53 protein-coding genes, 1 tRNA gene and 1 pseudogene (2 of these 55 running past the window's edge) are annotated in these 57,671 nt (G+C 45.8%); 29 read left to right on the top strand and 26 right to left on the bottom strand.

Annotated features, from left to right (window positions below):
- Positions 1-272: the start of a ribulose bisphosphate carboxylase small subunit gene (locus QUA74_RS07155; protein WP_333326485.1), read on the bottom strand. Its footprint begins 1,006 nt before the window's first position; 272 of the gene's 1,278 nt are visible here — the first part of the coding sequence; the start codon lies at positions 270-272; the stop codon falls past the left edge of the window.
- 128 nt (positions 273-400) lie between these two features.
- Here QUA74_RS07155 and QUA74_RS07160 point away from each other — a divergent pair, with 128 nt between their 5' ends.
- Positions 401-1,672 carry an aspartate aminotransferase family protein gene (locus QUA74_RS07160; protein ID WP_333326487.1) on the top strand — a complete coding sequence of 424 codons (1,272 nt, stop codon included), beginning with the start codon at positions 401-403 and terminating at the stop codon, positions 1,670-1,672.
- A 154-nt stretch (positions 1,673-1,826) separates the two neighbouring features.
- On the opposite strand, the gene QUA74_RS07165 is transcribed toward QUA74_RS07160, so the two are convergent.
- Positions 1,827-2,009 carry a hypothetical protein gene (locus QUA74_RS07165; RefSeq protein ID WP_333326489.1) on the bottom strand — a complete coding sequence of 61 codons (183 nt, stop codon included), beginning with the start codon at positions 2,007-2,009 and terminating at the stop codon, positions 1,827-1,829.
- Positions 2,010-2,241: 232 nt separating this feature from the next.
- Here QUA74_RS07165 and QUA74_RS07170 point away from each other — a divergent pair, with 232 nt between their 5' ends.
- Both QUA74_RS07170 and QUA74_RS07175 read left to right on the top strand, forming a co-directional pair.
- Positions 2,242-3,099 (top strand): helix-turn-helix domain-containing protein, encoded by an 858-nt coding sequence (locus QUA74_RS07170; RefSeq protein ID WP_333326491.1) that lies wholly within the window; start codon positions 2,242-2,244, stop codon positions 3,097-3,099.
- A gap of 40 nt (positions 3,100-3,139) precedes the next feature.
- A complete protein-coding gene (locus QUA74_RS07175; RefSeq protein WP_333326493.1) occupies positions 3,140-6,796 on the top strand; it encodes a CHAT domain-containing tetratricopeptide repeat protein in 3,657 nt (1,218 codons plus the stop codon).
- A gap of 150 nt (positions 6,797-6,946) precedes the next feature.
- Here the strand turns inward: QUA74_RS07175 and QUA74_RS07180 are convergent, their stop codons facing one another.
- A complete protein-coding gene (locus tag QUA74_RS07180) occupies positions 6,947-7,381 on the bottom strand; it encodes a CAAD domain-containing protein (RefSeq protein ID WP_333326590.1) in 435 nt (144 codons plus the stop codon).
- A 387-nt stretch (positions 7,382-7,768) separates the two neighbouring features.
- Positions 7,769-9,211: pseudogene (gene gltX, locus QUA74_RS07185) on the bottom strand (glutamate--tRNA ligase); the annotation flags it as partial.
- Between the two features lie 350 nt (positions 9,212-9,561).
- Between gltX and QUA74_RS07190 the strand changes: the two are divergent.
- Together QUA74_RS07190 and QUA74_RS07195 are read left to right on the top strand one after the other, a co-directional pair.
- Positions 9,562-10,059, top strand: a complete 498-nt coding sequence (locus tag QUA74_RS07190) for a DUF393 domain-containing protein (protein ID WP_333326495.1) — start codon at positions 9,562-9,564, stop codon at positions 10,057-10,059.
- Positions 10,060-10,156: 97 nt separating this feature from the next.
- Entirely contained in the window at positions 10,157-10,366 is a 210-nt protein-coding gene (locus tag QUA74_RS07195; RefSeq protein WP_190735803.1) for a hypothetical protein, read from the top strand.
- A gap of 58 nt (positions 10,367-10,424) precedes the next feature.
- Here QUA74_RS07195 and QUA74_RS07200 read toward each other — a convergent pair whose 3' ends face one another.
- The 4 genes from QUA74_RS07200 to QUA74_RS07215 form a co-directional block, all read right to left on the bottom strand.
- On the bottom strand, positions 10,425-11,087 hold the full coding sequence (locus tag QUA74_RS07200) for a Uma2 family endonuclease (protein ID WP_333326497.1): 663 nt from the start codon (positions 11,085-11,087) through the stop codon (positions 10,425-10,427).
- A 163-nt stretch (positions 11,088-11,250) separates the two neighbouring features.
- Positions 11,251-11,324 (bottom strand) — tRNA-Asp (locus tag QUA74_RS07205).
- A 56-nt stretch (positions 11,325-11,380) separates the two neighbouring features.
- Complete coding sequence (locus tag QUA74_RS07210; protein WP_333326498.1) at positions 11,381-12,508, bottom strand: esterase-like activity of phytase family protein; 1,128 nt, start codon at positions 12,506-12,508, stop codon at positions 11,381-11,383.
- Positions 12,509-12,620: 112 nt separating this feature from the next.
- A complete protein-coding gene (locus tag QUA74_RS07215) occupies positions 12,621-14,414 on the bottom strand; it encodes a TM0106 family RecB-like putative nuclease (RefSeq protein WP_333326500.1) in 1,794 nt (597 codons plus the stop codon).
- Positions 14,415-14,508: 94 nt separating this feature from the next.
- Between QUA74_RS07215 and QUA74_RS07220 the strand changes: the two genes are divergently transcribed.
- On the top strand, positions 14,509-15,666 hold the full coding sequence (locus QUA74_RS07220; protein WP_333326502.1) for an aminotransferase class V-fold PLP-dependent enzyme: 1,158 nt from the start codon (positions 14,509-14,511) through the stop codon (positions 15,664-15,666).
- An 11-nt stretch (positions 15,667-15,677) separates the two neighbouring features.
- Here QUA74_RS07220 and QUA74_RS07225 read toward each other — a convergent pair whose 3' ends face one another.
- The 3 genes from QUA74_RS07225 to QUA74_RS07235 form a co-directional block, all read right to left on the bottom strand.
- Positions 15,678-17,219: an AAA family ATPase gene (locus QUA74_RS07225; RefSeq protein WP_333326504.1), complete on the bottom strand. Its 1,542-nt coding sequence runs from the start codon at positions 17,217-17,219 to the stop codon at positions 15,678-15,680.
- Between the two features lie 42 nt (positions 17,220-17,261).
- A complete protein-coding gene (locus tag QUA74_RS07230; protein WP_333326507.1) occupies positions 17,262-17,714 on the bottom strand; it encodes an AAA family ATPase in 453 nt (150 codons plus the stop codon).
- A gap of 386 nt (positions 17,715-18,100) precedes the next feature.
- Positions 18,101-19,330 carry a ferrochelatase gene (locus tag QUA74_RS07235; RefSeq protein ID WP_333326508.1) on the bottom strand — a complete coding sequence of 410 codons (1,230 nt, stop codon included), beginning with the start codon at positions 19,328-19,330 and terminating at the stop codon, positions 18,101-18,103.
- 579 nt (positions 19,331-19,909) lie between these two features.
- On the opposite strand from QUA74_RS07235, the gene QUA74_RS07240 reads away from it, so the two are divergent.
- The 4 genes from QUA74_RS07240 (at position 19,910) to QUA74_RS07255 (ending at position 24,026) form a co-directional block, all read left to right on the top strand.
- Positions 19,910-20,494, top strand: a complete 585-nt coding sequence (locus tag QUA74_RS07240; protein ID WP_333326510.1) for a hypothetical protein — start codon at positions 19,910-19,912, stop codon at positions 20,492-20,494.
- Positions 20,487-21,212 carry a DUF3120 domain-containing protein gene (locus QUA74_RS07245; RefSeq protein ID WP_333326512.1) on the top strand — a complete coding sequence of 242 codons (726 nt, stop codon included), beginning with the start codon at positions 20,487-20,489 and terminating at the stop codon, positions 21,210-21,212. The genes QUA74_RS07240 and QUA74_RS07245 overlap by 8 nt, the downstream gene beginning before the upstream one ends.
- Positions 21,213-21,396: 184 nt before the next feature.
- A complete protein-coding gene (locus QUA74_RS07250) occupies positions 21,397-22,245 on the top strand; it encodes an alpha/beta hydrolase (RefSeq protein ID WP_333326514.1) in 849 nt (282 codons plus the stop codon).
- A 488-nt stretch (positions 22,246-22,733) separates the two neighbouring features.
- On the top strand, positions 22,734-24,026 hold the full coding sequence (locus QUA74_RS07255) for a pentapeptide repeat-containing protein (RefSeq protein ID WP_333326516.1): 1,293 nt from the start codon (positions 22,734-22,736) through the stop codon (positions 24,024-24,026).
- A 166-nt stretch (positions 24,027-24,192) separates the two neighbouring features.
- Here the strand turns inward: QUA74_RS07255 and QUA74_RS07260 are convergent, their stop codons facing one another.
- The 3 genes from QUA74_RS07260 to ggt all read right to left on the bottom strand — a co-directional run bounded on the left by QUA74_RS07260 (position 24,193) and on the right by ggt (position 27,596).
- Positions 24,193-24,357 carry a hypothetical protein gene (locus QUA74_RS07260; protein ID WP_333326519.1) on the bottom strand — a complete coding sequence of 55 codons (165 nt, stop codon included), beginning with the start codon at positions 24,355-24,357 and terminating at the stop codon, positions 24,193-24,195.
- Between the two features lie 155 nt (positions 24,358-24,512).
- Positions 24,513-25,391, bottom strand: a complete 879-nt coding sequence (locus QUA74_RS07265; RefSeq protein WP_333326521.1) for a choice-of-anchor L family PEP-CTERM protein — start codon at positions 25,389-25,391, stop codon at positions 24,513-24,515.
- 477 nt (positions 25,392-25,868) lie between these two features.
- Positions 25,869-27,596, bottom strand: coding sequence for a gamma-glutamyltransferase (gene ggt, locus QUA74_RS07270; RefSeq protein WP_333326523.1), 1,728 nt, complete (start codon positions 27,594-27,596; stop codon positions 25,869-25,871).
- Between the two features lie 1,083 nt (positions 27,597-28,679).
- Between ggt and QUA74_RS07275 the strand changes: the two genes are divergently transcribed.
- The 3 genes from QUA74_RS07275 to QUA74_RS07285 all read left to right on the top strand — a co-directional run bounded on the left by QUA74_RS07275 (position 28,680) and on the right by QUA74_RS07285 (position 30,964).
- Positions 28,680-29,720 carry a glycosyltransferase family 2 protein gene (locus QUA74_RS07275; RefSeq protein WP_333326525.1) on the top strand — a complete coding sequence of 347 codons (1,041 nt, stop codon included), beginning with the start codon at positions 28,680-28,682 and terminating at the stop codon, positions 29,718-29,720.
- Between the two features lie 12 nt (positions 29,721-29,732).
- Complete coding sequence (locus tag QUA74_RS07280; protein ID WP_333326527.1) at positions 29,733-29,963, top strand: hypothetical protein; 231 nt, start codon at positions 29,733-29,735, stop codon at positions 29,961-29,963.
- Between the two features lie 233 nt (positions 29,964-30,196).
- Positions 30,197-30,964, top strand: a complete 768-nt coding sequence (locus QUA74_RS07285; RefSeq protein WP_333326529.1) for a DUF1350 family protein — start codon at positions 30,197-30,199, stop codon at positions 30,962-30,964.
- A gap of 50 nt (positions 30,965-31,014) precedes the next feature.
- Here the strand turns inward: QUA74_RS07285 and QUA74_RS07290 are convergent, their stop codons facing one another.
- Entirely contained in the window at positions 31,015-31,485 is a 471-nt protein-coding gene (locus QUA74_RS07290) for an anti-sigma regulatory factor (protein WP_333326531.1), read from the bottom strand.
- A gap of 426 nt (positions 31,486-31,911) precedes the next feature.
- Here QUA74_RS07290 and QUA74_RS07295 point away from each other — a divergent pair, with 426 nt between their 5' ends.
- Positions 31,912-33,048, top strand: a complete 1,137-nt coding sequence (locus QUA74_RS07295) for a SpoIIE family protein phosphatase (protein WP_333060566.1) — start codon at positions 31,912-31,914, stop codon at positions 33,046-33,048.
- A 56-nt stretch (positions 33,049-33,104) separates the two neighbouring features.
- Here the strand turns inward: QUA74_RS07295 and QUA74_RS07300 are convergent, their stop codons facing one another.
- The 4 genes from QUA74_RS07300 to QUA74_RS07315 form a co-directional block, all read right to left on the bottom strand.
- The gene (locus tag QUA74_RS07300) at positions 33,105-33,431 is read right to left on the bottom strand and encodes an STAS domain-containing protein (RefSeq protein ID WP_333047161.1); all 327 of its coding nucleotides are present in this window, start codon (positions 33,429-33,431) and stop codon (positions 33,105-33,107) included.
- A gap of 239 nt (positions 33,432-33,670) precedes the next feature.
- Positions 33,671-34,375: a helix-turn-helix domain-containing protein gene (locus tag QUA74_RS07305; RefSeq protein WP_333326533.1), complete on the bottom strand. Its 705-nt coding sequence runs from the start codon at positions 34,373-34,375 to the stop codon at positions 33,671-33,673.
- Between the two features lie 96 nt (positions 34,376-34,471).
- Positions 34,472-35,023, bottom strand: a complete 552-nt coding sequence (gene dps, locus QUA74_RS07310; RefSeq protein ID WP_333326535.1) for a DNA starvation/stationary phase protection protein Dps — start codon at positions 35,021-35,023, stop codon at positions 34,472-34,474.
- A gap of 97 nt (positions 35,024-35,120) precedes the next feature.
- The gene (locus QUA74_RS07315) at positions 35,121-35,381 is read right to left on the bottom strand and encodes a sulfiredoxin (protein WP_333326537.1); all 261 of its coding nucleotides are present in this window, start codon (positions 35,379-35,381) and stop codon (positions 35,121-35,123) included.
- Positions 35,382-35,444: 63 nt separating this feature from the next.
- Here QUA74_RS07315 and QUA74_RS07320 point away from each other — a divergent pair, with 63 nt between their 5' ends.
- On the top strand, positions 35,445-35,576 hold the full coding sequence (locus QUA74_RS07320) for a hypothetical protein (protein ID WP_333326539.1): 132 nt from the start codon (positions 35,445-35,447) through the stop codon (positions 35,574-35,576).
- Positions 35,577-35,835: 259 nt separating this feature from the next.
- Positions 35,836-37,917 (top strand): hypothetical protein, encoded by a 2,082-nt coding sequence (locus QUA74_RS07325; protein ID WP_333326541.1) that lies wholly within the window; start codon positions 35,836-35,838, stop codon positions 37,915-37,917.
- 242 nt (positions 37,918-38,159) lie between these two features.
- Here QUA74_RS07325 and QUA74_RS29820 read toward each other — a convergent pair whose 3' ends face one another.
- Positions 38,160-38,558, bottom strand: a complete 399-nt coding sequence (locus tag QUA74_RS29820; protein WP_445302128.1) for a DUF1345 domain-containing protein — start codon at positions 38,556-38,558, stop codon at positions 38,160-38,162.
- 70 nt (positions 38,559-38,628) lie between these two features.
- Here QUA74_RS29820 and QUA74_RS07330 point away from each other — a divergent pair, with 70 nt between their 5' ends.
- The 8 genes from QUA74_RS07330 (at position 38,629) to QUA74_RS07365 (ending at position 46,862) form a co-directional block, all read left to right on the top strand.
- Positions 38,629-38,775, top strand: a complete 147-nt coding sequence (locus tag QUA74_RS07330; RefSeq protein ID WP_333326543.1) for a hypothetical protein — start codon at positions 38,629-38,631, stop codon at positions 38,773-38,775.
- Positions 38,739-38,993 (top strand): hypothetical protein, encoded by a 255-nt coding sequence (locus tag QUA74_RS07335; RefSeq protein WP_333326545.1) that lies wholly within the window; start codon positions 38,739-38,741, stop codon positions 38,991-38,993. Before QUA74_RS07330 ends, QUA74_RS07335 begins: the two co-directional genes overlap by 37 nt.
- A gap of 82 nt (positions 38,994-39,075) precedes the next feature.
- Positions 39,076-40,152, top strand: coding sequence for an Hpt domain-containing protein (locus QUA74_RS07340; protein WP_333326547.1), 1,077 nt, complete (start codon positions 39,076-39,078; stop codon positions 40,150-40,152).
- Between the two features lie 228 nt (positions 40,153-40,380).
- Complete coding sequence (locus QUA74_RS07345) at positions 40,381-40,845, top strand: Fur family transcriptional regulator (protein WP_333326549.1); 465 nt, start codon at positions 40,381-40,383, stop codon at positions 40,843-40,845.
- Positions 40,846-41,564: 719 nt separating this feature from the next.
- The gene (locus QUA74_RS07350; protein ID WP_333326551.1) at positions 41,565-43,784 is read left to right on the top strand and encodes a hypothetical protein; all 2,220 of its coding nucleotides are present in this window, start codon (positions 41,565-41,567) and stop codon (positions 43,782-43,784) included.
- 47 nt (positions 43,785-43,831) lie between these two features.
- Positions 43,832-45,754 (top strand): DUF3685 domain-containing protein, encoded by a 1,923-nt coding sequence (locus tag QUA74_RS07355; protein WP_333326553.1) that lies wholly within the window; start codon positions 43,832-43,834, stop codon positions 45,752-45,754.
- A gap of 131 nt (positions 45,755-45,885) precedes the next feature.
- Positions 45,886-46,332: a DUF6932 family protein gene (locus QUA74_RS07360; RefSeq protein ID WP_445251641.1), complete on the top strand. Its 447-nt coding sequence runs from the start codon at positions 45,886-45,888 to the stop codon at positions 46,330-46,332.
- On the top strand, positions 46,329-46,862 hold the full coding sequence (locus QUA74_RS07365; protein ID WP_333326557.1) for a helix-turn-helix transcriptional regulator: 534 nt from the start codon (positions 46,329-46,331) through the stop codon (positions 46,860-46,862). The genes QUA74_RS07360 and QUA74_RS07365 overlap by 4 nt, the downstream gene beginning before the upstream one ends.
- A 128-nt stretch (positions 46,863-46,990) precedes the next feature.
- Here the strand turns inward: QUA74_RS07365 and QUA74_RS07370 are convergent, their stop codons facing one another.
- Positions 46,991-47,341: a DUF6984 family protein gene (locus QUA74_RS07370; protein ID WP_333326559.1), complete on the bottom strand. Its 351-nt coding sequence runs from the start codon at positions 47,339-47,341 to the stop codon at positions 46,991-46,993.
- A 236-nt stretch (positions 47,342-47,577) separates the two neighbouring features.
- On the opposite strand from QUA74_RS07370, the gene QUA74_RS07375 reads away from it, so the two are divergent.
- Positions 47,578-48,063, top strand: a complete 486-nt coding sequence (locus tag QUA74_RS07375) for a CRR6 family NdhI maturation factor (protein ID WP_333326561.1) — start codon at positions 47,578-47,580, stop codon at positions 48,061-48,063.
- Positions 48,064-48,343: 280 nt separating this feature from the next.
- Positions 48,344-49,876: an NAD(P)/FAD-dependent oxidoreductase gene (locus QUA74_RS07380; RefSeq protein ID WP_333326563.1), complete on the top strand. Its 1,533-nt coding sequence runs from the start codon at positions 48,344-48,346 to the stop codon at positions 49,874-49,876.
- Between the two features lie 175 nt (positions 49,877-50,051).
- On the opposite strand, the gene QUA74_RS07385 is transcribed toward QUA74_RS07380, so the two are convergent.
- Positions 50,052-50,213 carry a hypothetical protein gene (locus QUA74_RS07385; protein WP_333326565.1) on the bottom strand — a complete coding sequence of 54 codons (162 nt, stop codon included), beginning with the start codon at positions 50,211-50,213 and terminating at the stop codon, positions 50,052-50,054.
- Positions 50,214-50,273: 60 nt separating this feature from the next.
- On the opposite strand from QUA74_RS07385, the gene QUA74_RS07390 reads away from it, so the two are divergent.
- Positions 50,274-51,488, top strand: a complete 1,215-nt coding sequence (locus QUA74_RS07390) for an FAD-dependent oxidoreductase (RefSeq protein ID WP_333326567.1) — start codon at positions 50,274-50,276, stop codon at positions 51,486-51,488.
- On the opposite strand, the gene QUA74_RS07395 is transcribed toward QUA74_RS07390, so the two are convergent.
- The 3 genes from QUA74_RS07395 to surE form a co-directional block, all read right to left on the bottom strand.
- Entirely contained in the window at positions 51,477-51,605 is a 129-nt protein-coding gene (locus tag QUA74_RS07395) for a hypothetical protein (RefSeq protein WP_333326569.1), read from the bottom strand. The genes QUA74_RS07390 and QUA74_RS07395 overlap by 12 nt on opposite strands.
- Before the next feature lie 29 nt (positions 51,606-51,634).
- A complete protein-coding gene (locus QUA74_RS07400) occupies positions 51,635-52,507 on the bottom strand; it encodes a pentapeptide repeat-containing protein (protein ID WP_333326570.1) in 873 nt (290 codons plus the stop codon).
- A gap of 1,234 nt (positions 52,508-53,741) precedes the next feature.
- On the bottom strand, positions 53,742-54,416 hold the full coding sequence (gene surE, locus QUA74_RS07405) for a 5'/3'-nucleotidase SurE (protein WP_333326572.1): 675 nt from the start codon (positions 54,414-54,416) through the stop codon (positions 53,742-53,744).
- 606 nt (positions 54,417-55,022) lie between these two features.
- On the opposite strand from surE, the gene QUA74_RS07410 reads away from it, so the two are divergent.
- The gene (locus QUA74_RS07410) at positions 55,023-55,757 is read left to right on the top strand and encodes a PEP-CTERM sorting domain-containing protein (protein ID WP_333326574.1); all 735 of its coding nucleotides are present in this window, start codon (positions 55,023-55,025) and stop codon (positions 55,755-55,757) included.
- 297 nt (positions 55,758-56,054) lie between these two features.
- Positions 56,055-57,485: a DUF3370 domain-containing protein gene (locus tag QUA74_RS07415; protein WP_333326576.1), complete on the top strand. Its 1,431-nt coding sequence runs from the start codon at positions 56,055-56,057 to the stop codon at positions 57,483-57,485.
- 69 nt (positions 57,486-57,554) lie between these two features.
- Here QUA74_RS07415 and QUA74_RS07420 read toward each other — a convergent pair whose 3' ends face one another.
- Positions 57,555-57,671: the 3' portion of a hypothetical protein gene (locus tag QUA74_RS07420; RefSeq protein WP_333326578.1), read on the bottom strand. It continues 363 nt past the right edge of the window; only the last 117 of its 480 coding nucleotides appear in the window; the start codon falls outside the window, past its right edge; it ends in the stop codon at positions 57,555-57,557.

Genomic DNA, 57,671 nt, shown 5'->3' on the forward strand with positions numbered 1-57,671 from the left:
ACCTTAATTTGCTCCGCAGCTTCCCGGTAGCGCAAGCGAATTAAACGCGCCGGATCTCCTGCATCCGGGCTTTCTAATTCCCCGCCAGATATCATCACCGGTTCAAAGCCCATCCGCCGAAAAACCAGTTCGGTTTGAAAAGTTTTGCCTTCTCCTTTGCGGCCATGAATTCCCAAAATTAGGGGGACTCTTACTCCGGGCAATTTTAAAAAGTTTTTAGTGATGTGCACCGCAACTTTATCGAGAAAGTTAGGAGAAATGTAATAACTCATCAGTAGATTTGTGAGGGATTAATTGTTGTTACTGTTATGATTTTATGACAAAACTAACAGCCTGCACCGCTAACCTGGATTTTTACCGTACAATCGAGGTCTACATATTATGTGTTAAGGAGCGATTCGTGAGTCCAGAAACCTTATTAAAAGAACCAAGCGTGCAAGCCGAAGCCAGTCCCTTCAGTTCTGAGAGCTTCGACAGCTATGTAATGACGACTTACGGGCGTTTTGCGATCGCCCTAGAACGGGGCCTCGGCTGCCGCGTTTGGGATACCGAGGGCCGCGAATATCTCGATTTTGTGGCGGGTATTGCTACCTGCACGCTGGGACACGCCCACCCGGCAATGATTGCAGCGGTAACTAAGCAAATTCAGACCCTGCACCACGTTTCTAACCTTTATTATATCCCCGTACAGGGCGAGCTGGCGAAGTGGCTTGTAGACCATTCTTGCGCTGACAGAGCCTTCTTTTGCAACTCCGGCGCGGAAGCTAATGAAGCGGCAATTAAACTCGCCCGCAAGTACGCCCACGAAAAATTAAATATCTCGAATCCGACAATCATTACGGCCGTTGCGAGTTTCCACGGGCGGACTTTGGCGACAATTACGGCAACGGGACAGCCTAAATACCAAAAGGGTTTTAGCCCCTTAGTGCCGGGATTTCACTATGTGCCCTACAACGATATTAGTGCGATCGAAAGTGCGATCGACCAACTCGACAAAGACGAACGCCAAGTAGCTGCAATTATGCTGGAAGCGCTGCAAGGCGAAGGCGGAGTTCGCCCCGGAGATATCGCCTACTTCCAGCGCATTCGGGAAATTTGCGACGAAAAAGGCATTTTGCTCATTCTCGACGAAGTGCAAGTCGGGATGGGACGCAGCGGCAAATACTGGGGCTACGAAAACCTCGGCATTGAACCGGATATCTTTACGTCTGCCAAAGGATTGGGCGGCGGTATCCCGATCGGCGCTATGCTGTGCAAATCTTCCTGCGATGTATTTGAACCGGGAAGTCACGCCAGCACTTTCGGCGGCAATCCTTTTGCTTGCGCTGTAGCTTTGTGTGTGTGCCAAACTTTAGAACGGGAAAACCTTCTAGAAAACGTGCAGCAGCGCGGGGAACAGTTGAAAGCAGGGCTCAACAAGTTGGCGGCCGAATATCCGCATTTAATTGCCGAAGTGCGCGGCTGGGGTTTGATTGTCGGGATGGAATTGCAAGCTGATATCGAACTTACATCCGCTGATATTGTCAAATCTGCCATCGCCGCAGGAGTGCTGTTGGTTCCTGCAGGGCCGAAAGTGCTGAGATTTGTCCCGCCGCTGATTGTCACTGCCGCTGAAGTCGATCGAGCTCTGCTGGCAGTGGAATCAGCGCTGCGCCCTCAAGCAGTACAGTAAAATCTACGAAGTTGATTTTTGTTAGCTGTAGCGCTGAAACTCGCGCAATATCCTAGATAAGTCACTTACTCCAGGACACACTCTTCCTCAGAAACCTCGTTTCTTTCGAGATTTCTCGTTACTAAACCCAATAGTTTCCCAGAAACCGGGTTTCTTAACGTAAGTCCCATAAGGGTAAAAGTAAACCCGTCCCGCTGCAAGTCTGTCGGGGCGGGTTTGTCAAGTTTAGAAACGCCTGTGAAACCTGCCGCCACAGGGTGACGGCGCGTTTAACCGCAATTTTACTAGGCACGCGCAAAATCATACTATTAGCGATCGTAGGTGCTAGTTTCGCCATAGCGTGTCTGTTGGGACTTGTCAATCCTGGTTTAACTATTTCGGGCCCTTGTGACTAAACCGAGTACCGTTATAGTAGGAAGGGCAGGTGAGGACGATTGCATCCTCAAGTAATTTTGGGAAGCACTTTCAAGAGAGAAAATATGTAATCCTCGTCACAAAAATTTTTCGTAATGCTTTGTTCATCAACTGTATATTGTGAGAGAATAGAAAAACCAAGGAGGTGATGTTGATTGCTACACCCGGCTATCCAAGTTCGTTTGTATCCTACCCAAAATCAACAAATACAAGTAGCTTCAATTTTTGGGTGTGCGCGTTGGTGGTCTAATTATGGTCTAAATAAATCAATTGAAGTTTATAAAAAAACTGGTGAAGGAATTGGATGCTTAGGGTTCAACACACTTTTACCGACTCCCAAAAAAATAGATGAAAGTGGAGGGTTAGGTGAGTTTTACAGCCAATTTTTGCAATTTACTCCGCTCAAGTTAACCACGACATACAAATTTTTTTTTGATGAATTTGCGGGGTTTTATAACTTCCCATTTCTAGATAAAAAACAGTCATTTCAGTATCCTCAAGACGTTAAAGTTGTAGCGGGTACTAAGAGGTTCCGATATAGGGAAATAACTAAGCCCAAAATAAATAGATATAGATTAAGTGAGGGTGAAATTTATAATTCAATTATTAGTAAAAAATATTCAGGGAAATATCTTGCATCTATACTGACTGAAATCCAAGCTAAGAACCCGACAATAAAAGAAGGTAGGATTGCGGGCATTGATTGCGGGAACTTAGTCGAGATTGATAGAGGGGTTTCCACTTCCAAACTTTGTTCTAATTGTTTCCATCAAATGACCGAGATGCCATTAGATATGAGGGAAGGGACTTGTCCTCACTGTGCTAGCGATCGCGATCGGGAGGGGAACGCAACGATAAAGATAAAAGCAGAAGGTATCAAAATACTAAAGGCGGAAGGTTCAGCCGTTTCGGCTTTAGGAGGCGAGGTAAGACCAAAGCTGGGACGAAAGTCTCAGCTAAGGCACTCGCCTATGAGTACAGAAGCCCCTACTATATTCGGTACTACGATTTAGCGGTGGGTAGTTCACTTGGTTGCACGGAACCAGCGCTCCTATGGTTAATAGTTTGGCGGAATGCACGATGGACGAACAGCGTCGCAAAACTGATGTTAATATGCTCCAAGCGCTGCTGGAAAATCCTGGCGACTCAGGAATAGATTTGATTTTGAGTACGAACCCAAAGTCGATCGACTTTGGGTTCGTGCAAACGCTTTATTTGGAAGAACCAATACTGACGCGAGAAAGTTTGCTTAAAGCTGCAAAATTTTTCCAAAGGGCGATCGCACCCTTAGAATCTGTAAAGGGCAATTATAAATTGCCCGAAACCGGGGCAGCTTATCTGGCTTTTTTAGCAGAAGTATTGCAGGCAGTGGCGCGCGGCGCTGATTCGCAGCACCTGTACTCGCTGCTGAGAAACAATTTAGACAAACTCGACCAAAATTTCGCACAACTGCTGCGCCACTGGGCCACTTTGGTGCTCCCTGCTGCCAAAGAATCCGAGACTAGGCGCATTGCAGCGTTAATCGGCAATCTGAGCAACAAAATTGGGCGGTTTCCCCTCGGCAGCAAAGCTCATAACTTGGAAATCGAAATTGCCGGTTACGAAACAGTTGCTAAGGTGTTTACCCGCAAAGACTTTCCCCAAGAATGGGCGGTGATGCAAAACAATCTGGGCAACGCTTATAGCGATCGTCCCAAAGGTGATAAGGCTCAAAATATCGAACAGGCCATCGCTTGCTTTGAAAATGCCCTACAAGTACGCACGCCCGAACAGTACCCGGAACAGTGGGCGACGCTGCAAAACAATCTGGGCAACGCTTACAGCGAGCGCCTCAGGGGAGATCCGGCAGACAATCTAGAACAGGCGATCGCCTGCTATCAAAACGCGCTGCGAGTTCGCACCCGCGAAACTTTCGGGGAAGAGTGGGCGAGCACTCAAAACAATCTCGGCCGTGCTTACAGTCGGCGGCTGCGGGGCAACCGAGCTGAAAATCTGGAACTGGCAGTCGCTTGCTACCAGAATGCTTTGCAAGTCTACAACCGCAAGGTGTTTCCCCGGCGTTGGGCCACAACTCAAAATAATTTGGCAAATGCTTACTGCGAGTTACTGCGGGGCAACCGAGCTGAAAATCTCGAATACGCGGTTACGTGCTATCAAAGAGCTTTGCAGGTGCGGACTCGGGAAGCTTTTCCGCAGCAGTGGGCGACGACTCAAAGGAATTTGGGCCGGGTGTTTGTCGATCGCATCAAAGGCGATCCGGTGGAAAATTTGGAAATGGCGATCGCCTGCTATCAAAATGCTTTACAAGTCTACACCCGCATCAAATTTCCCGAAGTCTGGGCTTCGATCCAAACTTACCTCGGTAGGATCTACAGTCGGCGGGTGAAAGGGGAAAAAGCCGAAAATATGGAAATGGCGATCGCCTGCTATCAAAATGCTTTGCTGTTTTGCAACCGCCAAAAATCTCCCGAACGCTGGGCAATGCTGTGTGCCTACCTCGGCCGCGCTTTCTGCGAACACCTGAAAGGGGAAAAAAACCGCAACCTCAAAAGCGCGATCGCCTGCTATCAAAATGCGGGCGAAGTCTACACCAGGCAGGCATATCCCAACCGCTGGGCCATGCTGCAAATTTATCTCGGCAGGGCTTATTCGCAACTGACCGAGGCGGAAAACTTGTCCCACATGGAAAGCGCGATCGGTTGCTATCACAGCGCCTGTCAAGTCTACACTCGCGAAACCTATCCCCACCGCTGGGCTGAAATTTTATTTTATTTGGGTCAAGCTTACCGAGTTCGAGGCGACTTGCTTCGCGCCTACGGGGTTTTTACTGCTGCTGTCGATACTGTGGAATTCTTGCGTTGCGAAGTTGGGGTTGATACAGTCGATTTTGGCGATCAGACGAGTACCGCAAAAGTCAAATTAACCCGCACCTGGGCTGGACTCTATAAATGCCTGGTGCAAGTTTGCCTGGAACTCGGCGCTAGCCAACCTGAATATTACGCTAAGGCCCTGGAATACGCCGAACGCCACAAAAATCGGAATTTGGTAGAACTGCTGGTTAAATGCCACTTGACTCCGAAAGCCGAAATTCCTGCAGCGGTGCGAAGCGAGTTGGAGTCGCTGCAACTGGAAATAGCGGGGGAACAGCGGCACCAAGAACAGGGAGAACCTGAGCCGAACACGACCTTGATTTCTGAGGGCGATAGCCAAGGTTTGAGCAGCGGTTCTCTACTGCCGAACTCGGACTTCATGCACTTAAATCTATTGTGGAAGCAGTTTGATAGGTTGATTGCGCGGGAGGTGCAGGCAAACGATCCTTTCTTCAGCCTAGCTCACAAAGTTGAACCGATCGCTTTCGAGCAAATTCGCCAATTGTTGCCTGATGACAATTGCGCTGCTGTGGTGTGGGCGAGTTTGGGAGAGTTGCTGGTTGCTTTTGTGGTGGTAAAGAGTGCACAATATCCCGCCGTTCACCTGTGTTCGCCGGAAAATGCTTTGGCTGCCGAAAGTTGGGCCCAGGAGTACCTCAGCGCTTATTCTGAACAAAAAGGTCGCTGGATCAATCATCTCCCGGCTCGCCTCAAACGCTTGGCATCGCTGCTGGAAATCGATCGAGTGGTGGCGCTGATTCCCGAGAATTGCGATCGGCTGATTTTTGTGCCGCACCGATTTTTGCACGCTTTGCCACTCCACGCTTTGCCTCTGGCTGCGAGAGACGGGTTTGAGGATGGCGGGGGAATTTTTAGGTCTGGGTGGAGCGATCGCAGCGGTTTTGATGGGGAAACCTACAGCCTTTCGGATTTTTCTCAAAGTTCGTCTTTTGGCGACGTTGCAGCGCCTGCTGCTTATTTGATCGATCGATTTGCCGGAGGAATTCGCTATGCTCCTAGCTGTCAGCTATTGCTGTTGAGACAAAGTGCACATGGAGCGGCTATTGGTCGGTACAGACCGCGTTTGCAGCAGCTTTTGGCAATTCCAACTTTCACCAGAGATGCGTTCTACAGTAACATTGAAATCGGCAATATTTCCCAGTATTTTGCCAGTACAGAAGTTGTGCGCCATAAGCCGGCAATTAAAGAGGCTTTTTCCCAAGAAATGTCTGCTAATAATGGGGATTTGCCCCAGCAAATAGGGCAGTTGCAGCAGAAAAAATGCGCTCACTTTGCTTGTTTTAGTTTGCTTAATTTGGCTTGGCCACTGAAATCCGCCGTGTTTTTGAGGAATGATTCTCTGAGTTTGGAGGAAATTTTTAATCTGGATTTTCGGCAATATTTTTTAGTTACTTTATCGGGTTGCGAAATTGCCGCTGGCGGAGTTAGCGGTGCTGGAGGAGATTTTGTGGGTTTGTCGGCGGGTTTGTTGTATGCTGGCACGTCTAGTGTGGTTAGCAGTCTTTGGAAGGTGAATGATGTTTCTACGCTGCTGCTGACGAGCAAGTTTTATGAAAATCTGGGACGGTTTTCTCGGTTGCAGGTGGGAGATGTGGCGATCGCGCTGGGGGACGCTCAAAGGTGGCTGCGGGATTTGACTAGCGAGGAATTGGAGGTGTTGCTGGCGGATTTTCAACCTCAAATTTCGCAAATGTTCGATCGGCTTTCTCAAAGTTCTCGTCTGATTGCGGAGGCTTCTTTGCAGCAAATTCGCAACCGCAAACCCTATCCTTTTGCCAATCCTTATTATTGGGCGGCTTTTACTGCGACTGGGGTTTAGTTATTAGTCATTAGTCATTAGTCATTAGTCATTAGTCATCAGTCAACAGTCAACAGTCAACAGTCATTAGTCATTTAAAAACCCGACACTAACAACTTATTTAAAGTTATCAGTGTCGGGCACAAATTCAACAAATTACCCGCAAAAGTGTTAGGACTTTTTGCCGAAAACTTGTTCTTTCAAGGCTTGAATTTCTTGACCTAATTGTTGCCGGTTGGACGATCGCAGCAAATAGCGGTAGACAAACCACCCGGTGTATCCGATACCAATTAGCTCGAATGTGGGTGCTAGCAGGGGGATGTCGTTGAGTTCATCTATTATCCCCAAAAGCACTTTTAAAGAGATAATCGAGGCTACAATTACACCGATAACAGTCAGGGGACTTTTGTACTGTTCGTAAAAGCTGCCGATGTAAGCGGGAAACTCGGACAAAATTGAGATAATTTGTTCTTTGATCTGCTGGGTCTGACTTGGCGGTTCTTCGGTAATTATGACTTGTGTTGTACCGCTTGAACTGTCTGCTTCATTTCCGGCAGGAATTTCGGTGATGATAACGGTTGTTTCTGGTTCGTTTGATGAAGTCATTTCTCCACTCGCAATAGTTTTTTGCTGGTTGGCTGCAGGTATTTCAACTGCTGCTGCGGCTGTTTCCACAGGCGATATTTCGACTGCTGAAACCTCGGTGCCGGCTGTTTCCACAGGCGATATTTCGACTGCTGAAACCTCGGTGTCGGCTGTTTCCACAGGCGGTTTTTCGACTGCTGAAACCTCCGTTCCGGGTGTTTCGGTAGCCGATATTTCGACTGTTTCCACAGGCGATTTTTCGACTGCTGTCACCTCGGCCGCTGCTGTTTCCACAGTCGGTGTTTCGACTGCTGGCTGTTCTGTAGCAGGAGTTTCGGCGACTGTTTCTGCGTTTGGTTGTTCTGGGGTTGGAGTTTCGGCCGCCACACCAACACCAGGCAAATTCAAGTTGCTAATGGCATCAAGCAAACGGGTTTTAGCCGTTCCTCGCTGGTGAAGGATTACCCAAGATTCTATCAGGTCGGGGCCGTGCATTGCACCTGTCAGAGCGGCTCTGAGCGATCGCATAATTAGCCCTTTGTTAAGATTTTTCTCTTTACTGAGCTTTTTAGTGATTTTCTGAGCTTCCGCTGATGTCAGGCTGGAATGACTTTCCATCGCTTCTACAACTGCTTGTAAAGCTTGTGCAGCCCTTGGTTGCTGCAACTGTGCGAGTGCTTCTTCTTCGTATTCCACCGTGGTGGAGAAGAAAACCTTACACATATCCACAGCATCGGTTAAGCGAACGAGACTCGGGCCGATTAAAGCAGCTATTTGTTCGAGCCAGGGGCGATCGGCCTCTGAGTCAAACTCATAACCGCCTTTCTGCCACCAATAAGGTATCAGCAAATCTGTCAATTGCGGCACTGGCATTTTGTGCAGATATTGACTGTTAAGCCAATTGAGTTTATCCCAATCAAATTTTGCACCAGCTTTGTTGACTCGATAGAATGTAAATAATTCTGCTGCTTCCGACAGTGTAAATATTTCCTGCGTTGAATCCGGCGGAGTCCAACCGAGCAAAGTCATGTAATTAACTAAAGCTTCGGGCAGGTAGCCCATATCTTTGAAGTCAGAAATCGAGGTTACGCCGTCGCGTTTAGAAAGCTTTTGCCCTTGGGAGTTTAAAATCAGCGGCGTGTGGCCAAATTCTGGGATTGTCGCGCCCAAAGCTTCGTAGAGCAATATTTGTTTCGGAGTATTGCCGATGTGATCTTCGCCGCGGATGACGTGGGTGATGCCCATGTCGATGTCATCGACAACTACGGCGAGGTTGTAGAGTGGTTGGCCGATGACGCCGCCGCTGGATGCACGGGCAATCACCATATCGCCGCCGAGGTCGCTACCTTTCCAGGTTACGGTGTCGCGCACCATGTCGTTCCAAGAAATTGTGCGATCGTCGTCGATGATAAACCGAATCACAGCTTGTCGCCCTTCGCCTTCAAAAGCTGCGCGCTGTTTGCTTGTCAAGTTGCGGTGCCGGTTGTCGTAGCGGGGGGCTTGTTTGTTGGCTTTTTGTGCTTCCCGCATTTCGTCGAGTTCTTCCGACGTGGTGTAGCAGCGGTAGGCGAGTCCATTGTCGAGAAGGGTTTGGACTGCTTGGCGGTATATTTCCAGACGCTGTGACTGAAAACTCGGGCCTTCGTCCCAGCTCATTCCCAGCCAGGTGAGTCCTTCGAGGATGTTATCGGTGTATTCGCTTTTAGAACGTTCTACGTCTGTGTCTTCTACCCGCAGGATGAATTTGCCGCCTTGGTTGCGGGCAAACAGCCAGTTGAATACGGCGGTTCTGGCGGTACCGATGTGTAGGTTTCCGGTGGGACTGGGGGCTAGACGGACTCTGACATTCATGTAGATTTTTGCTTTTAGATTGGGGGCGATTTGCTGGTTGGGGGAATAGCTGATGTTTAAGACTTTAAATTTTATTATATTTTGTTGCCGAATTAACAGTTGTGCTTGGCAGGTGCTTTGCCTCGAATTGTTGGATCTTCGACTATCGGGGGATCGGGCGAAAGTCTCCGGCAAGGCAGGAGAGGGCATCTTGATGATATTAGCTTGCGGGTGGTCAAGACTGGATTCACCTTTGGGACTATTTTTCACACCACAAATAACTGCTTTAGGAGTACCCAAGGCCCACCTGATAACTATTGATGCTTGTAAAATGTTTGTGTGCGATCGATGACATTAAAATATATTTCCCTATGTCTGCTGCTAAAACTGAGTTTTCCGAATCTGTTGCGCCCTCACCCGAGTCTGCTGCGCCTGCTTGGCAGATTGAGTTGCTGTACGACGGTGAATGTCCTCTGTGCGTGCGAGAGGTTAATTTCTTAAAAAAACGCGACGCGGGGCGAGATTTAGTGTCGTTTGTGGATATTGCGGATGATGGCTACAACCCGCAGGCCCACGGCGGAATCGACTACGAAACGGCGATGGGTAGGATTCACGCGATATTACCCGACGGTACGGCAATTAAAAATGTGGAGGTTTTTCGTCGCACCTACGAGATTTTAGGTATGGGCTGGGTTTATGCTGTGACTAAGTTACCAGTGCTCGGGGCGATCGCCAATTGGCTGTACGGAATTTGGGCAGACTGGCGGCTGAAGCTGACGGGAAGGCCGGATTTAGCAACTATTATGAGCGATCGAACTCAGCGGATCGAGTGCGAAAGTCAAGGTCACTGCCGGCCCAACTCGAAATGAGTCATATTTAGTAAGTGCGATCGACCTATCAGAAGATGTGAGCAGAAACAGACTGCAACTAACATTAAAGATGGACTACTATTAAAGGTCAAAAAAAATGCAAGATGCAGGCTATACAGTCTTCATGGGCTTCGGTGGTCTCTGGATACTTATGGGAATTGCCGCTGTGATTTTCCTGTTAAAATCGGACGGTCAAAAACTTAGGTTTGGCAAATGGGGACTGCTAGTGGCGATTCCGATCCTCGTGCCCATCGTCCTGGTTTTGACATATCAGATAGCCCGACCCTTTATTTCCTCGCACCTTTGAGGGCTGCTGGGAGTCGATCGTCCGTGGAAGAAAGGAATTAGTTAAATTAAGTTTAGTATTATTGCTCATTTTCGGGCGATCGCAACTGCTCGTTCGCCCATTGACGCAAAGACCGAATTATGGCATTGTCATCTACAGTTTCTGCCATCTGCAAAAATTGATTCAGCATTGCTACAGAAAGGATGGAAAATGTCGGACTGCGATCGCAGGAAATATATTCCCGATTTTGCAATTGATAAATTTGTACAGTTTGTGCCCGATACCGCCAAACTTCAGGGATTTCTAGCTGTGTGTAAACTACAAATCGATTAGAAGAAGGACTGGTAATATCAACTTCAATTACCAAGTCTGGGGGAGGGTCGGTTGAGATGTCAAGCCTTCTTCCTAGAATGCGATCAACATTTTGGATATAAAAACATGAATCTGGTTCTGCACCTTGTTCTAAATCTTCACGGTTGAGGGTCGTCGAACCAAATCCCTTAATCTTCAAGTCCAATTCTTCAGTCAAAGCTGTAACAATTCGTTTGAGCAAACAGTTAATAGTTTCATGCAAGTCGGATGGCATGAGAATTTCTAAGACTCCTTGAGAATATGAAAATCGCGAGGATCTCTTGTCTCCTGCTTCTGCTAATAAGCTTTCGTAAGTCTGCCAACTGATATTAGATAATACTACCCGTTGTGTCGTTTCTTCCGGTGAGGGCTTAATGTTCGTAACGGTCATATTTTCCCGCTCCTTAATCATGTCCTGCTATCTAAATATCATAAGATTCGTAGTCAGGACTTTAGTCCTTTTTTATCCGCAGGAGGACTGAAGTCCTGACTACAAACTAACTCAATTTAGAAAGAGATTTATGAAAGGTTTAAACTTTCTATTTACGAGAGAACGGGACAGACGGGGCTCGAACCCGCAACTTCCGCCGTGACAGGGCGGTGCTCTAACCAATTGAACTACTGTCCCTCGTTTTGCCGTTTTTTCAGGCACAATTTCTATTATGCCTATAACTTCACCTTTTGTCAAGAGGTTTTTTGAACTTTTATTTGGAAGCCCAAAATTTGAGTCTCTTGCAGCGGACTGAAGTTGTTGTCGCTCACCAAAATCAGACCTCTGCTAGCATCCGCCAGGGCGGGGCCAAATGTCAACCCCTCAATGTTGTCTAGGGGAATTTTCAGGGTTTCCAAATCCAGCAGCAGGCGTTTTTGAGCGGGAGAAACCTCGCTGAGACGGCTTTTGAGGCTTTCGAGTGCTTCTATACGATCGCCCTTTTCGAGAGAAATCTCAAAAATTCTGATAGTCGTGCCGGTTTCCAGGGAGAAAGCACGCTCTAAACTCAGCAAGCGGTTATCGTCGATCGCCAACAAATCCACTAAACCGTTGCTAGTCAATTTTCCCAAAGGATTCGCGCCAGCGGGTAGGGGTTCGGTGATGTAGAGAAACGATGCTTCTGGATTGCCACTCACCGCATCGTAGCGCAAAATCCGGCACGGACTCCCGGTTTCCAGGGAAGCTGCGGCGCCATCTTGAACCAAGGCGTTTTCGGTAGCTGTAAATAGGTATTTGCGATCGGGCGTTAAAGTTAAACTTTCAAAAGCGAGATTGTTGCGGATGCCTTTAGTGCCTTTGTCATCCGGCAAAAATAGTTCTGGAATTGCCAGCGTTTTCAGGAGTTTACCATCGAGGGAGAACTCTTTGATAAAAGGATTTATTTGGCGCTCGACATCTCCCTCAGAAGAAACAAACACGCTATTTCCAGTAAAAGCTATCCCTTCCGGATCTAAACTTAATTCCGGAAAACCTTTGCCGTTTTCATCTAATAAAGTAGTGACGCCAGTAAAAGTAATTTGCTGTTTTTCCAGTTTCCCAGATTGCAAGTTAATTTTGAGAGTATAGAAGCGCGCCGGAGCCTTGCTGCTGCGGTCATCAGAAATGGCATAATAAACTTGTTTTTCGGCATCATAAGTAATGCTCGAAAGTCCGCCAATTTCCGTCCCCTGAAATGGAGAACCTGTAGGAAATATTGCTCTGCCGATAAAATCTATTTTCGTAACGGCGAAAGATTTGGCTGACTGGTTTACCCAAATAGCAACAGTTGCTGCCATCAAAAAACAGACAATAAATATAGTTGCTTTTGCTAGCTTTCGCATTTTACCAATAAATACATTATTACCTACCTTCTTCTTCCCTTTCTTCCTTCGCGCCCTACCCTTCGGGAACGGCTTCGCCGAACGCGTCTTCGCGGTTCGTTACATCTAAAAATCACGGCTCATGATTCAGCAAAAAATTGGTCAACCAATCTTTAACTATGTATGTAGCGCGACAGTCGTCCTCATTGTAGCGGACGATCGCCTCCAAGAGCGATCGATCGCCAGTTTTGAGCCAATCGTCGTACCAGCAGACGCACTGAGCACCATTAGCCTTAGCATCTCGCCAGTCAAAACCCAGCCAGCGGGCAATTGGTTTGAGTGCGTAACTTTCCACCGGCATAATCGCTTTTTGCGTCACTTGTTTGTGAATATCTACAAACCGTTTCAGCACGGGTTTCCACAAATAAGCTGGTGTACTGTAAAGTTTAGCCAGTCGCTTAAAAGTCTTGACTTCGTAGTCGCAAAAGTGGAAAATTGGAGCAATAGGATAAGCCCACATTAATTCTAAAAATTGCTGCCAGATTGCACCTTCCTCTGCTGCTGATTCTGCTAAAAAGCCGTGGAATTTTTCCGTATTGTTGTACCTGTCAACAACTAAGACTCCGTGGAGGTAATCCAAGTTTAACTCGGGTTCCGCTTCAATGTCAAAGTAGAGTTCGATTGGGGCGATCGGCAAAAAGACAGATTGGGAATACGAAATTGGTTTCTTGCGGAGAATTGGCGCAGGTATAGAAGATGTTGCAGGTTTATTTTCTCTAATTTTTACTTCCTCAACTGCAATGTCATTCAAGATATTGTCTACAATATCTGGTACTATTTCAGATGAGTTAAGTTCTGCTGAATTCTCACTTCTACCTTCTTCTTGATTGTTCATCCCTGTATCCCTGTCAAAATCCGTGTCGTGCCTTCCTTCTTCCTTCTTCCTTCTTCCTTCTTCGCGCAACAGCGGTTGATTTAGCAAGTGCGATTGAGCTTGCTGCACCACATCAAAAGCAACTCTGTCAGGGAATTCTGGATACTCAGCAAGCAGTGCGGAACTAGCATTAGCGAGAGCTTCAACATCAGTAATTTCGAGAGTTTTTAGTCTAGCATAGCGGCTGGCAGTAACTCCCGGCAATAAGGAAAGATGTTTAATAGATTCGGCTTCGGCGTGACAGATAGTATACCAACCGCAAAGATTGCACTTTTGCCGGGAAATGAAAACCTCTGGTTTATCCCGATTTTCTATCATTTGAATACAGTTGTCTAAAATCTCGAACATCTGAGGAGTTCGCTGGTCGAGATTCACCTGCCACCACCCTTTTTTTCGCAGCATCAGCCACGCAGTCTCTGGCATTGTTTCCAGCACGGAAGCTAAAACTTGGGCGTGAAAAGCTGCGATAATTTGATACTCTTGTTTTGGTCGCTTGCTAAGCCAAATATCCGCAGTAATATAACTCCAATTGCCAAATTTTGATTGTCCCGGCTGTTTGATTAATAAATGGGGGCGGCTGATTAGGGTAATGTTTGAAGAGTGCAGATTGGAGGATGAAATATCAACGGGAGTTTCGGGGATTTCGCCAAATTCTGGGAAATATTGACTGTCAATTCCTACCAGAGAAGTTGTTGCGCCGTTGGTTTGGCCGAATTCGCCCTGGATCAGAACTCCTCGGTAAATGCGATCGACCCCTTGCTGCATTAAACTCAATGTAGCGGCCGCGCCGGCTTCCCAATCCCCTCTAGGATAATATGGTTGTTGGTAAGTCTCGTGTTCCAAAGCTTGCTGCTGGTATGCGGCGCTGTCGCGCATCAGTTTCAGCAAAAAGTCGCTGGGGGGGTCTAGTTGTTTCCAGTCTCCGCAGGTATCTAAAAATGCTCGGAGATTGCATCGTTGATAGGAAAGTAGCAGTTTGTCAGTTATTAACATTTAGTATTCGCAAGGCAGAGAGTATCAGGCAAAAGGTATAAAATTCACAGCATTAGTTATTCAATATTAACGCTATCAATAATTCCCAAAAAAAATGACAAAGGACAATCACCGGCAACAATTCCCTGCTTTGGCCAATAAAGCTTATTTTAACTACGGCGGACAAGGGCCGCTGCCTGAGCCTGCTTTAGAGGCGATTTATGAGGCTTACAAACGGGTGCAGCTTGGGGGGCCGTTTTCGGGGGAAGTGGGGGCTTGGGTGGTTCAGGAGGCGATGCTGACGCGACGTGCGATCGCATCTGAGTTGACCGTACCTCCTGAAACCATTGCCCTAACTGAAGATGTCACCGTCGGCTGCAATATTGCGCTGTGGGGCATTGACTGGAAAGCGGGCGACCATTTGCTGCTTTCTGATTGCGAACACCCCGGCATTGTAGCTAGTGTAATGGAACTTCAGCGCCGTTTCAACATTGAGGTTTCGATTTGTCCGTTGGCGGCAACTTTGAATGAGGGCGATGCGGTGGCGGTGATTGCTGATAGTTTGCGGCCAAATACTCGCTTGTTGGTTATCAGTCACATTTTGTGGAATACGGGCCAAGTTTTGCCTCTGGCTGAGATTGTAAAAGTGTGTCATCAAACAGGAGTCAAAGTGTTAGTTGATGCGGCTCAATCTGTGGGGGTTTTGCCTTTAAATTTGATTGAATCGGGTGTTGACTTTTATGCTTTTACGGGTCATAAATGGTGGTGTGGCCCGGAAGGTTTGGGCGGGCTTTATGTGAGTGCTGAAGCTTTGGCAGATTTGCATCCGGTGTTTATCGGTTGGCGGGGAATTGTGACGGATGCTAATGCTAAAGTCCTTGGGTGGAAGCCTGGAGCACAGCGCTATGAAATTGCGACTTCGGCTTATCCTTTGTATGCGGGCTTGCGGAGTGCGATCGCCCTGCAACATGAATGGGGTACGATCGAGGAAAGGTATGCAGAAATTTGCCGTTTGAGTAAGTATCTCTGGCAGCGTTTGTCGGAACTTCGCGATGTAGAATGTTTGCGGACATCTGCGCCGGAAGCTGGTTTGGTTTCGTTTCGATTAAGTAATGGGATGCCGCACAAAAAGCTGGTCGATTTGTTGGAAAAACAGGGAATTATGGTAAGGACTATTCTTAATCCTGATTGTGTGCGGGCTTGTGTGCACTATTTTACAACAGAGGCGGAGATTGATAAGTTGGTTGGGGCGATCGCACATCAATTAGTATAGCCGGGGCGGGTTTATTTATAGTCCTGGACGCCCGGGTAGTCAGAAACCGGGCGATGGCTAAGATATCCAACCACCTCTTCGTCTGATAGTAAGTTTATTCCGAGGATAGAACAAATAATTTTACTTAGTTCTACCCTTTTCTCTAGGTAGTCTCCACGAATAATAAAATCTATAAATGTCCTTTCATTTTTAATCAATTCAATAAGTTTGTTTAAATCTCTATATCCTTCCGGTAGGTAATCTTCTACTTCTCCTTTACTAAGAACAAAAATTTTATCCTCCATTTTTTCTGTGATAAATTTTTCAAATAATGGCAATTGTTGAGCGCTTTTATTATCGGGTAAGTTCATTTTTCTCGACTTGATATAATTACAAAGGTTTGTTAGATCGTCAAAATTTTTACTCTTTATAGCCTCTTCAATTTGCTCAAACAATGTTTGACCATCAATACTTTTTTTGTGATTAATAACCTCTCGATCTATTTTTGAATAATCCACTCTAAACATTTTCTTGAGTTCTTCACTACCAATCTGTAAAATATAATCTAGGTCTGCAATTATGTAATTGTCCAACTCAATTTTTTTTAGAAATTTACGATATTTTTCCAAATTAATTTTTCCATATACCTCCAAAACTTCTATAATTTCACTGTTTTCGGCTTTCTTATAAAGATTAATTAATTGCTCCCAAAAAATCCTATCGGTAATTCCTTCCACAAGAATTACCTTATCCGCAAAAAATATTTTCTCGTTGTTATGGCTATTAATTATGTGGAGAAGGTCTTTAGTTTCCTCAAAATTGCTTTTAAGAAAATTTTTTATAGTGCTTTTACCACTCGATTTATACACCCTCACAATCTTCGATATAGTTCTCTGATTAATAAATATAGGAGAATGCGTTGAAAAAATAAATTGGTTCTGTGTTAAATCAGCTAAATCAAAGAATAAGTCAAGGAGTAGAGATTGCCATTTAGGGTGTAAATGAACTTCAGGTTCATCTACAATTATCAAGCCATTTTTAATATTATATGCAAAAATTCCCAATAAAAAATTTAGAATTTCTTTTTCTCCCGAACTCGCCTGATGTAAAGAAAATTTTGTATTTTCTTGGATTTTTAGCAGAATAATCTCATAAGTATTACTGTTTGCATCTTTAAGCTCTACATTCCATGAATATCCCAATTTATTTAAATATTTAGTTACTAACTTAACTTCTTCATCTGCATCCCAATTTTTTTCGTATCCTTGAGTCCTAGCAAGCATTTCATACTTCCGTCTCTTTTGTGCAAAGTATATTGATGCTAGCTGTATTAAAGAAGTTGTACTTCGAGACGTAGCTGATGAATAATTACTTAATAAACTATAATAGCTGCCACCCCCTAAGGTGACTTGAAGTAGCGGGTCTCCTCCTCTGTAAGGCGAAAAATATACATATTTTGGGCTAAGGCGAGTATCAAGAGGTAAAAGCTCCAAATCAATAGCCTTCTGTATAACTATTGATAAAAGTTCATAATAGTTCAAAAATTTAAGATAAATTAATTCTGGTGAATTCAAAAATGGGTATACAAGTACATTGTTGACTATGCAATATACTAACTATTGATTTTCTGCTAACTCACCCAGTTTCCACTTTTCAACTTCATAAATTATTGAATCAGATGGATATAGTATTGTGTAGTGGCCCAAAGCTGACTTTATTTCTGTTTTATATTGATTGATTGTTGCTATATTTTTTATATCTTGAGCATCTACTTTAAAAGTTATTTCAATTTTAGATTCAGAAGGATCTGCACTGAATTTATCTAGATGATTTTCTGCCGGATCAAATGAAGGCACTAGCCGAATCTCCCCCGCACCAATTCCCATCATATCATTCACCGAATAACTATATAAAAAGAATTTTTTTAAAATTATCAGCAGGATATCTAAAAAATTACTTTTTCCGCCCCCATTGGGACCAACTAATATATTAAATTGGGGATCAAATTGGATATCTACTTTGTCTTGAAAGCTTTTTACATTGGTAATTTCTAAACGAATAATTCTCATTTATTTATTTTCTCATTTTTACCGCAACTGCTTCAATTATATCGCCTCGACTCGGAAAGTAGGGATTTGATTGTGTCACCCAACTTCGTTCGCCACAGGCACTCCACTATCAATCTCAGTATGAATGCAGAAAAGCTTATCAGTTTGATGATAAAAAAGCAAATCGCCCCTTCTCTAATACACCAAAGGACGATCAACTTTTCACCTCAATTAATCTGAACTCACGCACTCAATTAATATAGCCGGGGCGGGTTTATCTAGATTGTTTGTCAGGCTCAACTATTATGTGTAAAACCCGCCCCTACAGGCCTGTAGGGGCGGGTTTTACCAGCCATCTATGTGGGAAACCAAGAATATAATAAACCCGCCCCCACCCAACGACTCAATTAGTGACTGTGCCCGTGCCCGCCGTGAGAATGCCCGTGCCCGCCATGAGAATGGCCGTGATCACCGTGAGAATGCCCGTGATCCCCATGAGAATGCCCGTGCCCTTCATGAGAATGACTGTGCTCGCGCTGCGCCGCAGCCAAACTTGGATTAACAGCAACCGCAGTCTCACTCAACAACGCTTCAATCTGCGGATTTGCCCACTCAGCCGCCATTTTCAGAAACTCTGGATGGTCGTTAACGCAAGGCAATTTGCGATAAGTAACTCCTTGACGCTGTTTCTGCAAAGACTCAATAATGTGGTCTACATCTAACAAAGTTTCGTGATTTTCTGTGGCAAATCCGATCGGCATAAAGACGATCGCAGTTGCACCCAAATCGATCAAATTCTTCGCAGCCAACGTCGCATCCGGCTGTGTCCACTCAATCAGCGGTGTGTCGTGATTCAGCCAACCCACCGAAATCAAAGGATAGCGATACATCAAACGTTCACGCACGCGATCGTACAAAGCTTGACTTTCCACAATTCCCGAAGTAAAGCCCTTCGCTTTGTGCGGACAACCGTGATTCATCAGCACAATCCCAATCTGAGAAGGCAAATGGGCTACAGCTAAATCGTTCTTAATTTCCTCTTCAACCAAATCCGCCATTAGCTGGATGTAAGCAGGTTCATCGTAAAAAGAAGGAATGTAGCGCTGTCCTTTTACCCAATGTTCCTTACCATCAAAGGTTTGTGCTAAAGCTTTATTCACCTGTTCGACTGCAATGCCGCTGGTGAAAACAGAATCAACTACCAACAGCGGATAAATCAGAATTTTGTCAAATCCTTCTGCTTGAATTTGAGGGATTACTTGTTCCGGCAAAAACGGCGCGCAAAAGTTAAAAGCTTTGAACACTTTTACTTTATCGCCCCATTTCTCCTGTAAATTCTTTTCAATCCCGGCGCGCTGCTGTTCAAAAATTGCATTGTGCGGCGAAACGAATTGACCGTGTTGGTGACTCCACTCGTGCAAGTCAAAGATTGCTAAAATCTTCGCCAGCGGCGGATAAATCCAAAGCGGTACTGGCGCAAACTTTGCCGTAAGCAAATTTAAAGCTTGTTCGTTGTAGTTGGCAAAATCGTCGTAGCTTTCGACTTCGCCGTAACCCATCAGCAATACAGCAACGCGATCGTTACTTGCGGGTGCTGCAGATGTTTGGTACTCGATTTTTTCTGGAGAAGCAACCACTTTGTATTCCTCAATTTTATTTATTCTAAGAGATCCAGGCAGGATGAAGGGTAAATCGGAGATTTTTCATTATTTGCGATCGCACGACTGACGTGCGCGGGGCTGATTCCCGGTTTCTGCGCCCATACTTCCCGGTCCAACCTCTTATTTATCCTAGAAACCGGATTGATGAGCATCAGTCCTAAGTCGGTTTTTTGACCCTGACCCGAAATTCGTAGGGCAGCTAAGCTGGCAGGCCTCTAATTTTCACAATCCTGTTTCTTTAAGCTTTTGTGGGGTCAGCTTCGACGCCACCGGAAAAGTTAAATCTAAATACAGAACAGCTTAAAACTTGAATCAGCCTTTGCTAAGCTTGACAGGGGATGGGGCGGGGGGGGATAACTTTTATGTTTTCTTAAGACTCCCTCACCTTGCCTCTGATTAATGCGGTTTGGAGCGTTCCCAGCTTTTAACTTGGGGGGATACTCTTCAAACTTGACTCTCTTATAAGTTTAACACCCTATCCCCTGGGGTAGTATATGATATAGTAGGTATATGATAAAGTTATGTTGCGAACTATATTAACTTTCTTGACGAACTATGAGACTGGTAATTTGCCCCGGAGTCCACGAACCAAAGCTAACCGACTGTTTCCTCGCGGGACTTTCGGGGCTTTGGGGACTGGCAGCCGATCGCCAAAACCAGCAAATAGTCGATCGTGTCAAGATTTTTCCCGCTCATAAATATCCGCCTTTTTCAGCTATTGACATATTGCACTTCTTGTGCGGCCAAGAGTTAGCAGGAGAAAGTCTAGTATTTGTCAGCTTTTCGGCCGGAGTAGCCGGGGCGATCGGGGCGGCTTGGATGTGGCAGCAACTCGGCGGCAAAGTCGGGGCATTTTTTGCCTTAGATGGTTGGGGAGTACCCCTGGGGGGCAATTTTCCCATCCACCGAATCAGCCACGATCGCTTTACGCACTGGAGTTCGGCAATTCTCGGTGGCGGTGGAGAAAGCTTTTATGCAGATCCCGCGATCGAACATTTGGATTTATGGCGAGCTCCCCAAACGGCAAAAGGCTGGCAAGTCAGCCAAACCGCTGCCGGGATTGAGACTGTCGCACCCACAACCGCCGCAAAATTTTTAGTCCACCTATTGAAACAATACGGAGTCCAATCAGTTGTTTAATCTTAATTTAGAATCCTCAGCGATCGCACCTATTGCCACCATCGCCCGCCTAGACAATTCTCTCACTTCAGGCACAACAAACAGCCTCAAACCGTGGTTAATATTTAGCGCATCAGCATTTTTAGTCTCAATTCCAGTCTTCGTGCAAGCACCCTTAGTTCGCTTATATCCAACCATCAGTTTGCTATCAACTATCCCCTGGTTCGTTCTGAGTTTAATTCTAATTTTCCGCCCCAAAACCCAACTTTGGGGAGATTTATTATTAGGATTTGCCGGATGTTGGCTCGCAGGTTCTATCTATTGGGGCTGGTTTAGATGGGAACCAATTTTACATCTACCTATAGAATCAATTGGCTTGCCTTTTGCTATTTGGTGCTTGGGCAAATCTTGGGGAAAAGTGGGCGGCTATTTTTACTTGGGTTCCCTATTCGGTACAGCCATTACTGATTTATATTTTTACTTAACAGGGTTGATGCCCTACTGGCGGCAAGTGATGCACGCGGAACCGGAATTAGCAATGCCGATTTTTCAAAGTGCGATCGGTCAAATTGAAACTCCTTGGGGCATAGGTTGCGCTCTCGTTTTAATCGCTGTGTTGCTAACAGTCGGTTTGCTGAGTTTGCGCGATCGAGAACTGCACTGGCGCGCTTTCAGCGGAGCTGTGTTAAGCACGCTTTTGGTAGATGGTTTATTTTGGCTGGCTGCTTCTGCGGCTTAAGATTTATGATTGGTTCCTATGTTGGTAATTTTTGACCGCAGATGTGGGCGCATTGACGCTGATTTTTTGATAGATGTAGTCTTGAGATTCCCGACTTCTTTAAGAAGTCGGGAATTTGGGTATTTAGTGAACAATTATGAGTTAAAATCTATAATCTAAAATCTAAGAATCCCAAATCAATATCATGTCTTTCATTTCAATTCGCGGTGTAGAACATTATTACGAGTGGATAACGGCAGATAACAGTACCCAACCCAGCGGGAAACCAGTGATGGTATTCCTGCACGGGTGGGCGGGCTCAGCGCGCTACTGGGAAAGCACGGCACGGGCTATTGCTGATGATTTTGATTGTTTGCTCTACGATATGAGAGGTTTTGGTCGATCGCCTTTGCCGAAAGAGCCTCCTGAGTCCAGCTACGAACTCGAAACCTATGCCCGCGATTTAGCGGAATTATTAGAATCTCTGAATTTAAGCCGCATCTTTCTCAATGCTCACTCTACAGGTGCATCAATTGCTACTTTATTTCTCAACCTTTACCCCGAAAAAGTAGAAAAAGCAATTCTCACTTGCAGCGGGATTTTTGAATACGACGAGAAATCTTTTACAACTTTTCACAAATTCGGTGGCTATGTGGTAAAATTTAGGCCCTCTTGGCTGGCCTCTATCCCGTTTGCCGATCGGCTATTTATGGCCCGGTTTTTGCGCCGTTCCCTGCCCACAGAGGTCAGTCTGGCGTTTCTCAAGGATTTTTTAATGGCAGACGAGCAAGCTGCTATAGGTACAATGGTGACGGCCGTCAGCAAAAGAGCAGCCGAGGAAATGCCCCAAGAATTTGCGCGGCTGAGTGTTCCCACACTGCTTGTGGCCGGAGAATTTGACCAAATTATCCCCGCCGTCATGGGAGAGCAAGCGGCCTCCCTCAGCAAAAAAGTAGAATTTGTTATAATTCCGAATACGGCTCACTTTCCGATGCTGGAGGATGCTGCAACATACTTGCAACGAATTCGAGAATTTTTGCCAGCAGCGGCTTAGCTGAGTTATTGTTCATCAGGAAATGTGGGTGGAAACCCCGTCCTTGTCGGACGGCTTTATATTGATATATTGGTATAATTAAAGTGGTTACGACCCACCCGCGACGATGGAGACATAAACCTTAACACCAAAGTTTGCGATTATTCGCAACGGGGAAGAAAAATCGGTAGACCGGGAAAAGAGGACAGGGCAATGGCAAACATCCCTAGAATCAAAAAATTAGACAGAATTCCTTTGAGGTTTTCGAGACATGAAACCGCTGGGCTAGCGGGGTTAGTCTGTGGAGCGAATGTAAGACCATAAAACTCCTTGTGGGTAGAGGCAATTGCTATGAAACAGAAACTCAAATCGTGAGGTTTGGGAATCACCGTCCGCGACGGTCGGTGAGGATGTCAACTAATGTACGATCGGACAACCAAGCTTTGAAAAAGGCTTTTGCTCCGATCTTAATTTTTAATTCCTAATTTCTTAAAGCGAAAGGTGGTACAATGAACGACCTCGACCAATACTATAAAGTGCTGGGACTGTTGCCGGGAGCTTCCAGAGAAGAAATTAGCCAAGCCTACAAGGATTTAGCGTTCATTTGGCACCCCGATCGCATCCCCAAAGACAATCCCAGACTACTACAGAAAGCTGAAGAAAAGATTAAGGAAATTAATCAAGCTCGCGAACAATTGCGCTCGATTCAACCAAGAGGTCAGAATCAGAACGTTCAGCACAAACATACTCAGCACAAACACACCCAGCAACAAAACACCCAGCACAAACACACCCAGCACCAAAATACTCAGCAACAAAACACCCAGTACAGAAACACTCAGCAACAAAATACTCAGCAACAAAACACCCAGTACAGAAACACTCAGCAACAAAATACCCAGCAACAAAACACCCAGTACAGAAACACTCAGCAACAAAATACTCAGCAACAAAATACTCAGCAACAAAACGCTCAGTACAGAAACACTCAGCAACAAAATACTCAGCAACAAAACACTCAGCAACAAAATACCCAGCAACAAAATACTCAGCAACAAAATACTCAGTACAGAAACACTCAGCAACAAAATACCCAGCAACCCAATACTCAGCAACCCAATACTCAGTACCAAAACACTCAGCAACCCAATACTCAGTACCAAAACACTCAGCAACCCAATACTCAGTACCAAAACACTCAGTACCAAAACAATCAGTACAGAAATACTCAGTATCCAAACACCCAGCACCAGAACACCCAGCCACCACCGGCCACCCCAAAAGAACCCCGCTACTCTTCTGAACCCTCTTCAGGAAAATATCCTGGAAATTATGCGGGAAACTATGGGGGAAACCCTGCAGGGCCCTATTCAGAGGCGTCCCGCTACCAATCGCAGCCACCGCCATCTCAGTCTTACCGCCAAGCGGGGCCGCAAGCTCCCGATTTGAGCGGTTCCAACTTCAAAGGAGCTTCCTTAAAAGAAAAGGATTTTTCAGGAAGAAACTTGAGCAATGCAAACCTGAGTGAAGCCGACTTAAGTGATGCTTTCCTACACAACGTCAACCTCACAGGCGCGAATTTGCACCAAGCAAACTTGTTCAGGGCTAATTTGTTAGGAGCTTGTTTGATCAATGCCAACTTGAGAGAAACCAACTTAATCGGAGCCGATTTGAGCGGTGCTGACTTGAGCGGTGCTGACTTAACAGGAGCGAAAATCGGTTACGGCGATCGAGTTATGGTCAAACTTACCCGGACTACATTAACAGGTACAATCTTACCGGACGGTACTGTTCATAGCTAAATTATTGAGTTTTTAGTCAGTGGTTGTAGACGTGGGTTTTACCTGCAATATTTGCTGCAACTCCAAATACAAAAAAATCCGCCCTTTGCGAATTTGGGATAAAAACTTATATTCTGTCCGCTAGAACAACCGCAATAAAATTGGTTCGTAGTGAGGGCATTCGTCGTCAGAATTGTATGAGGACTTGCATTCCTCGCTGCGTACCCATAATGCTTAAATTACTTGAGATGATATTACGCGATCGCGATCGCACAAACCGAGTTTTTTTACCAGGTTCAAGAACTGCAACGAGGTCTTTTCGTTCATCAAACCCCGTTTCTGTCTCCAACACGACTAATCGAGATTCATATTACAGCAACCGCCAAAATGGTTCCTGTTCAGTTTTTTCCTTCTTCCTTCTTCCGACTTCCTTCTTCCCGACATCCGTTACATCCGTTACATCCGTTACATCCGTTACAGAATCCGTTGCCGAACTTCCTTCCGTTATTAATTACTTCCGCCACGGCGATTGCGTAACTTTCGTCCAGCAGCCAGCATAGCGCCTCCCGCCATCAAACCCCCCACAGTCATCGGTTCGGGAACCTGTTCAGGTTGAACCGTCCCCACAGAACCGCCTTTAATAAATACAGCAGAATCTAACTTGCCATCGCCCACATCTTTAATGCGGATACTGAGAACATTCGTCTGATTTTGCTTGAGCAAACCCTCAAAACCTAAAACTTTAGTAAAACCGTCCAGCTTAATGATGTTAGCAGCAATACCTGTGAAACTTGGGTTGTCAATATAGTCGGGGTGATCTTTAGAGCGATTATTTGGATCGGGAACAAGATTATTAATCGTAACTTTTTTTCCGTCGCTCAATTTTGCCAAATTAATGCCGTTCAGCAGCAGTTCAAAATCGTCATTATATTTAGAACCGCCGAACTCAGGAAACTCCTCAGAAGCAAATACATATTGAAAGAACAACTTTTCAACCGTGCTATTAGCAAAAAAGCTGAGATTTAGCTGAGTCAGATCCCCCTGTTCACCCTTAGCACCAAAGTCCGTGCTTAAATCGCTGTCCTGTGTCGTGAAGTTATCTTTCCGATTCTGACCCGGTATATCGGTGACTCTACCAGTGCTCAGAACAACACCTGATGTCAAACCGAAGGGGTCATTAGTGAAAGTACCAAAAGCAGCCGAATTACCCGTAATTGAAACAGAGAAATTACTCAACCCGGCTGTATTAGCTCCCAGTAAATTATTTTTTAAAGTCTCCGTGTTATTAGTTGCTCCTACCGAAAATGCCATTGCTGGCGCTGCCAACAAACTCATAGCAGTAGTTAATGTAGCTGTTAAGGCAGTAATTTTGTGAGTAATTATCATAAATTTTTCCTGGAAGATACAAACCTGATTTTATGCCCAACTTCATTTTTACATTAGATAAGTATCAATGTCTAGTGCCTTTACAATAACTTTACACATAAGTGAATTTACGCTTTTGGTGATTATTTGTTTTGGTAATTGTTGGCAGTTAGTCAGCCAATAAACATCAGCGCAAAAATACGGATGCAAAAATAAACGTACACAGACTAATAATTTCAGGACTTACGCACTAGAGACAAAAGAAACCAGGTTGTAATACCGTTTGCGATATCCAAAATGGCTAATGACTAATGACTAATGACTCCTGACCTCGCCCAAAAAACCTATACAAGCCCCAGATTCCTGTCGTAGAGATATCAAAATTTTTGACCCTAGTTCAACCTCGCAGATTCATCTGTGGAGTAAATCTAAAATCGTTGAGTCGCCGAAGTCTCACCCCCGTCTAAAATCTCAAATCTCTAATCGACTGACTGTTAACTAAAACCCCCTTGCTTCTCCTTCCCCGCGCCGATCGGCTGCCCCTTCCAACCAACCATCCGCAGTCAGGACGATCGCATTGGCATTGCCCCAGCCGTCGCTTTCGACAATCTGGTGTCCCCGCCACCGCAACTCCGAAAGCGTCGCAGCCTCAAAACCTCCCCGTTCCACCATCAGGCGATCCGGTTGCCACTGGTGGTGTATCCGAGGTGCAGACACAGCATCGCCGACATTCATGTCGTAAACCAACACATTCAGCACTATTTGCAGCACCGTAGTAATAATCGTGCTGCCTCCGGGAGCTCCTGCTGCGAGGCGAAATTTACCATTTTCTGTCACGATGACCGGCGTCATGCTGGATAAAGGAGTCTTCCCCGGGGCGATCGAATTTGCCTCGCCGCCCACCAAACCAAACAAATTCGGCACTCCAGGCGCTGCTGCAAAATCATCCATCTCGTTGTTGAGCAAAATTCCCGTACCCGCGGCCACGACTCCAGCCCCAAAACCACCATTCACGGTAAACGTTAAGCTTACTACATTGCGCTCTTGGTCAACTACTGTTAGGTGGGTAGTTTCGGGAGACTCCCACACAAAGCGGCTCAAAGTTTCAGCGTCAACGGCTTTTACCTCGCTAGAGGGTCTGGCTTTTGACATTTGGATTTGCGATCGTCTCAATTTGCCATAATTGGTGCTAGTCAGAGCTTTGACCGGTACCGTCACAAAACCCGGGTCGCCCAAATACTCGGCCCTGTCAGCATAAGCAATCCTCATGCTCTCCGCCAGTAAATGTAGCGTATCTGGACTTTGCCTTCCCAAACTCTTGAGATCCGTATCTCCCAGAATATTCAAGATTTGCAACAAATGAACGCCGCCCGAAGAAGGAGGCGACATGGCGCAAATTTCGTAAGTGCGAAAGTTGCCACAAACTGGATTCCGCCAAATCGGCGTATAGTTTTTCAAATCTTCCAGAGTGATAATGCCACCGTTTTTAGCCATGTCGGCGGCGATCGCCCGCGCAATGTCCCCGGTATAAAAACTCTGCGGATTTTGTGCAATCTGCCGCAATGTCCGCGCCAAATCCCGCTGCACCAAAAGCTCACCCGGCTGGTATAAAATGCCACCGCGAGTAAAAACCTCCCGCGCCGCCCGGTTTTTTTTGATCACATCCTGTCGTCGCCCGGTAGCCGTGGTAAACCGCGAACTTACCGGAAATCCTTTTTCAGCCAGGGCGATCGCCGGCGCCACCACCTGGGCCCAAGGTAACTTACCGTACTCGCGGTGCACCGTATAAAGTCCAGCCACAGTGCCCGGAATACCCGCCGCCAAATGCCCGTCCAGACTTGCCCTTTGGCGCACCTTGCCTTGCTTGTCGAGGTACATATCCCGCGCCGCCCGTTTCGGAGCTCGTTCCCGGAAATCCAGCGCTTGCACAGTCCCCGTTTCCGCCCGCTGCAGCAGCAAAAAACCCCCGCCGCCGATACCCGCCGAAAAAGGCTCCACCACCGAAATCGCCAAAGCCGTTGCAGCCGCCGCATCCACTGCATTGCCTCCCTGTTGCAGCAGGGCCAGCCCCGCAGCGCTCGCCAGAGGGTGAGCTGAAACTGCCATCCCTTGTTTGCTGCGCTGTTGCTGCAAGGTTGGCTGTAGCTGCTGCTGGCAGCCACCCAACACCAAGAGTGTTAGGCAACAAGTATAAATTTGCACTTTGCTCAAGAACTTTGGCAACATTTTTTACGGGTGAGGCGAGGATTTTTTATAGTATACTTTTAGGAGCATCTTCCCTAAAACCTATCGGTACTGAGTTCAACCGCAAATAAATTACCTGTTATGGCAGACGGGAAAACAATTTGACCCTGGGAGGCTCTCGCGGTACAAGAGGAAGATAGAAAAGAGGGACACCTTATGGCAATTTAATAATTAAACAAGTTGAAAAAAGCATCTTTTTTGAGAATATACTGATTTCAAAAAAGCTGATGAACGCAGAAAAACGGCGTTGCTGATTTACTGTAGGAAAAACTAAAGATGCACATCATATAAACAGTATTCACAAAGCTTCGGAATTCTCAATTTATTTTTTTTCAGAGCCTGATTAAGCAATGCCCAGCCAAACAATCACTATTTTAGGTAATTGCTATGGTACTGCAACAGATAGCAGACTTAGCATAGCAGTTTTGGGGCAGTTGTTCGACTGGTGAGTAAATCAATAAAACAGGATTTACCCAATCTTGCTCTCAAGTTGGATTAAATAATTATAATTAGGTTTGTAGTGAGGAATCAAACTCCTCACTCCCGGTTATGGGGCAGGAAAAACAATTTTATGCTCAGCGATTAACCCGAATCGAACTGAGTCAATCGATTTTAGATTTTAGATTTTAGATTAAAGAATTGAAGCATTGACCCCACGCATGAATCCGGGGGCTTGTATCCTGGATGCTTTCGGTCAGAAACCCGTTTTTTTTGTAGCTGTATAGTTATCAAAACAATCATTTTGCATGAGGCAGGGTTTTTCTGGGTAAGTCCTATTAAAGCAAAAATATGCGATCGAATTTATGACAACTTTTCCCCCCGGACAAAACCTTAAATCCCTTGCACCAGAAGCCTTGGTGTCAGAAAAATGGCCCGCAAAATAATAGTCTGCACTCCGGCTGCTAACGGTTGTCCCCTCCTTATGGTAGATAACACTCAGGTCGGTAAGCCTGTTATATTGGCAGTATGTAGGCAAGTTTCGGGAATACTGGTACTTACACGTAAAGGAGTCAGAGTGTGTGCTTCCAGACTCTACTTCGGTGAACAACTACCAAACCACACCTCATGCAAGTTATGAACAGCCAAAAAGTCAGTATAATCATTCCTGCATTCAATGCTGCCGACACTCTTGCCGAGACAGTTGCCTCCGTACTCAATGGTACCCACAAAAATCTAGAAATTTTAATTGTTGATGACTGCTCTACTGACGCTACTGACAAAGTTGCTGCTAACCTTGTCGAGCAAGATTCGAGAATTCAATACTTCAGAAATCCCGAAAATTACGGGGTTTCTAAGTCGAGAAATTTAATGATGTATCGCGCCACAGGCGAGTATGTAGCGTTTATCGACAGCGACGATACCTGGGAACCCAATAAGTTAGAAGTTTGCCTGAAAATGCTCGCAGACAATCCAGAAGTCAAAGCTGTGGCTCACGCTTTGCGGTATTTAGACAAGCGCGGCAACAAGTTGAGTTACATTCCCACCTATCCTACAACTAAAGCAGAAATGGAGGCGATTAAGGAGACAGGCGAAAGCCCTTGGGTTTTCCCGTCTTCTGTTGTAGTTGAGCGCTCTATTCTACTCCAAGAAGGCGGCTTTGCAGAAGATTGGCAGGTAGGAGAAGATACAGAATTATTTACCAAACTTGCTCAAAAGTATGGCTTGCTAGCGGCGACAGAACCTTTGGGAAATTATCGAATTAGAGGGAACTCTCTCACAGATAAGCACTGGCTGAAGAAGCGCATAGCTTCAGAGTGTGTCAAGGAAAACCAATTGCGGCGCTTGCGGGGAGAAAAAGAGTTATCACTCCTGGAGTACGAACAGTTATGTTTTAAGAATTTGCCACTTTTGCAAAGGCTTAACAAATTTCGAGAAGTTTTGGCACTGCACTACATGAGAAAGCTGGGACAAAGTTGGTTAAATCGGGAGGTTTTGCCTACTATTGTTTACGGCATCGCTACCACAGTGCTCAATCCTAAAGCTACTGTGGACAAGTGGAAATGGATGAAAACTCACGAAAAGTTGAGTCATCAAACGGCAGAAGGTATTGGTCATTCGGCAGAATTAAACCCCCAGCGATCGTCTGAAATCGGGGGTTTATCCTAAAGGATGTTATAGTTGTATGCGGGTTTAGTCAAGAAATTAGGTACTGCCAATAAAGCCGAATCGAAGCCGATCGCCCTGAGACTGGTTAATACGCGATATTCGGGTTTTGAGCCGTATTTGACTGTTAATATTCTGTCGGAGCAATTACCCCCAATCACAACTACAGGGGCTTGCAGCCGTGCGATGGGACACGATATCAAAATCTTTGAAAGTCGCGATCGGATGTCAGCCTTGATTTATTAGATCGCCAGCTTCAACCCTATACAGGGCGGAAATAGCAGCGATCGCCCGCAGTGCTATTTGCTGCTAAAAGAGTTACACTAAACAATGTATGAGTAAAAAGCAAAGTTTTTTGAATAAAAAAATGGCTAGCAAACCCCTTTCTTAGGCAGGAAATAAAAGCAAAAAATTAGAAAAAATTCTTCCTTATACCTTTAGAGGACGATCGCCTTTTTATTTATTATTAGATTGAAGTTATGGACTGGCAAGAAATTTCTGGCAACTGGGTATTAATTCCTTCAAGACCGATCGCGATCGTACATTTTCTCGGCGGTGCATTTGTGGCCACAGCACCGCAACTCACCTATCGCTGGCTGTTAGAAGCTTTGGGGACTCAAGGATATGTTGTAGTAGCAACGCCGTTTGTCAATACTTTGGATCATATTGCGATCGCCCGCGATGTCCTCAACAAATTTGAAAATGCCCTCGATCGCCTGCGCGCCACTAAATTGCTCAAATCTTCCTATCTCCCCATCTACGGCATGGGACACAGCATGGGATGCAAACTCCACCTCCTGATCGGTTCTGTGTTTGACATAGAAAGGGCAGGCAATATTCTGATTTCTTTCAACAATTATGCGGCATCCGAAGCAATCCCGATCGTCGAGCAAATTTCCCCCGTCTTTAACGTCGAGTTTACTCCGTCCCCGCAAGAGACTAATCGCCTCGTCCAAGATAGCTATCAAATTCGGCGCAATCTTTTAGTTAAATTTAACGGCGACAACATCGACCAAACCCTGCTGTTGACCAAACTGCTAAAAACACGATTTCCCGACATGATTACAGTTCAGACTCTAGCGGGCAACCATCAAACGCCCTTGGGTCAAGATGTTAGCTGGCCTGTAGGTCAAATTTTTACACCCTTCGATGCGATCGGGCAGTGGGTCAAACAAGAAGTGTATCGCGAATTAAATGAATTAAAACGGACAATTCTGCTGTGGCTTAATCCTACGTCCCGCGTTTAAAGCCTATTAACCAGAAAGTGCCTCCGGCAGTTGCCAACCCAATATCAGCTTCATCGTTCGGCAGTAAGACAGGGCGAATAATTTTTGACCATCGACAAACAGTTCCGTCCATCAGCCGTTCTCTCGTAACTAATACTGTCTGCGATGTCTTTGATTAATTTTAGGCCCCGCCCGCCCGGAGAGTGAATATCGACTTTTTCCGAAATATCTTTGATTTTTTGCTCTAAATCAAACGGATCGCCCGAGTCCCAAATTTTAATCTCTAAAGATTCAGCGAACACCGCCACCTGAATGTCAACAGGCAAATCCGCTGGTTTGCCCTTGTGGGCGTGACGCACCGCATTCGTAAAGCCCTCAGCCAAAGCTAACTGACACCGTATCCACACACTTGTAGGAATTCGCGAGTCGTACAATTGTGCAAACCACGACAAAACCCAGCTTAATCCGTTCAGACCTGTATTGACTTGAAGATCCGCTTTTTTTAGCATCGGCAACTTTTCGGAACCTTTTAATTCAATCACGCTCACCACAGAAGTTCTTCATCAGCCGGTGGGCAAAATACAATCAGAAAAAATACAATTAGACACAATACAACGGCGGCAAAATTGAATGGTAGTTTGAGGATACTAGCTTTGGTGGGCCGTCGAGCGATGTCTAATCCACTAATCGGTTAGTCACTATACCATAAATAATACTTCCATGTCAACCAGCGCCTGTGGCAAATAAAAGTCTATAAAAATTTATATTCTGAGTATAAACTGAGTGAAGTTCGATCGCGCCAAATTTCCATCAAGTTTTAACGTAAATTGAACTCAACGACCCGCCCTCAAAAGCAATTACCTCGAAAGCGATGCCAATAAACTATACTCAATCTCAGACAAGGGCGCTGACAGGATATATTTTAAATGACCCCCAGACCTTGAAAAACTTGTAGTACCTAAGTGCCCATGTTTCAAATTCTGGTTATTGACGATGATACGGCTGTTCAAGAACTGCTGAGAAGAACCCTGAAAAAACAGGGTTACGAAGTAACAGTAGCAAGCAATGGCGAAGACGGTGTAGCCCAGGCGCAAAAATTGCGTCCGGCCCTGATAATTTGCGATTGGATCATGCCGCGCTTGACCGGCATCGATGTCTGCCGTCGAGTCAAGGCAGATCCGGATCTGTCAACTACACAATTCTTTTTGTTGACTTCTTTGGGTTCGATCGCCGATCGAGTCAAAGGCCTCGACGCCGGTGCCGACGATTTTATCTCAAAGCCGATCGAACTCAACGAATTACAGGCAAGAGTACGCGCCGGATTGAGGCTGCACCAACTCAGCCGAGATTTGAAAATAGCCAAGCAAAGTCTGGAAGCAGAGTTAGCCGAGGCGGCAGAGTACGTGCAATCGCTGCTGCCAGATCCGATGACGGAACCTTTTAGTATTGAGGCAAAATTCATTCCCTCCCGCCAGTTGGGGGGAGATTGCTTCGACTACAACTGGCTAGATGCCGATTATTTGGCGATTTACTTGCTCGACGTAGCCGGTCACGGTTTGCGGGCGGCGCTGCCTTCGGTGGCCGTGCTGAATTTGCTGCGATCGCGCACGCTCCCCAACATAGACTATTACAAACCCAGCGACGTTTTGCGCGCCCTGAACACCACCTTCCAGATGAGCTATCAAAATGACAAGTATTTCACCATCTGGTATGGCGTTTACAACCGCATTTCTCGCCAGCTAGTTTATGCCAGCGCCGGCCATCCACCGGCAGTGTTGATTTCCCAGTCCCCTGCGAGCACCGCTAAAATCCAGCGATTAAAAACCCCCGGAATGCCGGTCGGGATGTTCCCCGACGCCCCCTATGTCGATAATTGCTGCGATGTCGAGGATTTGAGCACTCTCTACATCTTTAGCGACGGGGTATACGAGATCCACCAACCTGACGGCAATATCTGGGGGCTTGACCCTTTCATCGACCTGTTAGCAGCTTACAACGGTGCAAGTGCCGACCAGTTAGAGCTGGTTTTGAACTACATTCAAAAGTTGAACGCTAAAGCAGTTTTTGATGATGATTGGTCTTTACTCAAGGTAAACTTTGGCTAGCTGACTTCTTGCAGTGCATCTGCGACCAAATAGCAAGAAGGCAGCATCCCCAAGATTTAGTTAGTTGAGGGAATTTTGCTATTAAAAGCATCGCGGGTCTGAAATATCTCGAAAACTCGATCCATGCTGGTGAGTTCAAATAAGATGCGGATTTGCTCGTTGATAGAACAGACAACTAATTGACTCCCAGCGGCCCGGACTGTTTTGAGCGCCAAGACTAAAGCGCCTAAACCAGAACTATCCATAAATGTCACATCAGTGAAGTCTATCAATACCACATCGGCTCCCGCTTCCACTAGGTCGCTAATCTCTTGGCGGAATTGACTTGCCTTGGTGCCGTCTAAAATGCCAGAGGGCTGAATAATTTTAACTACAGGACTCATATTTTGCGGTGGGAATGTCAGAATTTCTAGCCAGACTAGGCTAGTATAGCTGCGAGATGGACTCCGATCCAAATAACAGAGGGGGAAAGTGCCAGAGCCTGAGAGCGGGAGAATAGTTTTGAGTGCAAAAGATGGTGCTCGTCGCGGATCGTAACGCTCATGAGAGTCGTAGCGCTTCGCCGAGAATGAATTTTGAAAGGGGGACAATCTTTGTTCTGCCGAATGCCTTCTGCTATTAATCAAACAGGGCTAACTTTGGCGCGGTAGAGGAGTTTGTCGCCTTGTCTGTAGCCTGTGTAGCGGACTTTGACGGGTTCTCCGGGATCGGCTGTTCCTTCCATGAGCTGGTGCTGTTGGGGGTTGTAGGGAATCTGGACTCCGACTGGGGCGATCGACTCTATCCCCCAATGCTGCAATAACTCCTCGACTGGTCGCAGCAACGGCAACAGTTTCTGGGCCCGCAACTGGTGATTTTCCTGAGCTTTGCTCGCAGCAGTCGGCCACTGCAACATCCAGGATTCTAAAATTTGCACGCTAGAGAGCTGGAATTCCTGCATCAAAGATTCTCGCTGCTGTTCGATCGAAGCTTGCAGGCGCTGATATTCTTGTTCTACGGCTGTCGGTGATGCCTGTTCTAACTCTACAGAGTCGGGCGCCAAGGTTGCGAGCAGTTCGTTTAAGGAAATTTGCAAAGCTTGACTGATTTTGAGCAGGATGTGGACTCGGGTTTGCAAAGCTAAGCCGCGACGCAGGCGACTTAGGTGAAGTTCGGGAACTCCTGCTTTTTGGCTGAGTTCTCGATCGCTCGAAAGCCCCGCCTGTCGCATCAGGCGTTGCAGTTGAGGAGCATAATCTGGAATATTAGCTGCCACGAAAAATTCATCCAAATTAATAAATGGACATATTCTCGATCGTAAACTGTCAGGAGCCTTAACGAAATACATTTTTGGGGCGGGCTTTTCGGTCCACCCCACAATAGTTTTGTGGCACGGGCATCTTGCCTTTGGCGAGCTTGTCGGGCCACCTCACAAGAGAAATGGCTATCTGACGCCTACTTTTTCCGGGGCTGCGGCTGTGGCAGTTGTCGCAGATCCTTGTAAATGCGCTTCTAGGAACCACAAACGCTTGTCAATTGTCCGCGAGATTTCGGTATACAAGTCAGCAGTGTCGGCGTCGCCGAGTTCGCCTGCTTTGTCGATGGCGACTCGCAGGTGTTGGGCGTAGGGCGCGTAGCGATCGGCCAAAGCCGTCACGTATTCTTTCCCATCTAAAATGTCGAAAGGAAACTCTGGCAGGATCGAATCTGCGGCGGCTGTGCGGGCTGTTCCTACAGCGAAACCGCCCAAAGCTGTGACCCGTTCGGCAACCAAATCGATGTATTCTTCGAGTTCTGTTGCCATTTCGTCAAACAGCAAGTGCAACTGGTAGAAGTCCATGCCTTTAACGTTCCAGTGAGCTTGCTTGACTTGAGTTTTTAAGTCCAGAGTCGTTGCCAGCGTGGCGTTTAGCAGCCCCACTACTTGAGAGCGGGTGGCGGCTGACATATCGATGCGGCTGGGGTAAAGATGTTGTTTGTGGTTGTTGGTAGTCATAGGTTTTTAGCTTGTTATTAGTGATTGTCGATCGAACTTCTTAGAAAGCTTTGGGCGATCGAATGTTTGCCTGCGTGGTGAATTTCTCTTGAGAGGCTCAGGCTAAGTGCATCTGCAACACCGCACGGGGAGCTCGGCGTACATTACAGCGGATAGTTTCTAAACCGAGACGCTGGCAAGCTTCGTAGCGGTGGCAACCGGAAAATCCGTAATACTGACCATCTACTTCTAGCACATCGATGGGTTCGTTTAAACCTACCTCGCGGATGGATTCCATGAGGGCGGCGACTTTGCTTTGGTCGTTGACTCGCGGCAGGGGGCGGCGAATCTGGTTGAGAGGAATTTCTTCTATCCTCATGGGGGCTCTCTTTTTTGCTTCTTGTTAAATCATACTCGTAATGACTTCGACTTGGCAAGAAAAATGTCAGGAAATTTTGAGATTGGGAGAATGGGGGCGTGCGATCGCCCGTTTGCTGTAGTGTCGGGGGATGGAGGGCGATCGGCTTTGGGTGGGAAAATCAGCATTAAAAATGCCTTCCCATCACCTGGGTAGCTCAATTCATTGTCCGTGTCTTGACGTTTGAATGCCCTAAAGTTATAACTTTATTAGGCAAAGCCTAGGGGTAGTCGTTACGACTGCCGCATCATAACCGCTGAAAAATAACCGCTGAAAAGGCGGTTTTAGCGTTTTTTTAGACAGCGGATTTCATTGCCATGTAATGGTATGCCTTGAGGAATCTTTCAGCATTTTTTGAAGTCCACTAGAAGACTATTAATGATAGCTTCGTAGCTCCAACCATACCATTTAATTAATGAAAATTATAAAGCAAATTGCACAGAATTTAAAGCAAGCCATCTCAGACAGAGATCAAAAGCTAGCTTTAGACTTGTTTCGAGCGGGATTACAACAAAGTGAGGCGGATTTTGTAGATCAACTACGAAAATGTGGTGTACTTCGATGCTCAAACTATGATTTCCAATCTCAGATACTTAATTCTTTGATAAATGAAACTGGGAAAATAAACATCAGCCAGGATAGCCAAGTTTACTTTGAATCTATAAAATCGCTTCTTTCTATCTCAAGAAATATTCAAACCTTATTTAAGGTTTTACTTAAAGAGGTTGATTATCTTGAGATAAAAAGTTACCTAGTTGCAGTTGATTCATTGTTCTGGCCACTTTATGATCTTCAAGCAGTTGATTCATTGTTCTGGCCACTTGATGGTCTTCAACAAGACCACGTTAATCGCTACTCTGTATGTAAGGAAGAGCTAGCTTCAGCCTTTTCTTTATATCTTTATCATAGCCATGACAAAAAGGTTATAGATAAATCAAATATTAATAAAGTCAATGAAAAACGCTTAAACGATGAATATTACGTTACCAAATTAGAGGATTTTAACAAATTAATTTTTTTTAAAGAGTCTGAAGTGCTTGTAGATAGTTTTGGTTATACAGTTACACAAATTGATGCAAAAATTATTATAAAAGCACCTGACCCAAAGTTTGGGATGAGCCTTTGTCTCGGCTACATAAGACAATCAATGCAAGAGATTGCTAACTCGTTTGAGTCTTTGTCAGAATTATCAGAAATAACAGAAAAATACCCCTCTATATCGGAATTTTCAAAGACGTATTATCAAAATTTTAAAGACTCTACATTTGAGATTATAGACAGTCCTTTAAAACGAATTGTCATGAAATTTCACCCTCAAGCTTTAAGTAAGTTTTTGGACACTAACAGTCTTTTTTTGGAAGAGGAGATGATTCTCAAACAACTTGAAAATAATTTATTTATTGACTTAAAAAAAGTAAATAAAATCCCAGTTTCCCAAAGCTTATCATTATTCGACATCATTAAAGTACAACGGTTATTTGCATTTATGTTATTGGTTCTTACGGAGTATATAGACTCTAAAAATCTCTTTAAGTCTAAGTTATTTTGGCGATCTATGCCTGTTTTACAAGCCAATCAACTCAAAGATTTATTGGCAGGTTTTTTGGGAAAACAAAAGGCAAAAGAAATTTTGGAGTTATTTACTTGGAGATTAGAAAGCAAGAAGATATTTGATTTACAAACGTACCCATTTATTAATATTGAAGATTGGATACTTTTACCTCTGGGAATTTTAACTAACTCGGATCTGTGTAGAAACGTTCTTCAATCCACTAATTTTAGATTTGATTCAGAATCAGTTGAAGATCCAATTGTTCTGGAGATGGAGAGATGCTTAAAGCCAGTATCATCAATATTTGAAACCAACTTAAAATATTCTTTTAAAGGCGTTAAAGGCGAGGTAGATGTCTTAGCTGTTGTAGATAACTGCCTATTTGTATTTGAATGCAAAAACTCCTTGCATCCTTGTAATCTATTTGAATTGAGAACCACTTATGATTACATTCAGAAAGCCGCAGATCAATTGACTCACTTCCAAGATTTATGGCAGCAAGAACCTTTCAGAACCTATTTAGCAACGAAGATTAAAACACAGCCTCATTTGCCATCCCAATTATGTTCATGTATTGTCACGGGAAATCGAATGTTTTCAGGTTTACGTGAAAAAGGGCATAGCGTCAGACCAATCCAGGAGCTTTGTAACATCATTTGTAACGGAGAAATTCTACTTAATTCATATAATATTTCTAACAAAGATGCAGGTAAGAAGAGCATTATCAAAATTAAACTATGGAAGGAAAACGAATTAAAGGCAGAAGATTTATTGGGTTATATTCAAGAAGATTCTCTTCATAAGTGCTATTTCAATTCTCTGAGCAGAAGTGAGCAAAGAATTAAACTGAAGAACAAATCTCTAGTTCAAGAGTCGTATGCTTTTAGTCATGAGAGGTTTCTTGAGCAGTTAGTAGATAACTTTAGATTTACAGAGAATCTGTAGGGCTTTCATAGGTATCCTCAGAGTATTACACCAAGCTGTTTTTAGCTTATTTTGATCTCTAACCTCGCCCTAACTAGATCCTGAACACTAACATTTTCTATTGAGTTATGCAAAATTTGGTGATTAGCCATAATTTCTTTCGTCTAACTCTGGAATTCCGACAATAAGCAGCGATCGCCCTAAAACAAGCTCGATCGCCCATTAACAAAAAATCGCAGCATCTGCTACAGAACCATCTCAAGTCAATCCCGCAATAATGACACTCCTACCCAAAATAGCGGTGTTAAAAAAGAACGACAACACAGTGAAAAAGCACGATATACCTCGTCGAACGAGGAGTGATCTGCACATCTGCAACGCCGGAAAGTCATGCGAATTTCAAAGGAGAAATATAAAAAATCTTTGTAGTGAGGTTCGTCGTCGCCCGGAAAATCCCAACCCCGCGGCTGGAAGTAGCTGCCGTGCAGTTTGCTCCGCTTTCGGTAGTAGCTGCAGGCATACTGCATGGTGAAGATAGTAGACTTATTGCATAAATCTTTGATCGATCGGGAAACCGCAGATGCAACGCGGACAATTTCAAGATAGGAGAGCGAATGCTTGCAATTGGAGTCTAGTGTGTACCTGCATCCAAGACCCAACATAGGTTAGCCACAGTAAGGGTTAGAAAATCCCAACTACTGCTATCTTCGCAGGCAATCCCAAAAAGTAACTATGAATTGGCAACACGCAGCACAGGCAGGATTTTTCATGCCTTTCGATAGATCGATCGACATCAACGTTCTAGGTACAGTGGGAGAAAAGATAAATTGCGGTTTGACATTATGGCATCCTCCCAACCCCTCAAAGGCATTGAATTGATCGACTGCGCCAAAGCCAACGCCCAACAAGGAATCGCCACAGCCGCGAAGCTTTGCGGCTACGGAGGCGACCTCAACACCTTCGAGCGGGAACTGAAACAGGCTTGCCAAGACATCGGCGTCGAAGTCAAGGAGTTAAGCGACTTGATTACGGCTCAGCAGATGATGAAACAAGGAATGGGCATTGAAATCGCTCCAGATACTCCCTCAGAACTCTAGGCTCAATCTCCACCGCACCAGTTTTAGGGCTAAGATTGCCCCGACACGAGTATTTTGAGTCTGCTAGCTGAGGCAGGCTAGAATGTTTTGCATGGGAGCTTCCGACTTTAGTCAGGAGTCGCGCTTTCTCCCGCGAAGAGGGTGCTTTCTGGAGGGTGCTGAGATTGTTAGGAGGACTGTCGTGTCAGATCAGCAAGACCGAATAATGCGTTTGTTTATAGAGGAGGCTAAGGAGCACCTCGATACTCTAGAAAATGGTTTAGTGGATTTAAAGTCCACGATGAAAGACCCCGAAAGCGTCCAAGAGATGTTTCGAGCCGCCCATTCCGTGAAAGGAGGGGCGGCTATGCTCGGCTTAGATAGTATTAAAACAACCGCTCACCGCTTGGAAGATTGTTTTAAGGTGCTCAAGGACGGGCCCGTCAAGCAGGTTGACCAAACGGCAGAATCCCTATTTTTAAAGGGAGTTGATACGCTTAAGGACTTGCTGGGGCGACTGGAGGGGCCTTTCGGCTTGAGGAATGAAGAGGGAGAAAAACTCGTGCAGCAGGTGATGCCTGTTTTTGCTCAACTGGAAACTCACCTCAATAAATTGGCGTCGGGCAAAGTGCAGGCTGCTGGGTCTGGTACCCCCGCCGCTCCAACAGCGGGCGCTGTGCCGGCGAATTTTGCTGTTGAAGTGATGACTTTACTCAAAGAAATGTTGCAGGTGTTCAAGCAGAAAGAATCGGCTGCTAGTCGCTCTGAGTTGACGGCTGTGTGCGTTCGCCTCTATAAGTTGGGAGGTAAAATTGAGACTTGGCAAAATTTAGTAAAAACAGCTAGAGCAGCGATCGTTAATCCCAAAAACTCTTATAAAGTCTTAGCTCCGCTGATTATCAAAGAACTCAAGGAAGCTGGCGATTTAGTACAAGTGGGGAAAGTCAAGACGATCGCTCCGAGTAAAAATTTGCTACTTTTGGCAGCAAGCCCAAAACCAGCAGCAGCCCCAGCAGCAGCCCCAGCCGCCCCAGCAGCCCCAGCACCCGCGTCGTCGAAGCAAGTCGCACTTCCGGGCGAACCGAAGGCGGTAGTCAAGCTTTTGCTCAAAACTTTCAACAAAAAGCAACTCTCCGAAATCGCCAAGTTACTGGTTCAAGCCATCAAATCCTCGAACTAGCACTTGTTGCAGTAGAAGATAGAGTCAAAGCAATATTTTTGAAGCGGATAATTTTCTGGGGGTGCTGGCAGCCGCTCGTTGAGCAGCAACTCGAAAAAATTCACTCATTCGAGATTTTTGCGCTCTACCTTCTACTGTTGGGCAACCCTGCGTTAGAATGAGTGGATATGTAGGCGTGCAATATTGTACCAGAATTAAAAATCGAGCAGGCTTTATAAGGCGGTAGCTGTGAAACCAATTCGTTCATTAGAAGATGCTTTAAACCGCTGTCAGGCGATGGGAATGCGCTTGAGCCGCCAGCGTCGATTTATTCTAGAACTTTTGTGGGAGGCAAAAGAACACCTCTCGGCTCGCGAAATTTATGATCGCCTCAACCAACAAGCGCATTCGATCGGTCATACTTCGGTTTATCAAAATCTAGAAGCTTTGTCGAGAGAAGGGATTATTGAGTGCATAGAACGCTCAGAGGGACGCTTGTACGGCAATGTCAGCGACTCTCACTCTCACGTCAACTGTCTTGATACGGCTCAGATTCTCGACGTTCATGTGGAATTGCCGATCGACTTGATCGAGCAAATTCAACAGCAAACTGGTGTCAGAATTGTAGACTACCGGATAGATTTCTACGGATATCGATCTGCCGAGTCCGCCACGGAAGCATCGAGTGTCAGCGATACGCCCAAGGCTTCGTAACCGATAAAGCAGCGGCTATTGGAACCAAAGCCGTTATTTTTGCTCGGCCAGTGGGTCGAATAAAATGATTTAAGTATTTAGCAGCGCTCGATCAGGTTTTTGACCGTCGCCCGCCGGAATTGGGCACAGTAAAAAAAAATGAAAACTGAACAATGAAACTCGATGGCAAGTTTGGCGATCGGGAATAAAATTTACGATTAAACCGAAAAAATCAATCCTACCCCTACAGGTAAAAGTGTAGACCAAATCTGGCTTTAATACCCCCTTTATTTTTTAATCGGCTTGGAGTCGAGGAAAGTTTGTGTAGGATTGGTTTCAACCGCTGAGTCTGATAAGGGAATTTCTGACCCGGATTTAATATGAGAGCTTAGTTGAATCCCTCCCACAATTCATGTGCAGAGTCAATTCTAAAATCTAAAATCTAAAATTGATAGACTGACGGGGCGTTATACTGTTTTTTCTGCTAAACGGCCCCGGTATCTGTCAATAACTGTGTGATAACTGGTATGATTTACGTGCTTCGAGAGCCTAAAATACTCGGAAGCAACCAGTGGGGCTGGACACGAACCTCACTATAAAACGCCGTAGAGGGAAAGATGGCGAGTACCTTGAAGGAAGTTCTCGATCTCCTTAACCGGAGTCAGAAGCCGACATCACAATCTATGATTTGATGTGGGAGTGTCACGTGAAGAGTGCGCATTACAGGACAGGCTGAAGTAATGGCGAGACGACAATCTGACCAATTCCACACACCACCGCAATACAACCCATCCCTCAAACCGACGGCACAGTTCAGTGCAGAGGCGACAGGCGATGCGAGTTCCTTAGTAACGGCCGGGCCGACCGAGGGGAAAAGAACTTTTTGGCAGTGGCAGCTTATCTGGCTGAGTCTCCTGGTGGGATTTGGAGTAACCGGTGCCGCTGCATTTCTGTGGTTACTGACGATGCCGCCGCCGCCCAATTGCCAGCAACTGTCGCCTCTGGCGGCGGATGGAGAGCGACTTTACTGCGCTCAACAAGCTGCTAAGTCGGGCAAGCTAGAACAGCTAGAATCGGCAATGGCACTGGTGCAGGCTTGGCCGAAAGAACATCCGCTATACTCGCAGGGTCAACATTTGATAGGGGAATGGTCGAAAGCCATTCTGGGATTTGCCAGGGAAAAAATTGAGAGGGGCGATTTGAAGGGTGCTCTGGAGATTGTGGCGAAAATTCCGAAAACCAGTCCGTCTTACCCAGAGGTACAGGAGGCTGTTACTGCTTGGGAAAAAAATTGGCAGGAGGGCCAAAAACTCTACGATACAGCCCTAGCAGCTTTGAAAAGTGAGGATTTAAGGAAGGCTTGGGATTATGCTCAAGCTCTGTTCAAGCTGGAAAATGTTTTCTGGAGTCAGAAACGGTACAACGAGCTGATCCAGCAGATTTCTTTGGAAAGAAACGGCTGGCAGCGCTTGCAAGAGGCTAGAGATTTGGCGCAGGACGGAACTCCGCAAAAGTTCGCTGAGGCGATAGTCCTGGCTCGTAAAATAGACTCGCAGCTTTTTGCCCGCGCTAAAGCGGAAAAGGAAATTGAGGGCTGGAGTCGGACTTTGCTGGCAATGGCTACTAAGCGGTTGGGGGCGAAAGACCTGCCGGGGGCGATCGAGGCTGCTTCTGTGGTGCCGCAGGATTCGCCGCTGTTTGCGGAAGCTCAAGATTTGATGCAGTTGGGTAGGGCTCAGGCAGTGACGTGGAACCAGTCGATATCCACACCGCTGCCGCAACACATTTTTAGCTTGCTGGAAGGGCAGGGGGCTGCTAGCCAAATTGCTCCGGGTCGCCCTCTTTACAAGCAAGCTCAAGTTCAAATTGAAAATTTGCAGGTGCAGTTTCAAGATTTGCTGCGACTGCAAGTGGCGAGTACGATCGCTAGTGTCGGTCAGATAGGGACGTTTGGACTCGCGATCGAGCAAGCGCAAACCATCGGAATTAAGCAGCCACGGCGGGTTCACGCTCAAACTTTAGTGGCTGCTTGGCGTCGGGAAATTCAGCGGATCGAAGACCAATCTTTTCTGACTCTGGCGAAGCAGTTGGCCCAAGCGCAAACGGTTGAAGGACTCAAGGGCGGCATGGCTCAGCTACTCCTGATCGCTCAAAACCGCCCCCGCAGGATAGAGGCGCAAACTCTCTTGGCTCAGTGGACGAAACGCATAGAAGTTATTCAAGATCAGCCTTTTTTGGATGAAGCTATCGCCCTGGCGAAGCAAGGAAAACTTAGTGCTGCTATTGAAAAAGCTTCGGCAATTAAGAGCGGTAGGACTTTGTACGCGAAAGCTCAGGATAATGTCTATCAGTGGGTGAGCGAACTGCAAGTTGCTCAAGATCGACCGATTCTCGATCGAGCTGCGGAATTGGCATCTCAAGGCAGTCTAGGAGCGGCGATCGATACGGCTTCCCAAATCGGTTACGGTAGGGCGCTGTATTCAGAGGCTGCAGGTGCGATCGGGCGCTGGAGTGCTGAACTCAGAGCCAACAGTGCGCCGCCGCCGGAACCCGCTCGCGAGTACGCGCCGGAACCCGCTCGCGAGTACGCGCCAGCTCCGCGACAGGAGGAGTACGCGCCAGCTCCGCGACAGGAGGAGTACGCGCCAGCTCCGCGACAGGAGGAGTACGCGCCAGAGCCAGAGCCTTACTATCCGCCTGCTAGACAAGAGGCCCCGGCTCCCGAACCTTACTATCCGCCTGCTAGAGAGCCGGAACCTTACTATCCGCCTGCTAGAGAGCCGGAACCGGAACCTTACAATCCGCCCGCGAGGGAGCCGGAACCTTACTATCCGCCCGCGAGAGAAGAGGCCCCGGCTCCGGCTCCGGAACCTGCTCCTCCGGCTCCGGCTCCGGAACCGGCGCCGCCCTCGATTCCTGAATCGGCTGGGCCTCCTGATGCTAATTTGCTCCCGGAGTAATTGGGTTTTCGCGCGCTCGGTCTCTAAAATCTCAAATCTAAAATCAAGTGAGTAATTTCCAAGTGCTGACGATCGAGGGCGACCCCATTTTCCGCCTGGGGCTGCGAGTTGCTTGCGAGCAGTATCCAGACTTGCAAGTTGTTGCAGAGGTTTCAACCGCAACCGAGGCTTTGCGGGTTCTAGAAGCTCGCTCGATCGACTCTGGAGCAGCCAAGAAGCCCGCTGATTTGGTAATTTTGGCTGTTGAGACCCTAAATTTGCGATCGGGTCAAACAGAGGCGCTGGCATTTTGTCGCAAACTCAAAAGTTTGTATCCCAACCTGCCCCTGTTGCTGCTAGGCGGGCCGCTGACAGCGGAGCTGTTGGCGGAGTCACAGGCGACGGGCGCGAATGGCTATTGTCCTAAAGGTAGAGATATTTCTCTGACAATCGAAGCTATTCGCGCTGTGGCCTCTGGTCTCACTTATTGGGCGACGGATACGGGAGCTAACTCGGAAATAGAACTAAATGCAGCGGTGGTTCAAACAGTAGAAAACTACGCAGCAATTGCAGATAAAAATGCAGATAATTCGACAGTTGATACGCCAGTACACAAAAAAATGCTGGCTTATTTTTGTCGTTCTGGATTACGGGAAATAGATGCAACTTTGGCGGTAGTCCAAGCTGATTTGCAAGAGATCAGAGCCGCAGAGCCTACAGATTTGCCCTCTATTTTAGATGGGGTGGTACTCAGCGGGCGCCGCAGAGAATTGCTGGCAGCTCGTTGGATTGTCAGTCAGTTATTATTTGAAGGAAAAGGGGAGAAGGCAGAAGGCAGAAGGCAGAAGGCAGAAGGCATAAAGCAGAGGATAGAAGGCGAGAATTTGTTAAATAATTCTCAATCGCAATTAGCAAATTCCCAAGTTTTGGCTGAATCTTTGGCCGTGGCAACTAATTGGCAAAATAGCTTGTTTGACTCGGTGGTGGCTAAATTGCAGTTTGATTTGGTGAATTTGACTGGGTTGCCTTTGGAAATCGATATTTTGCGATCGCCCAAAAAGCTTGAATTGATGAGTTCCATCCTGCGGAAGTTCAAGGATTTGCTGGAGGAATTGCGCTTTTCGCAAGTGCAGGAAACTCAATTGTCGCAAAAAATGCCTGCTATTTTACGGGATTTGTGGCAGGCGACAATCATAGATTTTTTTGGCAGATACTATACACTGCAAACGGAAGAAAAGCCGAGTTTTGATGGCAGTCAAACAAGCTTGAAACTGGGAGAAAGTCAAGGGGGGAGCCCTGCTTATCTCTTGGCAGGCAGTGGCGTAGAAGTTGTGCCGATGCTGCTGGCCGATGCTGATGTAGTTGCAGCAGAAATCCTTGACAAAATACCGATGACAGTTGAGTTTTTTGCACATTTGCTATTTGAAATTCCTCTAACAGTTGACAATATTTCTTGTGTTGCTGGCAGCCCGGAAGCAATGCAGCGATCTGAAGCTTTGTTGGAAAATTTGGCAATTCAAGTTGCTAGCGGAGTGGTACAGCCTCTACTAAATAATTTGGCAAATATTGAAGAAATCAAGCAAATTTTTTACGATGGTAAGTTGATTTCGACGCGAGAAATTGAGAGATTTCGCAATGATTTGTCGTGGAGATATAGCTGGGATAGATATTTTGTGGAGCCGAAAGCTATTTTTGAAAGCAGGTTTTGGCTGTTTGTTTTGGGTGATTCTGGAATTAAGAAAATTTCTATTTATGCTCCGAGAAATCTGGAGTTAGCACAGCTTTCGGGGTGGCAGTTAGCCTTGACTTTGGTTCTGGAAACCAGGGATGCGATCGCACCTAGAGTTCGCGCGGTTATTTCGCTATTGGGTGCTGCTGTTGTTTACGTTTTGACTCAGGTAATAGGGCGGGGAATTGGTTTGATCGGGCGGGGAGTTATCCAGGGGATTGGTAATTCTTTGCAAGATAGCAAGTTTGGGAAAAATGGGTAATTAGTTACAGCATATTCTAGGTATAATACTAAATCCTGGTTATTTACCCCAAGGATTAACGTATGCTGAGGAAATCCACAATCATTCAAAACTGACAATGAAATTATGTTAAGGTGTAAAGGCGTGAGGGTATCACTCCAGAATTTGATGAGCATGGTAACTTGCCACCAAGGGTGCATTGGGCAGAATGGGAAGAGTTCAAAGAGCGATTTGGAACAACACCGCGTCGCATTCACATGATAGATGGATTGCAAATGGCAATGGAGCAACTAAAAGCTGCCGGATGCAGGACAATTTACATCAATGGTAGCTTTGTTACTAGCAAAGTAGCTCCTCAAAACTTTGATGCTTGTTGGGATAGAGAGGAGGTAGATAGGAATTATCTGAAAACTCAGGCTCCTCGACTGAGAAATTATGCAAACCGAGCTGCTCAAAAAGCTTTTTCTCGCGGTGAAATATTTCCATCCGACCAACCAGTCGGTAGTTACGATCTAATTTCCTATGAACTATTTCAGCGGGACAGAGAGCGAAATCCAAAAGGAATTATTGCTATAGATTTAGTCAGGTGGTCGCCATGATTAGAAATGAAAATCAATATGAATACACGCAAGAGTTACTGAAAAGATGTGAATATACGCTAGCCCAATATGACGCACAAGATGAAGAGGTAAAAAAGAACGATCCTTGGTGGTCAGTGATGCGTGAATCGATCCAAAGTCACCTGGATGCTTTCTATCCAGAAATAGCTGAGTATGAAAGATTGGTAGGGTCCGATCGCAGCCAAAACCTCAAAATTGAAGTAGAATCGATTTTAGAGCTGCCAAGAGTCTTAATTAAAGCTCGAATTGCTGCCAAAATCAGTCAAAAGGAACTTGCAGATAGGTTGGGGCTTGAAGAAAACCGAATTAAACAATATGAAGAGTCAGATTATCAATGTGCTAGCTGGGTGGAAATTATCGATATTACTGAATCCTTAGCAGTTGAACTAAAAACAGCTAGTTTTGTGGTGGATTTTCAGGAAATAGAAATTAGGAAAAAAACTCTAGCGGAGTTTGTGGAGCGACAACGAAAGAAGTTAGAAATTAAGGCTCATCAAGTCGAGAAATAGTCATTAGTTATTAGCGATGGCGAGCGCTAATTTATTCCTGGAAGCCTTAAAAACCTATATTATGTCATTCTGAATGAAGCGAAGAATCTCAAAAATTTGCAACACCATCGAAAGTGCGATCGCCTTTATTAGATTCTTCCTTTAATCACAACTTGTCCCAGGTCTGGCAATCTAGACACAGGAGAATAATCAAATTTCCAAACATCAAGCTCAAAAAGTTGACTATGCTCATCTAAATTCAATTCCAGAGATACAGGAACTCCATCCTCATCTAAAAATTCAGCTTCAGCGGCTGTTCTGCCAAGCCTTCTGCCTGAATCAGCAGCGCAGGATTTGAAGCGGAGGCTACCCATCTCACCATCGTCCATGTCCTCAACAAGCGCCGTGTTTAGTGTTGGTACTCTTACTTCAGCAAGTTTATAGTTGGTCATAAGTATAGCTTTAATCAATGCTGATTCACCGGATTTTAGTAGGCGCATTTTTATTATTGTGGTGGTGTAAGACGACCTTTGAGAGAACCCTTATTATCATAGGTAAAAGCTAAAAAAATTGCTTTTATTGCATTTGCCTTATTCCTTATTCATTCTGCTATACAATGTTAATGGCTGATGGTACGATCGCTAAATGCTATCCAGTTGACAATCAAGCAATTGGGTCTCTTGCCCCCGCATCCATCGGTGGAAGCAATCTAAAATATAAAATCAGTTGACATTTTATGAGTATTATGATATCGATCAATGCCGATCGCATAAACAGTTTAGATTTGTCTCCGGTGCGGACTGTGATTGAAAAGTGGCTGGCCGAAGGAGCGATCGCCCAAAACGAACAACAGCTACAATTTGAAATTGAGTATCCGCGCGAAGAGTTAGATCCGCGAGAAATTTCAGAAATTCCCGAAGTGCGGCTGTGGTTTATTCGCTTGGATGCTTGTTATCCTTGGCTGCCATTTTTGCTGGATTGGAAAGCGGGAGAATTGGCACGCTATGCGGCGATGTTGGTACCGCACCAGTTCCACCGCACCCAAGGTATTCAGTACAATCCTGAAGCTTTGGAAATGTTTTTGATGAACAAAATTTTTGTGTTGACTGATTGGTTGAATCAGCAGGGAATTCCCAGTAAATCGAAGTTGATGGCGATGTCGCAGATGTTTGGTTATGATTTGGAAGATGCTTTTTTTGATGTAATTGTGCCGCACCAATAAGCTATCGCACCAATAAGCTGTAAGTAAGCCCACCTAAATTGTATTTTTTGGGCGGGCGGGACGCCCACCCCACAAGAATTCGCTGAAACTTGACTGTTAAATTTAGATGCTTCACACTGTTGTGGGGAGTAGGGGTTGGGCTTCTAGCCCAAAAAGGCGTAAGGTGTGCAGTGCGTACCCCACAAATAGCGTGGTAAGCCCTCTTCACAATTTTCTCAGAATTGAGAGTTACTTTAAATAAACAACGATCGCCCGATTCAATCGATCGAGGAAATTTACCATGAAAACAGATTACCTCATCGTCGGCAGTGGTTTATCAGCACTGGTTTTCGGAGCTTTGATGGCAAACTCCGGCAAAACCGTACACATCCTCGAAGCTCACGAGCACCCCGGAGGCTTTGGTCACACCTTTACGATGGCCAAAAAATACACCTTTAATGCCCAATTCCACTACGTTTGGGACTGTGGCGAAGGACATACAGTCAATCGAGTTCTCAAAAAACTCGGTCTCGATCAAGATGTCACCTTTGAACGCTACGATCCGAATGGCTACGACCACATGAGGATGCCTGGGTATGCACTGGATATTCCCTCGGAACCAGAGGAACTGATCCGCAGATTGTCGGCGCTGTTTCCCGAAGCGGGCGAGAGAATTCGCCAATTCGTCAACGAAGTCGAGAAAACCGGCGAAGGACTCAGAAAACTCGCTCCTCCCGTCAAATCAATTGAATTGCTCAAAAATTTCGGTGACGTATTCTGTGCCGTCCAACATCTCAATAGTACACTTCAGGACGTTTTCGACAAGTTCCAACTCCCGCAAGCCGCCCAAACCCTATTAGCCCTGCAATGGCCGGACTTTTTGCTGCCTCCAAATCAGCTTTCTTTCTATGCTTGGATTGCCTTGTTTAGAGGCTATCAAGAAGGTGCATTTTACCCGACGCAGCATTTTGAATATGTCATCAATTCTTTAGTTAAAGTCATTGAATCCAACGGGGGGAAAGTTCTATTAAACCATGAAGTCACTAATTTTAGGGTGACAAACAGAACAGTAACTGGAGTTGAAGCGATGGATTTGACCAGCCATCAAACCCATGAATTCACGGGCGACACGGTGATTTGCAACCTTGACCCGAAAAGAGCGGCCAAGATGATTGGAGAGGAACTGTTCTCTAAAAAAGTGCGGCGGAAACTCAACTATGAGTATTCTGCCTCTAACTACATGGTGTACTGTGTTGTCAAAGATATCGATCTCCGAGACTATGGATTTGGCAAGTGGAATACGTTTCATTCCGAACATTTGGATCTGAATGAAGCCTTTGCTCAAATGTACGATCGAAATGATTTTTCTCGTCCGAGTTTTGCAATTACAACGCCAACTTTACTGACGGAAGCGCGGCGGGATTGTCCAGAAGATTGTCAAATAGTCGAATTTCTGACTGTGGCTAATTACAGCTATTTTAAACAGCTTTGGGAGACAGATCGCAAAGCTTACAGACAGAAGAAGCAAGAGATTCTGGACTCGATTTTAGATGTGGTTGAAACACACTATGTTCCGAATTTCCGCAAACACATGGTGTTTCATATTACCGGAAGTCCGACGACTAACGAGCGCTTCTGTTGGTGTCCTAACGGTAATTCCTACGGTTCCAGCCTGACGCCGCGCAACATGGGAGTCGATCGACTAAATCACGAAACATCCCTCAACAATTTCTATTTCTGCAACGCCTCTTCGGGCTATCCAGGCTTTGCGCCGACATTTTGGACGGGGGCGCTGCTTTATCAACGTTTATCCGGCGATGCGATTTTAGGCTAAGGAAAATTGGCAATTGGTTATTTTCCTGTTTCTCTCGTTTCTTGGCAGAGCCAAGGAAGGAATTTCACTCTTGCTCTGCCTCCTCTTAAAAATCTCTCGTTTCTGCTCTAGTTATCTCGTTTATCTCGTTCCTTGGCTCTGCCAAGAAATGAATTTCTGGAGGCTGTGCCTCCTCTTAAAAATGACGAGGCACAGCCAGACTCAAATGCGTTTCCAGGTAGAACCTGGGAACGAGAATTTCTTCTTCTTCCATCTTCCATCTTCCATCTTCCCGACATCCGTTACATCCGTTACATCCCGTACATTGCTCGTTGCCGAACTTCCTTCTTCCTGACATCCGTTAAATCCGTTACAGAATCCGTTGCCGAACTTCCTTCTATCAATCTAGGAGTGAACTATGAGAATTGCAATCGTTGGGGGCGGAGCGAGCGGTATGGCAGCAGCCTACTGGCTCGATAAACAGGGACATCACGTCACCGTATTGGAAAAGCAGCCGATTTTAGGCGGACACATTCGGACGCTGAATAAAAATGTTGTACCCAATCAATCTGACTGCAATGAAATATTAGAAAATGGGGTACTGGAATTTCCGACTGTGTTTTACAATTTCGTGGCTTTCATGCAGGAACTCGGCGTTGAATTAGAACCCGTGCAGATTGGTTCAGCGCTGTTTCTTAAAGATGGCACCCACTTTTTGTCTGCGGTATCTATCCGAAAGAATTTCACCGGAATCCAACGCATGATCGAGTATTTGCGACTTGATAGTCTCTACGCTCGTTCGGCTGGATTTATTTTAAAAATGCGGTTTGCTAAACAGCACGATTTCTACGATGTGCCACTTTCTGAGTCTTTGAAAAGCTCGTGCGTCCGCAATTATTGGCTGAAGTTGCTGACGATGTACAGCTACTCGATACCGTTTGAATTGCTCGACAATTTTCCGGCCGAATTAGCGATGCCTGTTTTGCGCGAATATGCCTCGGTCAACTGGGTGAGGATTAAAGGTGGGGTGTATTCTTACATTGAAAAGATTTTGGAGCGATTTACGGGCGATATACGGCTAAAGGTGGAGATTTCCAATATTTTTAGAAGTGCGGATGCTGTAAAAATTGTGCTTTCTGATGGGGAAATCCAGGAATTTGATAAGGTGGTTTTTGCGATGCCACCAGATCAAGTTATGAGGCTATTGTCTGATCCGACGGAGGCGGAAACGAAGCGGTTTTCGGCGTGGAAAGCCAATTATGGCACCACTGTACTGCATTCGGATACATCGATGTACGATCGCTACGGTATCCGTAAGTTATCAGAATTTGATTTTTTCGAGACGGAGAAGGGATGGGGATATAATGCTAGCTTGAATCAGCTTTGCGGCATCTCATCGGCGCGAGAGTACAGTTTAGCTTTTCAACTGCAGGAGTCGATCGACAAAAAGCAAATTATTCACATTCAGAAACATCACACGCCACTGTACACTGTCGAGTGTTTTCGATATCGAGATGAAGTTATCGAGACTAATGGGGAGAACAACACTTATCATGCGGGAGCTTATTTGGGGAATGGTTTGCACGAAGGAGCTATTACCTCTGCTTTGGGAGTCGCGAAATTAATCGGGTGAGCTCAATTGTGATGCTACAAACTCTCGCAAATATCGGTAAATTTTTTGCCGGTGCAGCACTCTGACAAAAGTAATGATGTCTGCATCCAAAGTTAAACCAATGCCAGAGTCGTCCACTCGAATGCGAAATTAATTTTTGGCGTTGCCTAAGCTGCTACACCACGTGCTGCAGTTAAGTAGACATCATTGCTCAAAGATGGGGGAATGGTTGATCCGGCTAACTGAGTACCCTCAAAGTTGGCTCCCGTGAATGTTGCCCCGCTCAAGTCGGCTTCGCTCAAGTCTGCATAGCACAGCCTAGCCCAATCGAGGTTTGCCTGCACCAAAGAAACTCCCACCAGATTTGCCCTGGTTAAATCTGCTCCCATCAACTTGACGCCCCGCAACTGAGCCCCGCTGAGATTGGCAGCTAACAAGTTTGAGCCTTCCAGGTTTACCCCGTTTAGTTTGGCTTCGCTCAGGTTGACGCCATTGAGATCCGTCCTGCTCAGGTCGATGCCATTGATGTAAGCTTTCCTGAGATAGATGCCTGTTAGTTGAGCGCCAAAAAGCTTTGCACCGCTGAGTTTGGCCCCTCCGCAATTTGCCCAGTTGAGGTTGGCTCCGGTGAGGTTGGCACCGCGCAGGTTGATGAATTGCAGGTCGGCTGTACACAAATTGGCGTTCCAGAGGATGGCGCTCCGCAGGTTGCTACCGATGAGTTGGGCGCCACTCAACTTTGCCCTGGGCAGTTTTGCTTTGACGAGGAAAGCTCCGCTGAGATTGGCTTTGGTAAGCTCTGCGTCCGCTAGTCTGGCTTGGCCCATTTTGGCAAAACTCAGATTTGCCCTGTAAAGGTTTGCGTCGTTAAGTTCTGCTTTGGTCAGATGCGCCCGACTCAGGTTAGCTCCCGCCAGGTTAGCCCTCGAAAGGTTTACGCCAACCAACATAGCTCCGCTGAGGTTAGCTCCGCTGAGGTTTGCGTCAGCAAAGTCTCTGTTTCCATTTTCGTACTCTTTGAGCAGCTCGGTTACTTCCATACGGGTCACATTCCTAATAGCAGAAATTTATCTAGAAATAAACACTCTTTATAAGTATTTTATCTCAAAGGGAGCGGTCTGGATCGCACTTTTAAGAAAGCTGATAATTAACTTTATATTTATACATATATAGCAATCCTTGCAGGAGTCGTAAATTTTTACCTCACCCCAACCCTCCCCGAACCCGCTCGATCGGGAGTAAGAAATTCACAAATGATGCGAGGATTGCTATACTTTATGCTTTTTCCAGAGTCCCGACCTTTTTGGGGTCATAGTCTGAAACCCTTGATTTATGGTGGGTCTCTAGTGTGCTTGGGCAAGCGTGGCGATCGTACTGAGATCCGTGAAACCGTTATTCTTAGTAGGTAAGCCATCAAACACTGTCCAAAGTGTTAATCAATAGTTAAAATCAATATTCTTGTTGTCCACTGTGACTAACAGCTTTTTTAAACGGAGACTGCAATGCAAATTTTGTTGGTTGTGTTTGCGTCAGGTGTCGCGAAGGCTGGCCGGGTCATAGCTCCATATTTTATCTACTGTCATTTTTCATGAAAATTAGATGGGGAACAACAGCTTAATCAGCGAGAATTTTTCTCGGTTGTCTCGTAGTAGTTAGACGATCGCGCTTTTCAATATTTCCTTGAGTCGATCGGGGTTAAAAGTAATTTCAGACATTGTACTTCTGAGGGATTTATCGATATGCCTAACGGTAGAGGGTATTCCTTCAAAACCTAGCGGATAATATACTGCAGATTGTAAAAAACTAACAGCGAGTAATATCTGTATAGGATCACCCCCTCTACTGGCAGTTAGGCAAATGTGTCAATCTATGTTATGCTGAGTCAAAAGTGAGGAAGAATCATGTCAAAAGAAAGAAAAAGTAATAAAGAAGTCAAAAAGCCAAAGAAACAACCTGATGGTGTTGCTAAGCCGAAGGATGATAAAAAAAATTATGGTAGCACGGACGGCCGCAAGTAAAGATAGCTGCCACTCTTGGGATTGCGATTAATTTGGTTCAATTGTCAATACTATCGATTTTTAACAGATTTAAATATCCTATTTTGGGATTATCAGAAAACAGGTTTATTATATATAGGGAATATGCAGTGCTAAACCCCAAGTATAATGAAATCTGTTTTTAGCCATGAATATGAAACATTCTGTCGCCGATCGAATTTAAGACCATTTATTTAGACTTGGTTGAAAAAAAATATAGTTCGATCGCCCAAATGTATCACAGCGATATCTCAGTCACCGCAATATTACCCTCAAAACACACGTCAACATCAGTCCCCGCCGCCCGATCGCGCGATCCATATTCTCCCGCATAATAAAAGTATTCTCCCTCCATCCGGTAAACCACTGGCAGCGGCTGCGTCGAAGGCTGGCAAAACACAATTTCCGGTTCCGCACTTCCCGGCGCTAAATGCGGCAAATTCACATTCCAGAAACACCCAGACTTTGGTTCCCGGTTCAGCAAATCCGCCAACACCCGCGATGTCCAGCGAGTAGCGACATCCCAGTCAATTTCGAGCGGTCTTTTAATCCGGTGGGAAATTGCGATGCCCGGAATACCGTGCATGGCTGCTTCCCGCACCGCCGCAACCGTACCCGAAATATACACGTCAACCCCCAAATTGCCACCCGCGTTAATACCCGAAAGCACCAAATCCGGCTTCGCACAAACGTGATGAAGAGCAATACGCACGCAATCGGCCGGTGTTCCCCCTACAGCATACTCAAATTCCGATCGCCGATCGACATGAATCGGACTGTGAGCCGTCACTTGATGCCCGCAGCCCGACAATTGTCCCTGCGGAGCCACCATAATTGTTTTGCCGCTGACAGCCTGCAAAAGTGCCTGAATCCCCGGAGCGTCTATGCCGTCGTCGTTGGTTAAAATTATCATTGAAAATTTGTCGGTTAGTAACGTTATTGTGTCACTGGCGGGCGAGTCGATGCAATCTCAAATTGTAGGGTGGCGCGGGGATTGTGTCGATTTTAGATTTTAGATTTTAGATTTTAGATTTACTTCACAGATGAATCTCGGAGATTGAACAACAGCCTAAAATTTTTGGTCCTCCACGCCGTACTTTAGTGGCTCAAACCCGGTATCTGCGCCCAGGAAGAGTTACTAATTCTATATTTACTTACTGTGCAACTATATTTTACTTTCGCGTATATCTGGCGATCGACAAACCGATTCCTTATTTTATGTATAAATAAACACTAATTGCTTAGTAATATTACGCAATTACCCGTGGTGACAGCCGATGATACCGAAAGTTGCAATAACGGATAGTTAGCGGTGGAATCCCTCATCAACCGTCATCCTAGCGTTTGCGATACAACCGAGTTTACGAAAGGTTTAAGAATCAACCTCGAAGAATATTGTTTTGGTAAAGGTATCAAAAATGTATAGACAAAGACCTTTACATGATAGATGATGTAAACAGGTACTGAGAGAAATCAATAAAGTCAATCCCCCCAACGATATAAAAAAGGTATTACTCTTATGAAAACCAACTTCGCCCAACCACTAACTGCCTGTATAGCTACCGCTGGTTTAGCAATTGCTTCTTCATTACTAACTGCAACACAAGCCCAAGCATTCAGTTTATCCGTGGCTCCTGAGTACGGTACTACCAACGGCATTGGCACCGGCGCTACTGCAACATTGGACTTCAACGTTGTCCAAAGTGGAGCCGATTTGCTCCTGAATTTGGGCATCAAGAATACCACTGGCACTCAGGCTACAGCCGGTGGTGCAACAGACTCTTCTCTCGTTGGCGTGGCATTTGACGTATTGAGCGGCGTTACTGCATCAGTTAAATCGACCGCAGGCAGCACTTTTACAGCGTTTTGGCAAAACGTTGATATTAACGGTTTGCACAACGGTTTCGACTATGGCATTAGCACTCCGCGCAATAGCTTTAATGGTGGAAACGCTAATGGAGGCTTATATAAAAATCAGTCAACTTTGGTTAGCTTTTTGCTAACTGGCAGCAGTCTGAGTGCGGCTCAGGCAGAAAGTGCTTTCTTGACGGGATTCCAGAATGGTACGCTAAAGGCAGGGGTTCGCTTCCAACAGGTAGCTGGGTCTAGTGTTGGTAGCAGTGACAAAGTTATGGCCGGAGTTTCCGCTGATGCTGAGCCAGTGCCGGAACCAACGACTATCGCAGGTATGGTGATGGGGTTGGGAAGTTTAGTAGCAGCACGCCGCAAGCAGGCAAAAAAAGCTCTTGCTTAAATTTTCTTAGGGGTGCGGGCCATCCATCGGCAGAAAAGCTCGTCGCATTTCTAGTGAATTCAGGTTAACTTCTAGTATCAACTCATAAGAGCCAGCGCAGCTATAGTGCTTCTGGCTCTTATTTGTGCTCTACATTTTGTCAACGTGAAAAACAAAAAATTTGCGATGCCCGAATTGCTGCAAAAATAGACCTAAAATCCCAACATCACCAGAAAATATCAACCAACTTGTGGTAAGGTTTTGTGTCGGTTGCTATGTGGCAATCTTCTGCAAGTTCAGTTAAACGCGCTCTCAGCAATGTTTTTGCCAATTTTCCCCCTAGCTCAAACAATCCCCACACCTCCCGCCCAACAACAACTGATCATCGACCCAGAACTCCCCGTACCCGAAAACGAACTGGATTTGCCGCCACAGCCAAGCAGCAGCCTGCTGAAAACCCTGACGGTGCCTCAGCAAGTGCGCGTTTTACCGGGGCAACTCGACAGCATCCCGGTTTTCAACAGCAACAGCCCCGAAGTTGTGCAAACCGAAGGCATTTTGCTCTCCACATTTGGGCCTGAAGGAAAACAAGTACCTTCTGCACACTTAAACTTTCCCTTCAAAGGCCGATTTGACATCTTTGCCCACCACATCGCCAAAGCTAAAAATCGCGCCGAAACTCGCACCTTATTTCAAGGAATAATTGTCCACAATCCTAACTCCGAACCTGTTACTTTAAATGTCTTGCAAGGAGCGACTTATTTAACTCGCCCGGATGCCTTGTTTGTCGATTTGCCGTCGTATTTAGAGAATCGATTCGGCACTGTGTTTGCGGGGCCTGGAAGCCGCATCACGAGCGATGTGCTGCGGGGGTTCAGACAAGGCATTTTGCCCGCTGCGATCGAGATTCCGGCGAATGAGAGCCGAATGCTGATGAATTTGCCGATACCTGTGGGGAATGTCACGCCTTCTTCCAATGGTCGATCGACTTTAATGCGAATGTCGAGCAGCAATGCGGTTTATGTAGCATCATTAGCGATGTTTGCTCCCACAACTCAAGAAGGAGTCGAGCAATATCCCACATTAGAAGAGTGGGAAAATATTTTAAATACCAAAGGTTTAGCGGGGCCCAGAGATTTAGCACCAACTCCGAAAGGCGAAAATCCGGTGCAAAAAATTTATGGCCGCGTGGCGGGAGTAGCGGAAGGTTCCCAGTGGCAAGCTAAAATTACGGACAATTCGAGAACCGATTATTTAACTATTCCCAAGCGCGGCGAGTCATTTTCCTATGCTTTGAGTACAACGGATACGGGTACTTTTGGCACAGGTCAAGTTCAAAGCGCTAAAATGTTAGCTCGCTATCCCGATACTGCTTATTCTGCTCACGGTAATTACGGCATTCAATACAACTTAACTTTTCCGCTTTACAACAAATCTCGTGAATCCCAATCTGTTAGCATTAAAATGCAAACACCGATTAAAGCAAATACAGAATCGGGGGGATTGATGTTTTACGATCCTCCCGAAAATCGGATATTTTTCCGAGGTACGGTGCGGGTGATGTTTAAGGATGATACGGGCAAGACTTTGACGCGCTACATTCACATCGTGCAGCGCAGGGGACAGCAGGGGGAACCTTTGGTGAATGTGAATATGAAGCCGGGGGAACGCCGTTTGGTGCAGGTGGATTTCTTGTATCCGCCGGATGCGACGCCGCCGCAAGTTTTGACTGTGCGATCGAGTAATTAGTTGGCGGTTGGCTGTATATTTACACGGCGCGAAACGTGGCTGAATTTCTCACAACAAAAAGTACGATCGCTACTCGACGGGCTCGCCCTTAACATACAAAGATTCGAGAAACTTAACGGCTTCATCAAGCACAGCTTCCGGTAACTTCTCAACAATAGCGATCGCTTTTTGACGGGTTTCTCGATC

This window comes from Microcoleus sp. LAD1_D3 (assembly GCF_036702135.1).
GTDB lineage: Bacteria > Cyanobacteriota > Cyanobacteriia > Cyanobacteriales > Microcoleaceae > Microcoleus.

Bases quoted from the DNA above. Each gene is read 5' to 3' on its own strand.
- QUA74_RS07265 (WP_333326521.1), bottom strand. From the start codon at position 25,391: ATGATAATTACTCACAAAATTACTGCCTTAACAGCTACATTAACTACT.
- QUA74_RS07350 (WP_333326551.1), top strand. From the start codon at position 41,565: ATGGCGAGACGACAATCTGACCAATTCCACACACCACCGCAATACAAC.
- QUA74_RS07275 (WP_333326525.1), top strand. From the start codon at position 28,680: ATGCAAGTTATGAACAGCCAAAAAGTCAGTATAATCATTCCTGCATTC.
- QUA74_RS07175 (WP_333326493.1), top strand. From the start codon at position 3,140: ATGGTTAATAGTTTGGCGGAATGCACGATGGACGAACAGCGTCGCAAA.
- QUA74_RS29820 (WP_445302128.1), bottom strand. From the start codon at position 38,558: ATGTTGGGTCTTGGATGCAGGTACACACTAGACTCCAATTGCAAGCAT.
- QUA74_RS07385 (WP_333326565.1), bottom strand. From the start codon at position 50,213: ATGTCAGGAAGAAGGAAGTTCGGCAACGAGCAATGTACGGGATGTAAC.
- QUA74_RS07330 (WP_333326543.1), top strand. From the start codon at position 38,629: ATGAATTGGCAACACGCAGCACAGGCAGGATTTTTCATGCCTTTCGAT.
- QUA74_RS07335 (WP_333326545.1), top strand. From the start codon at position 38,739: ATGGCATCCTCCCAACCCCTCAAAGGCATTGAATTGATCGACTGCGCC.
- QUA74_RS07390 (WP_333326567.1), top strand. From the start codon at position 50,274: ATGAGAATTGCAATCGTTGGGGGCGGAGCGAGCGGTATGGCAGCAGCC.
- QUA74_RS07295 (WP_333060566.1), top strand. From the start codon at position 31,912: ATGTTTCAAATTCTGGTTATTGACGATGATACGGCTGTTCAAGAACTG.
- QUA74_RS07325 (WP_333326541.1), top strand. From the start codon at position 35,836: ATGAAAATTATAAAGCAAATTGCACAGAATTTAAAGCAAGCCATCTCA.
- QUA74_RS07215 (WP_333326500.1), bottom strand. From the start codon at position 14,414: ATGTTAATAACTGACAAACTGCTACTTTCCTATCAACGATGCAATCTC.
- QUA74_RS07320 (WP_333326539.1), top strand. From the start codon at position 35,445: ATGTCAGGAAATTTTGAGATTGGGAGAATGGGGGCGTGCGATCGCCCG.
- QUA74_RS07220 (WP_333326502.1), top strand. From the start codon at position 14,509: ATGACAAAGGACAATCACCGGCAACAATTCCCTGCTTTGGCCAATAAA.
- surE (WP_333326572.1), bottom strand. From the start codon at position 54,416: ATGATAATTTTAACCAACGACGACGGCATAGACGCTCCGGGGATTCAG.
- QUA74_RS07410 (WP_333326574.1), top strand. From the start codon at position 55,023: ATGAAAACCAACTTCGCCCAACCACTAACTGCCTGTATAGCTACCGCT.
- QUA74_RS07200 (WP_333326497.1), bottom strand. From the start codon at position 11,087: ATGACCGTTACGAACATTAAGCCCTCACCGGAAGAAACGACACAACGG.
- QUA74_RS07300 (WP_333047161.1), bottom strand. From the start codon at position 33,431: ATGAGTCCTGTAGTTAAAATTATTCAGCCCTCTGGCATTTTAGACGGC.
- QUA74_RS07255 (WP_333326516.1), top strand. From the start codon at position 22,734: ATGAACGACCTCGACCAATACTATAAAGTGCTGGGACTGTTGCCGGGA.
- QUA74_RS07380 (WP_333326563.1), top strand. From the start codon at position 48,344: ATGAAAACAGATTACCTCATCGTCGGCAGTGGTTTATCAGCACTGGTT.
- QUA74_RS07250 (WP_333326514.1), top strand. From the start codon at position 21,397: ATGTCTTTCATTTCAATTCGCGGTGTAGAACATTATTACGAGTGGATA.
- QUA74_RS07315 (WP_333326537.1), bottom strand. From the start codon at position 35,381: ATGAGGATAGAAGAAATTCCTCTCAACCAGATTCGCCGCCCCCTGCCG.
- QUA74_RS07415 (WP_333326576.1), top strand. From the start codon at position 56,055: ATGTTTTTGCCAATTTTCCCCCTAGCTCAAACAATCCCCACACCTCCC.
- QUA74_RS07240 (WP_333326510.1), top strand. From the start codon at position 19,910: ATGAGACTGGTAATTTGCCCCGGAGTCCACGAACCAAAGCTAACCGAC.
- QUA74_RS07180 (WP_333326590.1), bottom strand. From the start codon at position 7,381: ATGACTTCATCAAACGAACCAGAAACAACCGTTATCATCACCGAAATT.
- QUA74_RS07305 (WP_333326533.1), bottom strand. From the start codon at position 34,375: ATGTATTTCGTTAAGGCTCCTGACAGTTTACGATCGAGAATATGTCCA.
- QUA74_RS07190 (WP_333326495.1), top strand. From the start codon at position 9,562: ATGTCTGCTGCTAAAACTGAGTTTTCCGAATCTGTTGCGCCCTCACCC.
- QUA74_RS07285 (WP_333326529.1), top strand. From the start codon at position 30,197: ATGGACTGGCAAGAAATTTCTGGCAACTGGGTATTAATTCCTTCAAGA.
- QUA74_RS07375 (WP_333326561.1), top strand. From the start codon at position 47,578: ATGAGTATTATGATATCGATCAATGCCGATCGCATAAACAGTTTAGAT.
- QUA74_RS07340 (WP_333326547.1), top strand. From the start codon at position 39,076: ATGTTTTGCATGGGAGCTTCCGACTTTAGTCAGGAGTCGCGCTTTCTC.
- QUA74_RS07210 (WP_333326498.1), bottom strand. From the start codon at position 12,508: ATGCGAAAGCTAGCAAAAGCAACTATATTTATTGTCTGTTTTTTGATG.
- QUA74_RS07230 (WP_333326507.1), bottom strand. From the start codon at position 17,714: ATGAGAATTATTCGTTTAGAAATTACCAATGTAAAAAGCTTTCAAGAC.
- QUA74_RS07370 (WP_333326559.1), bottom strand. From the start codon at position 47,341: ATGCGCCTACTAAAATCCGGTGAATCAGCATTGATTAAAGCTATACTT.
- dps (WP_333326535.1), bottom strand. From the start codon at position 35,023: ATGACTACCAACAACCACAAACAACATCTTTACCCCAGCCGCATCGAT.
- QUA74_RS07365 (WP_333326557.1), top strand. From the start codon at position 46,329: ATGATTAGAAATGAAAATCAATATGAATACACGCAAGAGTTACTGAAA.
- QUA74_RS07165 (WP_333326489.1), bottom strand. From the start codon at position 2,009: ATGGCGAAACTAGCACCTACGATCGCTAATAGTATGATTTTGCGCGTG.
- QUA74_RS07400 (WP_333326570.1), bottom strand. From the start codon at position 52,507: ATGGAAGTAACCGAGCTGCTCAAAGAGTACGAAAATGGAAACAGAGAC.
- ggt (WP_333326523.1), bottom strand. From the start codon at position 27,596: ATGTTGCCAAAGTTCTTGAGCAAAGTGCAAATTTATACTTGTTGCCTA.
- QUA74_RS07195 (WP_190735803.1), top strand. From the start codon at position 10,157: ATGCAAGATGCAGGCTATACAGTCTTCATGGGCTTCGGTGGTCTCTGG.